Source organism: Pedobacter jeongneungensis (assembly GCF_039538295.1).
GTDB classification, from domain to species: domain Bacteria; phylum Bacteroidota; class Bacteroidia; order Sphingobacteriales; family Sphingobacteriaceae; genus Pedobacter; species Pedobacter jeongneungensis.
Window position 1 is genome coordinate 1 of record NZ_BAABBY010000018.1, and the last position, 57,671, is coordinate 57,671.

At 40.6% G+C, this 57,671-nt stretch carries 43 protein-coding genes (1 of these 43 running past the window's edge); 21 read left to right on the top strand and 22 right to left on the bottom strand.

Annotated elements, in window-relative coordinates:
* Positions 1-149 precede the first annotated feature (149 nt).
* The 4 genes from ABD769_RS23845 to ABD769_RS23860 all read right to left on the bottom strand — a co-directional run bounded on the left by ABD769_RS23845 (position 150) and on the right by ABD769_RS23860 (position 7,009).
* Positions 150-980 (bottom strand): aldo/keto reductase, encoded by an 831-nt coding sequence (locus ABD769_RS23845; protein ID WP_344853879.1) that lies wholly within the window; start codon positions 978-980, stop codon positions 150-152.
* A 326-nt stretch (positions 981-1,306) separates the two neighbouring features.
* The gene (locus ABD769_RS23850; RefSeq protein WP_344853880.1) at positions 1,307-2,740 is read right to left on the bottom strand and encodes a TolC family protein; all 1,434 of its coding nucleotides are present in this window, start codon (positions 2,738-2,740) and stop codon (positions 1,307-1,309) included.
* Positions 2,733-5,903, bottom strand: a complete 3,171-nt coding sequence (locus ABD769_RS23855) for an efflux RND transporter permease subunit (protein ID WP_344853881.1) — start codon at positions 5,901-5,903, stop codon at positions 2,733-2,735. Before ABD769_RS23855 ends, ABD769_RS23850 begins: the two co-directional genes overlap by 8 nt.
* Before the next feature lie 23 nt (positions 5,904-5,926).
* Positions 5,927-7,009, bottom strand: a complete 1,083-nt coding sequence (locus tag ABD769_RS23860; RefSeq protein ID WP_344853882.1) for an efflux RND transporter periplasmic adaptor subunit — start codon at positions 7,007-7,009, stop codon at positions 5,927-5,929.
* A 601-nt stretch (positions 7,010-7,610) separates the two neighbouring features.
* On the opposite strand from ABD769_RS23860, the gene ABD769_RS23865 reads away from it, so the two are divergent.
* From ABD769_RS23865 to ABD769_RS23910, 10 genes are all read left to right on the top strand, one after another.
* Complete coding sequence (locus tag ABD769_RS23865; protein ID WP_344853883.1) at positions 7,611-8,219, top strand: hypothetical protein; 609 nt, start codon at positions 7,611-7,613, stop codon at positions 8,217-8,219.
* Between the two features lie 384 nt (positions 8,220-8,603).
* Positions 8,604-9,158, top strand: a complete 555-nt coding sequence (locus ABD769_RS23870; protein WP_344853884.1) for a hypothetical protein — start codon at positions 8,604-8,606, stop codon at positions 9,156-9,158.
* Positions 9,159-9,372: 214 nt separating this feature from the next.
* Positions 9,373-9,966 (top strand): Crp/Fnr family transcriptional regulator, encoded by a 594-nt coding sequence (locus tag ABD769_RS23875; protein WP_344853885.1) that lies wholly within the window; start codon positions 9,373-9,375, stop codon positions 9,964-9,966.
* 443 nt (positions 9,967-10,409) lie between these two features.
* Positions 10,410-13,742: a TonB-dependent receptor gene (locus tag ABD769_RS23880; protein ID WP_344853886.1), complete on the top strand. Its 3,333-nt coding sequence runs from the start codon at positions 10,410-10,412 to the stop codon at positions 13,740-13,742.
* A gap of 106 nt (positions 13,743-13,848) precedes the next feature.
* Entirely contained in the window at positions 13,849-14,631 is a 783-nt protein-coding gene (locus tag ABD769_RS23885; protein WP_344853887.1) for a S1/P1 nuclease, read from the top strand.
* A 6-nt stretch (positions 14,632-14,637) separates the two neighbouring features.
* Positions 14,638-15,909 (top strand): alkaline phosphatase family protein, encoded by a 1,272-nt coding sequence (locus ABD769_RS23890; protein WP_344853888.1) that lies wholly within the window; start codon positions 14,638-14,640, stop codon positions 15,907-15,909.
* Between the two features lie 5 nt (positions 15,910-15,914).
* Positions 15,915-16,829, top strand: coding sequence for a glycerophosphodiester phosphodiesterase family protein (locus ABD769_RS23895; protein WP_344853889.1), 915 nt, complete (start codon positions 15,915-15,917; stop codon positions 16,827-16,829).
* A gap of 247 nt (positions 16,830-17,076) precedes the next feature.
* Positions 17,077-17,832, top strand: coding sequence for a CHASE3 domain-containing protein (locus tag ABD769_RS23900; protein WP_344853890.1), 756 nt, complete (start codon positions 17,077-17,079; stop codon positions 17,830-17,832).
* Positions 17,833-17,897: 65 nt separating this feature from the next.
* Complete coding sequence (locus ABD769_RS23905; protein ID WP_344853891.1) at positions 17,898-18,512, top strand: hypothetical protein; 615 nt, start codon at positions 17,898-17,900, stop codon at positions 18,510-18,512.
* Positions 18,513-18,592: 80 nt separating this feature from the next.
* Positions 18,593-19,414: a CE1 family esterase gene (locus tag ABD769_RS23910; RefSeq protein ID WP_344853892.1), complete on the top strand. Its 822-nt coding sequence runs from the start codon at positions 18,593-18,595 to the stop codon at positions 19,412-19,414.
* 34 nt (positions 19,415-19,448) lie between these two features.
* Here ABD769_RS23910 and ABD769_RS23915 read toward each other — a convergent pair whose 3' ends face one another.
* The 5 genes from ABD769_RS23915 to ABD769_RS23935 all read right to left on the bottom strand — a co-directional run bounded on the left by ABD769_RS23915 (position 19,449) and on the right by ABD769_RS23935 (position 24,265).
* A complete protein-coding gene (locus tag ABD769_RS23915) occupies positions 19,449-19,979 on the bottom strand; it encodes a contractile injection system tape measure protein (protein ID WP_344853893.1) in 531 nt (176 codons plus the stop codon).
* A gap of 69 nt (positions 19,980-20,048) precedes the next feature.
* A complete protein-coding gene (locus ABD769_RS23920; RefSeq protein WP_344853894.1) occupies positions 20,049-20,348 on the bottom strand; it encodes a PAAR domain-containing protein in 300 nt (99 codons plus the stop codon).
* Between the two features lie 17 nt (positions 20,349-20,365).
* Entirely contained in the window at positions 20,366-22,165 is a 1,800-nt protein-coding gene (vgrG, locus tag ABD769_RS23925; protein ID WP_344853895.1) for a type VI secretion system tip protein VgrG, read from the bottom strand.
* Positions 22,166-22,186: 21 nt separating this feature from the next.
* Positions 22,187-22,651, bottom strand: a complete 465-nt coding sequence (locus ABD769_RS23930) for a phage tail protein (RefSeq protein WP_344853896.1) — start codon at positions 22,649-22,651, stop codon at positions 22,187-22,189.
* A gap of 33 nt (positions 22,652-22,684) precedes the next feature.
* Positions 22,685-24,265, bottom strand: a complete 1,581-nt coding sequence (locus ABD769_RS23935; protein ID WP_344853897.1) for a phage tail sheath family protein — start codon at positions 24,263-24,265, stop codon at positions 22,685-22,687.
* Between the two features lie 421 nt (positions 24,266-24,686).
* On the opposite strand from ABD769_RS23935, the gene blaB3PEDO reads away from it, so the two are divergent.
* Together blaB3PEDO and ABD769_RS23945 are read left to right on the top strand one after the other, a co-directional pair.
* A complete protein-coding gene (gene blaB3PEDO, locus ABD769_RS23940) occupies positions 24,687-25,547 on the top strand; it encodes a PEDO-1 family subclass B3 metallo-beta-lactamase (RefSeq protein WP_344853898.1) in 861 nt (286 codons plus the stop codon).
* Between the two features lie 127 nt (positions 25,548-25,674).
* Positions 25,675-26,232, top strand: coding sequence for a dihydrofolate reductase family protein (locus ABD769_RS23945; RefSeq protein ID WP_344853899.1), 558 nt, complete (start codon positions 25,675-25,677; stop codon positions 26,230-26,232).
* 154 nt (positions 26,233-26,386) lie between these two features.
* Here the strand turns inward: ABD769_RS23945 and ABD769_RS23950 are convergent, their stop codons facing one another.
* From ABD769_RS23950 to ABD769_RS23990, 9 genes are all read right to left on the bottom strand, one after another.
* The gene (locus ABD769_RS23950) at positions 26,387-26,527 is read right to left on the bottom strand and encodes a hypothetical protein (protein WP_344853900.1); all 141 of its coding nucleotides are present in this window, start codon (positions 26,525-26,527) and stop codon (positions 26,387-26,389) included.
* 96 nt (positions 26,528-26,623) lie between these two features.
* Complete coding sequence (locus ABD769_RS23955) at positions 26,624-29,668, bottom strand: efflux RND transporter permease subunit (protein WP_344853901.1); 3,045 nt, start codon at positions 29,666-29,668, stop codon at positions 26,624-26,626.
* 2 nt (positions 29,669-29,670) lie between these two features.
* Positions 29,671-30,597, bottom strand: coding sequence for an efflux RND transporter periplasmic adaptor subunit (locus ABD769_RS23960; protein ID WP_344853902.1), 927 nt, complete (start codon positions 30,595-30,597; stop codon positions 29,671-29,673).
* Between the two features lie 2 nt (positions 30,598-30,599).
* A complete protein-coding gene (locus ABD769_RS23965; protein ID WP_344853903.1) occupies positions 30,600-31,841 on the bottom strand; it encodes a TolC family protein in 1,242 nt (413 codons plus the stop codon).
* Between the two features lie 141 nt (positions 31,842-31,982).
* The gene (locus ABD769_RS23970; RefSeq protein WP_344853904.1) at positions 31,983-32,771 is read right to left on the bottom strand and encodes a phosphatase PAP2 family protein; all 789 of its coding nucleotides are present in this window, start codon (positions 32,769-32,771) and stop codon (positions 31,983-31,985) included.
* Between the two features lie 3 nt (positions 32,772-32,774).
* Positions 32,775-33,185, bottom strand: a complete 411-nt coding sequence (locus ABD769_RS23975) for a hypothetical protein (protein ID WP_344853905.1) — start codon at positions 33,183-33,185, stop codon at positions 32,775-32,777.
* A 57-nt stretch (positions 33,186-33,242) separates the two neighbouring features.
* On the bottom strand, positions 33,243-34,496 hold the full coding sequence (locus ABD769_RS23980) for a sensor histidine kinase (protein ID WP_344853906.1): 1,254 nt from the start codon (positions 34,494-34,496) through the stop codon (positions 33,243-33,245).
* On the bottom strand, positions 34,493-35,170 hold the full coding sequence (locus ABD769_RS23985; protein WP_344853907.1) for a response regulator transcription factor: 678 nt from the start codon (positions 35,168-35,170) through the stop codon (positions 34,493-34,495). Before ABD769_RS23985 ends, ABD769_RS23980 begins: the two co-directional genes overlap by 4 nt.
* An 86-nt stretch (positions 35,171-35,256) precedes the next feature.
* Positions 35,257-35,856 carry an HD domain-containing protein gene (locus ABD769_RS23990; RefSeq protein WP_344853908.1) on the bottom strand — a complete coding sequence of 200 codons (600 nt, stop codon included), beginning with the start codon at positions 35,854-35,856 and terminating at the stop codon, positions 35,257-35,259.
* Positions 35,857-36,038: 182 nt separating this feature from the next.
* Between ABD769_RS23990 and ABD769_RS23995 the strand changes: the two genes are divergently transcribed.
* From ABD769_RS23995 to ABD769_RS24005, 3 genes are all read left to right on the top strand, one after another.
* Entirely contained in the window at positions 36,039-38,462 is a 2,424-nt protein-coding gene (locus ABD769_RS23995; RefSeq protein ID WP_344853909.1) for a TonB-dependent receptor, read from the top strand.
* A 228-nt stretch (positions 38,463-38,690) separates the two neighbouring features.
* Complete coding sequence (locus tag ABD769_RS24000) at positions 38,691-41,162, top strand: TonB-dependent receptor (RefSeq protein WP_344853910.1); 2,472 nt, start codon at positions 38,691-38,693, stop codon at positions 41,160-41,162.
* Positions 41,163-41,328: 166 nt separating this feature from the next.
* Positions 41,329-41,694 (top strand): hypothetical protein, encoded by a 366-nt coding sequence (locus ABD769_RS24005; protein ID WP_344853911.1) that lies wholly within the window; start codon positions 41,329-41,331, stop codon positions 41,692-41,694.
* A 90-nt stretch (positions 41,695-41,784) separates the two neighbouring features.
* On the opposite strand, the gene ABD769_RS24010 is transcribed toward ABD769_RS24005, so the two are convergent.
* From ABD769_RS24010 to ABD769_RS24025, 4 genes are all read right to left on the bottom strand, one after another.
* Positions 41,785-44,172, bottom strand: a complete 2,388-nt coding sequence (locus ABD769_RS24010; protein ID WP_344853912.1) for a TonB-dependent receptor domain-containing protein — start codon at positions 44,170-44,172, stop codon at positions 41,785-41,787.
* The gene (locus ABD769_RS24015) at positions 44,169-45,548 is read right to left on the bottom strand and encodes an HTTM domain-containing protein (protein WP_344853913.1); all 1,380 of its coding nucleotides are present in this window, start codon (positions 45,546-45,548) and stop codon (positions 44,169-44,171) included. Before ABD769_RS24015 ends, ABD769_RS24010 begins: the two co-directional genes overlap by 4 nt.
* Positions 45,541-46,647 carry an imelysin family protein gene (locus ABD769_RS24020; RefSeq protein ID WP_344853914.1) on the bottom strand — a complete coding sequence of 369 codons (1,107 nt, stop codon included), beginning with the start codon at positions 46,645-46,647 and terminating at the stop codon, positions 45,541-45,543. Before ABD769_RS24020 ends, ABD769_RS24015 begins: the two co-directional genes overlap by 8 nt.
* Before the next feature lie 96 nt (positions 46,648-46,743).
* A complete protein-coding gene (locus tag ABD769_RS24025; protein ID WP_344853915.1) occupies positions 46,744-47,880 on the bottom strand; it encodes a DUF4856 domain-containing protein in 1,137 nt (378 codons plus the stop codon).
* A 148-nt stretch (positions 47,881-48,028) separates the two neighbouring features.
* On the opposite strand from ABD769_RS24025, the gene ABD769_RS24030 reads away from it, so the two are divergent.
* The 6 genes from ABD769_RS24030 to ABD769_RS24055 all read left to right on the top strand — a co-directional run.
* A complete protein-coding gene (locus ABD769_RS24030; RefSeq protein ID WP_344853916.1) occupies positions 48,029-48,703 on the top strand; it encodes a response regulator transcription factor in 675 nt (224 codons plus the stop codon).
* Positions 48,703-49,941 carry a sensor histidine kinase gene (locus ABD769_RS24035; RefSeq protein ID WP_344853917.1) on the top strand — a complete coding sequence of 413 codons (1,239 nt, stop codon included), beginning with the start codon at positions 48,703-48,705 and terminating at the stop codon, positions 49,939-49,941. Before ABD769_RS24030 ends, ABD769_RS24035 begins: the two co-directional genes overlap by 1 nt.
* Positions 49,942-50,862: 921 nt before the next feature.
* Positions 50,863-53,907, top strand: a complete 3,045-nt coding sequence (locus ABD769_RS24040; protein WP_344853918.1) for a SusC/RagA family TonB-linked outer membrane protein — start codon at positions 50,863-50,865, stop codon at positions 53,905-53,907.
* 12 nt (positions 53,908-53,919) lie between these two features.
* On the top strand, positions 53,920-55,428 hold the full coding sequence (locus tag ABD769_RS24045) for a RagB/SusD family nutrient uptake outer membrane protein (RefSeq protein WP_344853919.1): 1,509 nt from the start codon (positions 53,920-53,922) through the stop codon (positions 55,426-55,428).
* A 745-nt stretch (positions 55,429-56,173) separates the two neighbouring features.
* A complete protein-coding gene (locus tag ABD769_RS24050) occupies positions 56,174-56,980 on the top strand; it encodes an MlaE family ABC transporter permease (RefSeq protein ID WP_344853920.1) in 807 nt (268 codons plus the stop codon).
* Between the two features lie 10 nt (positions 56,981-56,990).
* Positions 56,991-57,671, top strand: partial view of an ABC transporter ATP-binding protein gene (locus tag ABD769_RS24055; RefSeq protein WP_344853921.1) — the 5' portion only. 93 nt of this gene lie beyond the right edge of the window; the window shows 681 of its 774 coding nt (coding positions 1-681); its start codon is at positions 56,991-56,993; its stop codon lies beyond the right edge, outside the window.

Below are 57,671 nucleotides of genomic sequence, written 5' to 3' on the forward strand. Positions count from 1 at the left end.
TTCTTAGGCATAAAAACCTTGACGACTTTTTAATGTGCCGCTACCGCTTTAGGTAATCTGATTAATAATTAAGCAAATTAGATATTTGTTATCCTAAAATTAAATATCAAAACAAATCTAAAGGACGGCAATTAAATGACAAATTCTTCTTATTTCGCTAAACTTTCAAATTCTTCTTCAGTTAATTCTATTTCTGTAGCTTTTAAATTTTCTTTTAAATGGTCAACAGATTTGGTTCCGGGGATTAAAAGAATATTAGGTGATCTTTTTAACAACCAGGCCAAAGCAATCTGTGCGGTTGTAGCCTTATGCTTTTCGGCAATGGCTTTAATTTTATCTTCAAGTTTATGAGGACCAGATGCCAATGGAAACCACGGAATAAATGCCAGGCCTTGTTCGGCAGTAAAATCTAAAACACTCTCCCATTGTCTATTGCCCAGATTATAAAGATTTTGAACAGAAACAACCGGCAGAATATCCTGCACCTGTTTAATCTGATCGATGGTTACTTCTGACAAACCCACGTTTTTTATTTTTCCCTCTTTTACGGCCTCTATTACAGGTGCCAGGGTTTTAGCTACTTCTACATTGGGATCAATGCGGTGCAGCTGCCATAAATCGATACTATCTACTTTTAATCGTTGTAAACTTCCTTCAATATCCTGTCTGATTTTTTCAGGCGCTCCGTTAGGTACCCAGTTGTTTGGTCCTGGCCGGTCAAAACCACCTTTGGTGGCAATAAAAAGATCTTTTTGAAAAGGCGATAAAGCATCAGCAATAAGCGATTCGTTAAATTTAGGTCCGTAAGCTTCGGCAGTGTCGATAAAGTTAACGCCATTTGCAACAGCTTCGCGTAAAACAGTTATAGCATTTTCGCGGTCTTCTACTTCACCAAAAACGCCATTACCAGTTAATTGCATTGCGCCATAACCTAAACGTTTCACCTCTAATTCGCCAAATTTAAATGTTGTTTTTCCCATTTTATTTCAGATATGATGATAAATTCTATGATAAAGATAACCGCAGCCGGAAGGCATTGTTTGTAAAATGAATTTTATGATAAATAAATGAACAAAGGGTAAAGGGCTATTGTAAGGTGTGTGCTGGTTGTATTGCTTAGTTGGCTGAAAAAGCCTTTTTAGCAACGATTACCGCGGGGTATTCAACATCTATTAAAAACAAGTGTTGGAGTTAAAGATTCTTCGCTGCGCTCAGAATGACAAAAACAAAAAAGGCTGCCCCAACGGAGCAGCCTGATTGAATATAAGGATAATATGACTTAAAAGGTTTTATAGCACCATATTAACTAGTTCCATCCGCCACCCAGTGCGTGATAAATATCGACTACAGCATTTAACTGTTGTTTTTTGGTTTCTATAAGTTCTAATTTTGATTGTAGTGCGTCGCGCTGGGTCATCAACACCTCAAAATAATCAGCTCTTGCCGATTTAAACAAATCATTCGAAATATCAATTGATTGCGTAAGTGCAGTAACCTGTTTTGATTTCAGATCGTAACTTTTTTGCAGGTTGCTGATTTTCGACATTTGATTGGCCACTTCGATATAACCATTTAAAATGGTCTTTTCATAATCAAAAACCGCTTGTAACTGTTTCGCATTTGCGGTTAAGTATTCTGCTTTTATGGCGTTTCTGTTGATCAGTGGTCCGGCTAAATCTCCGGCCAACGAATAGATCAAAGATTCCGGCGTTCTTAATAAATAAGAAGGATTAAAGGCCTGGTAACCAATAGTTGCTGAAATACCCAAAGATGGATAAAACTGTGCTTTGGCTACTTTAACGTCTAATTTAGCTGCTGCCAGTTCGAGTTCGGCTTGTTTAATATCCGGACGGTTCGCCAGTAACTGTGAAGGTAAGCCTGTTTGCACTGTTGGCGGAACCAGGTCGGTAAAATTAGATTTATCTCTTATAATTGGCTGAGGGAAACGGCCCAGCAGAAAATTAATTTTATTCTCTGTTTCGGTAATGTTTTGCTGAATATCAAATTCTAAACTTTTTGAACTTAATACCTCTGCTTCAAATTTACGCACGGCAAGTTCGTTAACCCTTGAAGCCTGCTTCTGGATTTTCATCAGTTCCAGGGCATTGCTTTGCAGCTCGATGTTCTTTTTTACCGTTTCTAACTGATTATCAGCAGCAAGCAACTCATAATATGAATTGGCTACTTCAGCAATTAAATTGGTAATTACGAAGTTTTTACCTTCTACAGTCGAAAGGTAATGGCTAATGGCTGCTTTTTTAGAGTTGCGTAATTTATGCCAGATATCGGCTTCCCAATTGGCCTGTAAGCCAAAATGGTAATCAGGCAATACTTCGGGCACTTCTTTACCAGGGGTGATCTCTGTTGAAGCATCGCCGGCACCAGAACTGGTGTAACGGCCAACTTTATCAAAACCTGCACCAACACCATAAGTTACACTTGGTAAAAGTTCTCCTTTTCTGGCTTTGATTTCATTTTTGGCAATTTCAATATCCTGAAGCGTGATGTTTAACTCCTGGTTGTTTTTTAATGCCGTATCAATCAGGTTTACCAGGTTTGGATCGGTAAAAAAATTACGCCATTTAATGCTGGCGGTGTTTACCGTATCCTGCGAGCCGTTAAAGGCTGCAGGAACGTTTTTATTTTCGGAGCGTTGGGCCACTTCGGGCAATTTACAGGCGGTATATGCAGCGCATATCAACACCAGTCCAAGGCTTTTATAAAGATTTTGCTTAAACATTATTCTCAATTTCTTCAGTTAATGGATGTTCTTCTTCAATTTTAATCAGCTTGTGTTTGGCTGCAATTGTTCCGAATATGAAATACAGTCCGGGAATTACAATTACCCCGAAAATGGTACCGAAAAGCATACCGCCTGCCGCAGCCGATCCAATGGTACGGTTACCGATTTTACCTGGTCCGCTTGCAATCATCAAAGGAATTAAACCTGCGATGAAGGCAAAAGAGGTCATTAGAATCGGGCGGAAACGCACGCTTGCACCTTCAAGTGCTGCCTTGAATACGGTTGCTCCCTGTGCATGGCGCTGTGTGGCAAACTCCACAATCAGCACCGCATTTTTACCGAGTAAACCGATCAGCATCACCATCGCTACCTGTGCATAAATGTTGTTTTCCAATCCTAATAATTTAAGGAACAGGAAGGCACCAAAAATACCTGCGGGTAAAGAAAGGATTACGGAAAGGGGTAAAATGAAACTTTCATACTGAGCGGCCAGAACCAGGTACACAAAACCTAAACAAATCAGGAAAATATAAATGGCTTCATTACCTCTTGATACCTCATCTTTAGAAATACCTGCCCAATCGATACCAAATCCCCTTGGCAATGTTTTCTTGGCAACTTCTGTAATGGCTTTAATCGCTTCACCTGAGCTATAACCCGGAGCCGATTGGCCACTAATCTCAGAAGCATTGTACATATTGTGACGGGTAATTTCCGATAAACCATATACTTTACGCATTTTAATGAAAGCTGAGAAAGGCACCATCTCATCGCGGTCGTTTTTAACAGAAAGCTTTAAGATATCTTCTGGCAAGGCCCTGTATTGAGGCAATGCCTGTACGATAACCTTGTACTGACGATCGTATTTAATAAAACTGGTTTCGTAATTACTACCCACAAAAGTAGATAAGGTGTTCATCGCATTATCTATACTCACCCCTTTTTGTTGCGCAATGTCGTTATCCACATCCAGCATGTACTGAGGGAAACTCGCACTGTAGAAAGTAAATACCGATGAAAGTTCTTTACGTTTGTTCAGTTCGCGTACAAAATCGTTGGCAACGGTTTCCATTTTTTTGTAATCGCCACTACCTGCTTTATCCAGTAAACGAAGCTCGAAACCGCCCGCTGCACCATAACCTGGCACCGCCGGTGGCTGGAAAAACTCGATGGTTGCACCCGGAATAGATTTTGATTTTTCTTCAAGCTCTTCAATAATTTCTGCAGCCGAATGTTTACGTTCACTCCAGTCTTTCAGATTAATTAAACAGGTACCAGAGTTCGATCCCGTACCTTCGGTTAAGATCTCATATCCGGCCAAAGATGAAACCGATTTTACACCATCAATGTCTTCGCACATTTTCTGCAGTTTCTCTGCAATCTGGTCGGTACGCTCTAAAGTAGAGCCCGGAGGTGTTTGGATAATGGCATAAACCATCCCCTGATCTTCGTTAGGGATAAATCCTGATGGTACACTTCCACTTAAAGCCCAAACACCTAAACAGAAAGCAACCAATACACCAAAAGTTAAAATCCTGCGGCTTACTACTTTGCTTAATACCAACTCGTACTTGCCAGAAAGTTTGGCAAAACCATTGTTGAAACCGTCCAGGAAACGATCAATCAAAGTTTTCTTTTTAGCTGAACCATGATTGTTCTTCAACATAATGGCACACAGTGCAGGCGTAAGCGTTAAAGCCACAATACCAGAAAGGATAATAGCCGTTGCCATGGTAATGGAGAACTGACGGTAAAAAATACCCACCGGACCAGACATAAATGCTACCGGGATAAATACCGATGCCATTAAGAACGTAATCGCTATAATTGCCCCGCCAATTTCTTTCATGGCTTGTTGTGTAGCCTTCAATACCGATAGATGCCTGTCGTGCTCCATCTTGGCGTGAACGGCCTCAATTACTACAATCGCATCATCTACCACCACACCTATCGCCAACACTAATGCAAACAGGGTAATTAAGTTGAGGGTGATGCCAAAAAACTGCATAAATACAAATGTTCCGATCAGGGATACCGGTACGGCGATGGCCGGAATAAGCGTTGAACGCCAGTCGCCAAGGAACAGGAACACCACTAAACCCACCAGGATAAAAGCTTCTACCAGGGTGTGGATTACCTTTTCGATAGATGCATCCAGGAATTTTGAAACGTCGTAACTGATCTCGTAATCTAAACCTTTTGGAAAGGAAGCCGATTTAATCTCAGCCATTTTAGCTTTAACATCTTTAATAACCTGACTGGCGTTACTGCCATAAGATTGCTTTAAAACGATTGCTGCAGAAGCTTTTCCGTTTAAGGTAGAGTATAAATTGTAAGCTGAAGCACTAAAATCTACGTCGGCAATATCTTTTAAGCGAAGCAATTCACCGTTTGGCGTTGCCCTTACCACGATGTTTTCATATCCCTCTTTGGTATTAAAACGTCCTGAATATTTTAACACATATTCGAAAGCCTGCGAACGTTTACCCGAGCTCTCCCCTGTTTTACCCGGCGAGGCTTCTAAACTTTGCTCATCAAGGGCTTTCATTACCTCATCAACAGAGATTTTATAAGCCTGCATACGATCAGGTTTTAGCCAGATACGCATGGCGTAATCCCTGTCGCCCAAAATATCTGCAAAACCCACACCATCAACCCTTTTCAGCTCCGAAAGCAAGTTGATATCTGCATAGTTGTACAGGAAATTCTGATTCATTTTGGGGTCCTTGCTATACAAGTTGATGTACATCAACATGTTAGATTCTTCGCGGGTGATTTTAACCCCCTCACGAACCACCAGAGGAGGAAGTTTATTGGTAACAGCGGCTACACGGTTTTGCACGTTAAGCGAAGCCTGGTTAGGATCGGTACCCAGGTTAAATACCACCTGGATGGATGCTTCACCATCGTTACCAGCATCAGATGCAATATATTTCATTCCCGGTACACCGTTGAGTGCACGCTCGAGCGGAATAACCACCGATTTAATCAACAATTCGTTGTTCGCCCCAGGGTACTCTGCCGTGATATTTACTTTAGGCGGAGAAATGGATGGGAATTGCGTAACCGGAAGGTAGCTGATGGCCAGCACCCCAAGAAACACAATAATAAGCGATATCACGATAGAAAGGACGGGCCTTTGTATGAATTTACTAAACATAAAATAAGTATGGAGGGTTTAGATTATTCTGTTTTCAATCTCAATTGTTTCATCACGTCCTGTGGCTGCTGGAATTTAAAAGCGATTTTATCGTCGTCTTTAACCTTTTGCACACCTTCGAGCAAGATCTTATCTTCTACCGTGATGCCGTCGCCGATAATGTATAAATCAGGCAGTTCGCCCGCAATGGTGATGGCCCTCGAGTGTACTTTATTGTTTTTATCGATTACGAAAACATAGGTTTTATCCTGAATATCATAAGTGGCTTTCTGCGGAATAACAATGGCATTTTTTAAAGGAACAACCATCTGGATTTTACCGGTTTCACCGTTTCTAAGCAAATTATCCGAATTATTGAACCTGGCCCTGAACGCGATATTTCCCGTCTCATTATCAAATTCACTTTCGATTACCTCTACTTTACCTTTCGATTTAAGCAATTCGTTGTTGGCCAGTAATAAGCTTACTTCCTGCTGTCCTTTTGCTTTTGTAGCACTCTGGTAATTTAAGTATTCAGGCTCTGAAACATTGAAATAAGCAAAAACCTGACTGTTATCTGAAAGGCTGGTTAATAAAGCGCCTTCATCAACCAAACTACCTAATTTTAAAGGAATGCGGTCGATGGTGCCATCAAACGGCGCCCTGATTTCGGTATTGGATAAATGGAATTTAGCCAGAGAGGTTTCGGCATTTGCAGATTGCAGTTTTGCCTTGGCCATGGCCAGTTCGTTTTTAGAAACAATGTTTTTATCAGACAGCATTTTGGTGTTTTCCAGTTCAATTTGTGCCGATTTGGTTTCTGCCTGTGCTTTTAACAATTCAGACTGAGCCGCTTTAGGCATAATTTTGAACAACAACTGGCCTGCTTTTACATGCTGGCCTTCATCTACATAAATATTCTGGAGGTAGCCCTTCTCCTGGGCCCTAACTTCGATATTCCTGACAGATTTAATCTGCGAAACATATTCCTTGGTAAACGAAGTATCCATTCTTAACGGCGTGGTTACCGCATAAGTAGCTACTTCTTCTTTTTCTTCTTTCTTCGAGGTACAACCCGTTACGTAAAGCAAAGTACACAAGCCTAAGCATATGACAACTCTTTTCATTTTTTTTTGTTGAATGGTTAAATCTGATTTATTTTTTTTCTCTAATTAGTTTAGCTGAGCAGCATTTTATGATAAAAGCAATTTTCAACCGCGTTGCGGAGGCTAAATGATTTCAATAAATGATGGTTACTCAACGATTTAATTCGATAGCGAAATAAATACAGATTTATGAAGTTTAAATGAAGTTGAAATTCATGTTTACTTTCTGAAAATCGCGATTTAAAGGATAATGAGATGATTTATAGCGACAAACAGAATATTACGGATATTTTTTCGCCCGTTTAGAAAATTAATGGCTCTTTTTCCATGAAGAAACAATAAAATTAACAAATTGGATTGTTTTTGGATGATTGGAATATTTTAACAATAATGATAAAAATGTACGCGCTGGTTTGAAACCAGCGCTATGAGGGAAAATAATCAGCAGGTTTTTGTCAGTCTGAGCGTAGTCGAAGACTTCGAAGCACATATTTTCTTTTCAGTAGATTAAATAATGTATCTGGTTTTTCATGGCGCTGGTTTTCCAACCAACGCAAACAAGGAGACTTTTTATGGAATCCCGCCCATAAAAACATCGTATCATAAAACCTTAAACCGCTCCATGAAAAAAATTTATCTTGCTTTAATTTACTCTTTTATAGCCCTTATGGCTACAAGCTGCAGCTCCACAGATAACACGAAACAATGGAATAATGCACACCTTGACCCCGGATTGCCTAAAAACCTGATTTATAATGAAATGAATAAAAAAGAAGAAATTTATTCCTTTTTCGAAAAGCATGATGGATCCAAACGGACCAGTGATGTCGCTTATTTCCGTTTCGGCAAACATGAAAAGCAGGATGCCGTTTTTGCAAAACTAAACAACTGTCGCGCTTATTATTATTCAAAATCTGATACTTTGTCGATCAGGATCGGCATTAGTGATGGGTTTGCAGGACAAGGACTAAACATCAAATACAGAAATAAAAAGTTTAGTGCCGAAGCATATCAATTTACTGATTTTCTTATTGAAGGGGAAACTAAACCGATGCAAAAAGTAATTAACCAGAAGCTTATCTTAAATAAGTTAAATTATAGTGTTGGAGATAGTTTATTTGGAAGAATTGAATTTAAATCTATCGAAATCAATAATCAGGGCGATACTGTTTTAAACGTAGGTAATGGAAATTTCAGGACTAAAGTAAAGAGAATGATTATTGAAGAATGATTTAATGGGTTAATTTTTGTATTCTAAAATTATTGACCTGGCCATATTTCATTATTTAACAATTGATTATATTCGTTTTAAAAATGATGCATAAATGCCGTTTTTATCAGAGATAACCTTACCTCGCATTGCGGGGGGAAGTTTTATATCGCAGATTCCCACGGCATATCGGAAACCAATTATGAGGATACGGAACATTTTAGGTTAACAAAATCTTTTTTAGATCATCCGGCACTTTACCTGCGGCATTTAGTAAGAAAAATAAATTGAGATTTTAAAAATAACATACTGTAAATAAAATACTTATTATAAAAATATGTATTTATTTAGATTATAATTACAGAGCTCCGCAGGCAAGCGTTACCTTTGCAAAAAAATACCATAATGAACAGTACCCAATCAAAAGCGCTCGAACTTGTTGTAGGCATCATTAAAGATACCATTAGCGATATTAAAATCGAAAACACTTCTGCAAACACCGTTACATTAAAAGACGGCAATGCCACAATACAATTAACGCAACAGGCAGGCGAAAGCGCAGATAAGGAAACAGTTGTAATCTCAGATCCAAAAGATATTATTTATAGTGAAGATCTTCTTCCGGAACTGAACGACCTTACATCGGTTACCGTGATTATAAATGGTTTGGATATAGAAACACACCTGGTTTTTCAGGCCGTGAGAGATTGTTTTGACCAGATCAGCAACAGTTACGAGTTTTTAAAAATCTTTGAAAAAGATGTGATCAGAATAAAGAGCGGGTTTAAGTTTGGCAGCAATGCCTTTGTACTTAATGTGTTGAATGAAAAAGACGAGATTTTTGTTACCGCAGAATTTGCAGCTTCATTCGATGCCGCGGTTAGAAAAACAGTAGAAACAGATGTAATTAAAGTACAAAAAGCCATTAATAAAATGGTTAAAGAGGACGGGGCCATTTAGCTTGACACCCTGATACACCAGATATTAAATACCCCTGTGCAAAAACGCAGGGGTATTTTAATATGCGCTCCAACAGCCTCAGCACGCTAAACCTGACCAGCTTTTTAACAGGAATAAAGGATTATTAAAATATTATTATTTTTTTTCAAAAACCAAAAACCCCTTTTAGGAATACTTCGTATATGCGGATAAACCATCCAAATTCTCATTACGAATGTCTCAGTTTACCGCATACAACAATATATTACCGCTTATCAAATATTTTGAGAAGTTTCATCCATTATCAAAAGGGTTTATTGCCGACCACATACTGCATTGCAGGCAGATACAGGTAAAAAAGAATAAATTTATCCTCTCTCCCATTGATCATAATGCTTCGCTTTATTTTGTAATAAGTGGCCTGGTAAGGGGATTTATTAAGGATAATGATAAAGATATTACCACCAGGTTCAGTTTTGAAAATGAAACCATTGGCGCTATCCACCATCCTGATCATACTTCCCAGCACTCTGTTGAGTACCTGCAGGCGCTGGAAGACTCCGAACTGATTATTATTCCGTTTGCCCTGATTGATTCGGCGTATTCGCTTTATCCGGAAGCCAATGTGATTGGTAGAAAGATATTGGCTTTACAATATTATGCCGCTTCCGAGCGGTCTATTTTGGCCAGAATTACAAATGCTGCCAGTCGTTACAAGCGATTTGCAGATACTAAATCTATGGCGATTGAAAGAATTCCGTTACGCCACCTGGCGAGTTACCTGGGCATGCGAAGCGAAACTTTAAGCAGGATCAGGGCGGCAAAGTAAAAACCATTTACCAATATTATAGCAAATTACAGTCAATGTACAGGTCTGTTTTCACTACGAAGACATTGGCTGTAACTTTACATTTACTTAACTTTTGCTAATATTATTACTCTTTGTAATATTAAACATCAGCCTGTATTTTTTGTATTAATCATTGTACGCAAACGTTTGTTTAAGATCAGGCAGAAATGCTTATTGCTTCGATAAAAATCACACCAATACATGATATAACATTGTATAACAATTAGTTACAAAACATCATAACCTATATGTTACCCAAATAAGCATTGAAATTATCTCCCTGTAAATATTCTCTTTACAATAGGCCCTGCCGTAACACCGATAATACTATTTCCTTAACCTATTTTAACCTTGTCTTAATGTCGGCTTTATCTGGCTAAATGAAATTTGCCACAACTAATTCATTAACATATAAGATCAACATGAAAAAAATCTTTACCATTTTGTCCTTATTGTTTGCTGTGATTTCCCTGCACGCGCAGGTCACAACGGGTAATTTATCCGGAACAATAAAAGATGCAAAAACTACTCTTCCGGGAGTAACGATTAAAGCCACACACATGCCATCAGGAACCAGTTATGTGGTGAGTACCAATGATGATGGCCGCTTTACCATTTCTAACATGCGCCCGGGCGGCCCTTACAAAGTTGTGGTTACGTATGTAGGTATGGACCCAAAAACCATCGAAAACATTAGCCTGCCATTGGGCGATACTTATATCTTAAATCTGAACATGGCTTCAGGCGGAAAAGATCTGAGTGAGGTAAACATTAAAGGTGCTTCAAAAAATTCGCCCCTTAATGCAAGCAGAACCGGTACATCGACCAGTTTGGGCAAAAAAGAGATCAATGCGCTTCCAACTTTGAGCAGAAGTTTGAGCGATCTGACCAGAATGGCTCCGCAAGCTAATGGTGCAGCCATTGGTGGAGGTAACTCACGCCAGAACAATGTAACGGTAGATGGTGCCGATTTTAACAATAACTTCGGGATCGGGAATAACCTGCCCGGTAACGGAAACCCGGTTTCTATTGATGCATTGGAAGAAATTTCAGTAAATGTTACACCTTATGATGTAAAGCAGACCGGTTTTATCGGTGCCTCAATCAATGCGGTTACCCGTTCGGGTACAAACGAGTTTTCGGGTTCGGCATATACGTATTTCAGAAACCAGAACCAGATTGGTAAGAAAGTAAGCAATTACCCTGAACTGGCCGACCCAACAGACCAAACGTATAAAACTTTTGGTGCCAGAATCGGTGGACCGATCATCAAGAACAAATTATTTTTCTTTTTAAATGCTGAAAGAGAAAATGAAGTAAGGCCGGGTCAAACACGTTTAGCGGCAACCCCCGAAGCTCCTTATGGCTCAGGTATCCCGAATGTGGTCCGTCCAACCGTTGCAGAGCTTGATGAGATCAGCAATTACTTAAAAACCACCTATGGTTACGACCCGGGGATTTATCAGGGTTATCCTTCTGAAACGGAAAGAACAAATTTATTGGGTAGATTAGACTGGAACATTAACCAGAACAATCACTTTAACATTCGTGGTAGTTATGTTAAAACCAAATCACCTTCGTTTGTAAGTACCTCCAGAAGTCCGCTGGGTGCATTTCCGGGTGGAGGATCGAGAACAGGCAATACTGCACTGGCTTTTAAAAATTCCAACTACTACCAAGAAAGCAATTTATATTCGATTACTGCCGAGTTAAACAGCAAAGTATTTAACCGTTTTGCCAATACTTTACGTTTATCGTACACTAACCAGAACGATCCAAGAAGTTCCGACAGTCAGGTTTTTCCATTGGTTGATATCTTAAAAGCAGACGGAAATTCGGCACCAACACCATTTACCACATTTGGTTATGAGCCCTTTACTTATGGAAACCTGAGAGATGTACAGGTATATTCGTTAAACGATTACGTTACCTGGGCGGTAGGTAAACACAATATTACTGCCGGTTTACAGGGCGATTATAGCATCACTAAAAATGGTTTCCAACGTTTCGGAACCAGTTATTATACTTTTAACTCATGGGATGATTTTAAAAATGGTGCCAAACCAATTGAATTTGCCCAAACCTATTCTTTATCTCCAAATTATGAGCAGGCATTTCCTACTTACAAATTCTGGCAGTTTTCGGGTTATGTACAGGATGAGATTTCGGTTACAGAACGCTTAAGGGTAACAGGTGGTATCCGTGCAGAACTGGCAACATACCCTAAAATTTTACAGGAACACCCATTGGTATCGGCGTTGACTTTCCATGATGGAGAACGTTTAAACACAGGAAATCTTCCAAAATCAAAAATATCAATTTCGCCGCGTATCGGTTTTAACTGGGATGTTACCGGCGACCGTTCAATCCAGGTGAGAGGTGGTGCAGGTTTATTTGTGGGCCGCATCCCTAATGTATGGATCGTGGCACAGGCGGGCGATGCCGGAATGTTGCAGATTACTGAAACTTATTCAGGACAAAACAATACTCCTGGTCCGTTTAATCCGAATATCGGCGCCTATCGTCCAACAACCGTACCTGTTGCCGGAACGGTATTGCCTAACCCGATTACGGTGATGGACAAAAACCTGAAAATGCCTGCTGCATTTAAAACCAGTTTAGCAGTTGATGTGAAACTTCCGTATGGCATTGTTGGCTCGGTGGAAGGAATTTTTAACAGGGACATCAGGACCATTCTTTTTCGCAATGCCAACCTGGTTGACCCTAAACCTTTAAATGTTGCCGGATATCCGGATAACAGGCTGATTTATCCAAATGCAGCTACTGATAAATTTATCAATCCGATTTTAAACGGACAGGCCGTTCCAAACGGCACAGTAATTCCCGGAACTGGTGCCAGACAGCCAGATGCATTTAACGTAATTGTGCTCGGAAATGCAAATAAAGGATATTACTATTCACTTACAGGTACATTGAGCAAACGTTTTGATAATGGTTTTGGTGCTACAGTTTCGTACATCAGAAGTTCGGCGAAAAGCCTGTACGAAGGCAGCGGCGATCAAACCCTTTCTGCATGGCAGGCCACAAGCAGTGTAAACGGCGCAAATAACCCAACTTTAGGTTATTCAGGTTTTGTATCTCCAGACCGTATAATTGCTTCTGTTTATTACCGTAAAGAATTTATAAAACACCTCGGAACACAATTCACTTTGGTTTATGACGGATCGAACGGCCGTACTTCTTATACTTACTCTACTGATATTAACAGAGATGGCATAAACGGCGATTTAATTTATGTACCGAAAGATGCTTCAGAAATCAACTTTGTGGCGTTAACCGTTGGAACAGGTGCTGATATGGTAACTTACACACCAAAACAGCAAAGCGATCTGTTTTTCCGCTACATTGATCAGGATAAATACCTCCGTGGCAGAAAAGGACAATATGCTGAGCGTAATGCAGTTATAACCCCATTTAACGGCCAGTGGGATTTTAAATTCTTACAGGATATTTTCACCAATGTGGGTGGCAAGCGCAATACCATCCAGTTCAGTATTGATATTAAAAACTTTGGTAACCTTTTGAACAAAAACTGGGGTATGCAATCTAACTTTGGAACAACTTCTATCCTGGTGCCAACAAACGTTGCTAATTTAACACCGGGCGGAACAACCAAACCTACCTTCCGTATCGCTACAGACAGGAACTTTCCTATTGTTAATGGCAACAGAGATGTAGTGGGTTACGCCTCTACTTACGAGATGCAGTTCGGTTTCCGTTACCTTTTTAATTAATTCTATTCAAATATGTCACATTGAGCCTGTCGCAATGCATTTAGCTAATCTTCGGCAGGCTCAGAGTGACAATTTTATCTTTCATATAACCCATATAAATTATCCCATGTTTAAAAAAATACTTTTCCCAACACTACTGGTTACCATCAGCTTCGCACTCATTTCATGGGGCGTAATTGGTCACCGGGCCATTGGTAAAATTGCCGAAAACCACCTGAGCAAGAAAGCAAGAAAAGCCGTTCAGGATATTCTGGGCAGCGAAAGCCTGGCCATGGTAAGCACTTATCCTGATGAAGTGAGATCCTATCAGCAATATGCCTACACTGCACCCTGGCACTACGTAAACCTGCCTGAAGGTTTAAATTATGATGATTTCAACGCTCAACTGAAATCAATGGAAAAACCGAACATTTATAAAGCGCTTTTGCAATGTATAAGTGACTTAAAAGATGCTTCGAAAACAAAAGAAGAACATATTTTTGCGCTAAAATTCCTGGTTCACCTGGTTGGCGACATTCACCAGCCAATGCATACCGGACATTCGGAAGATTCAGGTGGTAACGGAATTAAAGTAAAACTGATGCGTAAAGAAAGTAACCTTCATGGCCTTTGGGACAGTGGTTTGATCGATTATGCAGGTTTGAGTTACCGTGAACTTGCGGCCGACTGTGATGTTGTAGAAAAAAATGAAGCAAAAACATGGGAAAAAGATGACGTGGCAAAATGGGCTTTCGAATCATACGAAATCAGCAAACAACTTTATGCAGAAGCAGCAAAAAATCCCGAATTTGATTACAACTATTATCCTGCCCATGCAGATATCGTTAAAAAACGCCTTGCACAGGCAGGCATCCGCTTAGCCGCCATCCTGAATGAAATTTATAAATAATACAAAATGAAAAAAATTAATTATGGCTTCGGTTTTATAATGACCGCTTTTCTGGCCTTAACGGGAAACCAGGTTCAGGCACAAACGGATACCATTCAACATATAGCCCAGGGCCGAAAAAATGATGCTGCTCAAATTAAAAAACCTTATGTCATTTTAATTTCGGCAGATGGCTTCCGACACGATTATGCCGGGCGCTACAAAGCAAATCACCTGCTCGAACTGAGCCAAAACGGTGTACAGGCGGCATCCATGATCCCGAGTTATCCGTCGGTGACCTTCCCTAATCACTACACCCTGGTAACCGGAATGTATCCTTCGCACCATGGTTTAGTAAACAATAGCTTTTTAGATGAAAAAGCGGGCGAAAGGTATTCTATGGGTGCAAAAGCAAAAGTAAGAGATGGTAAATGGTATGGTGGCACCCCGCTATGGGTGTTGGCCGAACAGCAGCATATGATTGCAGCAAGTATGTTCTGGGTAGGATCTGAAGCCGAAATTAAAGGCCTGCGCCCAACTTATTATTACGATTATACCGAACAGATTACGATTGATAAAAGAATCAGCATTGTGAAAAACTGGTTAAGCCTGCCGGAAGAAAAAAGACCGCACCTGATTACTTTTTACCTGTCAGAACCTGATCACGCCGGACATAGTTTTGGTCCGGATGCGCCAGAGACAGAAAAAGCAGTTAAAATGGTCGATTCGGTGATTTATGAGTTAACAAAGGCCATCGAACCGCTTCATCTTCCGGTAAATTATGTATTTGTTTCTGATCATGGAATGACGGCTGTAGACCGTGAACACCCGATTGCGACACCAAAGGAAATTGATACGGCCAAATACATCATTGCTGCATCTGGTACTTTAATGGATATCCATGCTAAAAACAAAGCTGATATACAGCCACTTTACGAGGCTCTAAAAAGCAATGAAAAGGATTATAAAGTGTACCTGAAAAGCAATATGCCGGAGCATTTCCATTACAGTGCAACAGATGACCGTATGAACCGGATCGGCGATATTTTGCTGGTGCCCGAATGGCCAAAGGTATTCTCCAGCCGTAAACCGGGTATTGGTCACCACGGTTTCGATCCTTCGGTGGTAAAAGATATGCATGCCACCTTTTTAGCCTGGGGACCTGCCTTTAAAAAACAGGTAAAAATACCTTCTTTTGAAAACGTAAATGTATATCCATTAATTGCAAATATTCTTGGTTTGAGCTATCAGGAGCCGATAGATGGAAAGTTAGAGGTATTAAAACCTATTTTAAAATAACGAAGATGAAAAGATTATTATTGGCCGTTGTCGCCCTCCTCAGTTTTAATTCAGTTTACAGTCAGCAATATGCCCTAAAATTTAAAACTCAGGAAGAGTTTCAAAAATTTATGCAGTGGAGCCCTTCTCGTTACCCGTTGATTAGCTGTCACCGTGGGGGTCCGGTTGCCGGATTTCCTGAAAACGCCATTGAAACTTTTGCCAACAGTGTAAAGCTTCACCCAACCATTATTGAATGTGATGCCGCTTTAACAAAAGATTCGGCACTGGTAATGATGCATGATGACCGTTTGGAGCGGACAACAAACGGTACCGGCCCTATCGGCGAAAAAACATTAGCGGAATTAAAAGACATTCGTTTAAAAGACAATGAAGGCACTGTTACGGCTTTCCATATTCCAACGCTTGATGAGGTTTTAAAATGGGGAAAAGATAAGGTAATTTATACCCTGGATGTAAAAAGAGGCGTTCCCTACAAAAAAATGATTGAGGCGGTTAGACGGAATAAAGCCGAAGCTTACAGCATCATCATTACCTATAGTGCCACACAAGCTGCAGAAGTATATCGCCTTGCCCCTGACCTGATGATTTCTGCTTCGATCAGAAGTATTGCAGATTTGGAAAGACTTAACCAGATGGGAATCCCGAACAACCGCATAGTAGCCTTTGTGGGTACTTCTGCTCCAGATAAAATGGTTTACGATTACCTCCACAGTAAAGGGATCTGGTGTATTTTAGGCACCATGGGCAACCTTGATAAAAGTGCTAAGGCTCAGGGTGATGGTGTATATTCTAAACTGGTTGAAAACGGTGCAGATATTTTATCGAGCGACAGGAGTGTAGAGAGCGCAAACGAACTTTTAAAGTATGCAAAAGAGAAAGGATTGACAACAAAATACCTTGCTCCGTTAAAAAAATAAAAATTTCTAAAACAAAGTAGAAGTTAGCTGGTTTATATTGCACACCTACTTATTTAAAACATTGATCTGCTGCTTTGGTTAGTTGACAGATCAAACAAAGGTTATCATCCACGATGGTAACCTTTCCTATTTTATAAACAGCTATAAGAATAATATCCGGCTTATAAAAACACGAATAAATACGATTTTTATAGGCTAATGGATTAAAAAACGATAAAAGCCCTAAATTCGCCCAAAACTATCCTTAATGAAAACTTCTTTTTTTAACCGCCCAGTAGCAGGATTTGTCCTTTCGATAATTTTTACTGTTGCCACATCTGCCCTATCCTATTTTTCAGTAGAAAAATTTTACAATAGCGAACGATGGGTTGACCACACCAATACGGTACGCGGTAAACTCGAATTGATTATTTCGTCAATGAAAGATGCTGAAACCGGTCAGCGTGGTTACCTGCTTACAGGCAACGAAAAATTTCTGGAGCCTTATAACGGTGCAGAAAAGGTAACCCGCGCAGCATTCGATACCGTTAAATACCTCACCAGCGATAATGGTGCACAGCAAAACGAGTTTAAAGGTTTAAAGGAAATGATAGACTCTAAATATGACCTTTTAGAGAATACCATCAGCCAGAAACGCTTAGGGGGAACCATCAGCCAGGATATCCTTTTAATGGGAAAATCGTATATGGACAGGGCCAGAATTATTGTTACAAGAATGGAAAGCCGTGAAGAAATATTACTATCAACCCGGTTATCAACCCTAAACCTGTATGGCACTATTTCACTGGTTTCGATCATCATTGCTTTTTTGGTTTCACTAACCAGCACCATTTATTTTTACAGGCGCACCATGAGTGATTTTGAAGACAGGATCCGTTTGGAAGAACAGGTAAAATACGAAACATCTGCAATGGAGAAAAAAATTGCCAGGCTGAAAGATGTTTCGGAGAGGATTGGAAACGGAGAATATGGCATCCAGGTTAATCCTGAAGATATAAAATAACAGCATCACCTGTAGCATTATCTGGTTTAATATCGTTTTACCCATAAATAAAAACGCTTAAAACCATGAAAAAACTAACTGTACTCTTTTTAGCCATCAGTTTCCTTTCCTGTAAAAAAGAAGAAGTTTATGGCCCGCTAAAACTTAAAAACGGGCAGGAAGTAGAACTTCTCGTTGATCACCGATATGGTGCTGATCAGGACCTGTTGCTAAAATTACCGGAAAAAGAACTTGCAGGATCAGCACTTGCAGGTTTTGATCAAAGAGAAGCCGGCTATACCTATCGCGTTAAAGCGAAGTTTCATCATGATGATAATCCGCCGCAGGATGCTTCCTCCGACTCCTTTATCTTTACCAAAATTGTAAGTAAAGAACAGTATAAAGGAACTGAGTCTTTCGATATTCAGCTCATCACCTCATATGTTCCCGGAGGCCCGGTGATCAAGCTGAGCAAAACCGGAAATGATTACTATTTTGTTCCTGATAAGCTTCAGTTAACCTATGCAAACAGCACAGTTCAGGCACAGCTTGAAGAAATTTATCAAAATGCACTGGAAGTACGTAATAACTGGAAAACCAGCCAGCTCCCAAAATGGAAAGCCATAAAAGCTACGGTAACGCACGACCCACAGAAATTTGGCAAAGCCTACCTGGTACAGCAGATACAGTTCACCCCATAAACACAGCTGCATTAAGCAATAAAAATGCCCAGCAAATAAATTTTGATTAAACCCTGTCCACCGGTTAAGGTCAATATGGTATGATCAGAAAAATTAATCGCAGGGTATTTAAATTCTTTTTCCTGCTCTTTATATTCATTTATCTACAGGTTTCAGCGGTTGTTGCACAAACCTCATCCGAAATAAAACGGATGCAATGGACGGTTGGCGATACGAAACGTGAGGCTTTGGTGTATATTCCAGCCACTGCAAAAACCAAAATTAGTCCGCTTATTTTTGTTTTTCATGGTCATGGCGGAACGATGGAAAATGCTTACCGCAGCCACCAGTTCGATAAACTCTGGCCCGAAGCCATTGTTGTATATCCTCAGGGATTAAACACGCCGGGTCAGCTTACCGATCCACAGGGTAAATTGTCCGGATGGCAAAAAGAAAACGGCGATATGAATAACCGTGATCTGAATTTCTTTGATCAGATGCTGAAAACATTTAAGGAAGATTACAAAATAGACGATAAACGGATTTATGCTACCGGACATTCTAACGGTGGTGGATTTACTTACCTGCTCTGGGCTACCCGGGCTGATGTATTTGCAGCTTTTGCACCATCATCGGCTGTTGCCCGAAAAGTTGCTGGCCAGCTTAAACCAAAACCGGCTATGCACATTATGGGAGAAAAAGATCCGTTGGTGAAACCAGCCTGGCAAAAATTAATGTGTAATTTAATATTGAAATTAAACAGCTGCGATGCAGAGGGAAAACCCTATGGAGCATATGCTACCTACTATCCGTCAGAAAGCGGAAACCCGGTTATTTTATACGTTCATCCCGGCGGGCATGTGTACCCAACAGCAGCCGATGAGGTGGTGGTTAAGTTTTTTAAAGGGATTGAAAAGCAGTAATCACGGTCGCTAATGTTTAGGTTCTGCGGCTATTTTAATAAGGCCAGTTAACGTGAAGGGGCTTATCCATCCATGGATATTTGATAACAGAGAATGAGAATAGCGACCTTTGGATTAAAAGATCGTAGGGCCGTTTTTCTACCGTTAACTCCCAGCTATCCCCTCTGTCAGTAAGCAAGCCATCTCTTATCAGCCAGTTGCTTCTAAAACCATCTACAGAAGTGTTGCCAATAGCCTGCCAGGCTCCAATTGCAGCTTTTATTAATCCCTCCAGAAATAGTTTATTTTCTTGTGAGATACTCATACTTTCCGTTACCGGCTGGGTAAGTTGCATTCCACATAACAATTTATTAAGTGGTAAAAGTGACTCTTCGGTCTGCTCCTGCCCCGTTACTATAAATTGCAGGTAATGCACAGCTGCCAGCTGGCTTTCTATACTGTTAAATTTTTGATTATCTGTTAAACCCAGGCGACTGAAAAGTAGAGGGATGTAAGCATTAATGATAACCAGGCCGGCATTTTTTACGCCTATTTCCTGTTTTAAAATATCTTTATTGTGTGGCATTATAGTAAAATGATGTGGCAGGTAAGATTTTTTGTTGTATCAACTGTTTCTTTTTAAGGTATAAATAATTTAACCGCCTATCAATACGTTAAATGCACCAAGTATAATTTTACCTCCGTGTGCAGTTGGGTCGCCCATTCTGGCTGCTGGTTTTCCACCGATCATAACGGTTGCAGAACCTTTTATAATACTATCGGGCGGGCCAACACAAACCAGCATATCGCCCACTGTGGCGGCAGGTAAATTACCTATAAGTACTGTAGGCTCACCGGGCCCAATAACCGGACCACCAACATGGGGTATAGGTGGGATTCCGGGTGTTTGCATCGGACATTCGTGAAAATCTGTTATTCTGGCTGCTGGTGGCATATTCGTTTGGTTTAAAATTAATTAATCATAATCATGGCACTTTTCAGGCTCAATTGCATCCCGCTTTTAATTTCTGCGGTCGCTGCTCCTTCTGCCAAAAACTGGCTGTCGGCTACTTGTTTAATATTTAGGCCCTTTAAGGCAATATCTCCTGCCGGAGCTTTTACGGTTACACCCTGGTTACCCATAATATTTACCTTTTGCCCGGCCTCAATATTAACATCGGTAGCACTTTTGATGGTAATCCCACCAGCAGACATTACAATGCTGTTATTGTGTTCATCCTGAATGGTAATCTTTTTATCCTGATCGCTAAATATCATGGTGTTTTTATCAGGCGTAGCAATGGTTAACATTTTATTTTCATCATCGAATTCGATCTTGATATTCGATTTAGAAACAATTGCCTTGATGGCATTTTTCTCATTCGGGTTAAGGTTCTGATGTGGTTTTATTTTAGAACTGCTGTACATGCTCCCCAATATCACCGGACTGCGTGGATCTTCATTTAGAAAGCCTAAAACCACTTCATCTCCTGCTTCCGGAAGAAAAAATGCCCCGGCACCACTGGTTGAATAAAAGTTGGCAAGCCTTGCCCACACGCCCTGACCGCTTTGACCGAAGAGCGGTAAATCAACCAGAATACGGTATTGAGAATCCGGATCGCCGTATGTTTTTTTAACGATACCATTAAATAAGCCGCGTACGCCGGGCAACATCCCTGTGGCAGAAGGAGCCGCCAGATCTGAATTTCCTGTAGACCATTGAGGCGAAAGTCCTAACGAAACTTCGGTTATCCAGTTTCCATCAGAAATATCATGAACAACACCAGAAATAAGGTAATCGCCGTTGAACCTGTCGCCTAAGCCATTAAAAGCAACAAATTTATCTGGTTCAGCCAAAGCATTCCCCTGAAACTTAGCCTCACCCTGTATTTTAGCAAATTCACTTTTTACCATCTGCGCCCGGGCCCAGTTATTAAGTGCTGCAGTATCTATTGCTGCTGTTGTTTGCAAATCGTATTCTGCCAGGCCAACTACTTCTGCCAGTTTTTTGGAAGACATATTACCTGGTCCCACATAACTATTTGTCGCACATACACTTACTACTGCCTGCTGCTGATAATCCCACGAGTTCGACTTTACATTCCCATACTGATTTATGGCATTTATACCGGCATTAAATTCTAATAAATTAACTCCATAACTGATGCTAAGAACCGGGCTGGCATTGGCAACTGGCGAGTTTACAGCTACGTTACCATTAATGGTGGTCACTATTAGTCCGTTTGTTTCTGCAAGTGAAAGTATAAAATCCCAATCACTCACATAAAACTGAACCTGCTCAGGCCAAATGGCATTGGTATCGCTGATATCGGCAGTGAGCGAAGAATAATTACTGATAAGAGAAGCAATCACTTCACTGTCTTTTTTTCCGGAAAAGATTAAATTCTTCTTCCCTACCGTCATTTTTATGGCTTCATCCTTACATTCTACTTCGAGCACTGAGCCTACCATGTCATTAATACGGATCGATTGACCCGTAATGATGCCTTTAAAAATCAAGGCATTGGTGCCATCGTAACCGGCCTCAATACTCACCAGGTTACCGGGTACAAAAAGTGATGAGGAGCTGGCTTCGAATGCTCCGGAACTTGCTTCGCCATCAATGATAATAATTTTAGCACTGGTAATTTGGTTTACTTTCTTTTCTACGCGTATAGATTTTATATGTATGTTTTCAGGCATGGTAATACCTGCAATCTTAATTGTATAAGTGGCATTACCGCCACTTGTAATATTTGTTGATGATGTCATTTTTTTGCTAAAAATTAAAAATTACCGACCATTTACCACCTTCAATTGCTCATGCGCCAGCTCAAGGGTATCAATGGAGACTTCACTTGCGTCTGATTTCAGATCGGTGCTGCTCATTTTGGCTGGCCAGGCCTTATCCAATTGCCATTGCATCGTGGTATTGCCGTTTTCATCCAGCAGCTTAACTAGTACTGTCATTGTTTTAATCGTATTCATTCTTACTTCCTCATGCCATTTCCAAAAGGCATGATCATTCAAAAAAACACCCCGTTTCATAATTACATTGCCGAATTTTACCAAGCCGGGCATTTTTTTTACAGAAAATGCAGCATTATTGCCTTGTCTATAATCAATAACCTCAGTTTCAACTTCCAAACCGGATACCTCCTGAAATGATACGCCTGTTAATATCGTTCCGAAATCCACTTCAAATCTGAATTTGGGCATTGGCCATGTGTTATCCTGAGCACTTCCTTTAGCTGCCATAATATTTATTTCTAAATTTTAATTAATACGCTATTAACTGGTAACTGCCATTTCCTGCTGGAAAGTAATTACGATAAACTCGGCCGGGTGTACTACGGCAACTTGCACCGTAACATTCATAAATCCGTTCAAAATATCGTTAGCAGTCATGGTTGTGCCCAAACCGCATTCTACCGAAAAGGCATCTGCAGCGGTTGCGCCCATTAAACCACCTTCTTTCCAAACGTTGGTTAGAAAACTGCTGATCATCGCTTTAACCGCTTCCCAGGTATTTTTGTTATTAGGTTGAAAAGTGTAAGCCTGTGCAGCCAGTTTACACGATTGCTCAATCATGATCATGGTTCTTCTTACCGAAATGTACCTCCAGTCCTGGCTGTTGCCATCCAGAGTTCTGGCACCCCAAACTAAAATACCGATCCCATTAAAATAACGGATGGCATTGATGGATTTACCCGAAACAGCATCAACATTAAGGTTACCTTGCTGACTATCTGAAAGGTTGATGGGTAATGATACCGCGCCAACAATAGCAGTATTTGCCGGAGCCTGCCATACACCCGCCTGGTTATCGATAGTGGTCATTACACCTGCCATGCCTGCGCTTGCCGGCAGAATATTGGCCTGTGCAAGTACATTTTTAACAATGTCGGTATATACCTTACTCGCATTCATTAACGCATTATGGTATTGGGTTACTGTTAATGGTATTCCCTGAGGGTTTTCGATGTTATGAATTATAGTTGCGGCTGCCGGGTTAGGGTTTGATGGTGGATTTAACAGTGGTTCGAGCTGTTTAACATCGCCGCCAAAAAGGTTGGTATAGTTGATATCGGGACTTTCCATAATGGTGGTACCCACAAAAGGATAATAAGCAGTGCCATAGCTTAAACCATTCGCGCCCGTACGTGCCCTGAAAGTTTCTATATCCGCAGAATAGGTTACAGGATCAGGATTCCGGCCGCCAATGATGTCGAAAACAGCTATTGCGGTTTGCATGTTTTCGCTTTGCTGCAACATACTTTCCATCAGTGTACCATTGTCTTCTACTGATAACAAAGTGGCCTCCGGACAAATGTACATGGTAGGCTCTTGCTCATTAAGTAAAAGCTGAAGACCGGCTGTTAAAGCTTCAAGGGATACATTTGGGTTAATAAGCTGTTGATTAATATCCATTGGCTTGCCGGATGGTGGTCCGTAGGTGCCTACTGATACGATATATGCCTCACTGCCACCATTTTGATAAAACAGTTTAATGCTGTTATACATATAATAAACGGTATTGGGATCGGGCAAAATAGAATAGTATGCACCATCAATGACCATATAATCCTGACCATGAGGTTCGCTTTTTTGCTGTACCAGATAATATTCTGGGCTATACTGCTCTGCAGCACTTGCCGGCTGCGCCGGATCAGGGTAACCATAAATAGCCTGAAAATCGGCAAAAGAAGTAATTTTACACGGTATATTAGTGTAAGATTTGCCGCTGTATTGGGCCTGGGGCGTATAGCCTATAAATGCCGGAACCGCAGTAGCCACCGAGACTATGGTATTGGAAAAGGCATTTTGCTCATTAATGTAAACACCGGGAGATTTAATGTTAGATGCAATCATATCTTATTTTTAATAATTATTAAATAGCAGGCACAGCCGCCATAAATTGGGTCAATGTGTTTTTGATTAGCCTGCTTTTGTTTCTTCGAAATTGATTCGGGATATCACAGGTAAATTGGAGCGTTTCATTAATCATATTGAATGTGAGATTAAATAAAATGGTTTGTATTGGATATTTGTATTGAAGGGGATGATAGCATAAAATTAAACATCTTGCATCAAATAACCGAAACATATATCTACTTTTCTAAACTGAACATCGACCGAAAATAATGCACAAATAAATCGCAGACGTTAGAAATACGCGCATCTTCATTCTAAGCCTGTACGCAGGTACCTGCTAAAATGTGATGTTCTATGCAAATCCAAATTATAATTTAATTAATTTTGGTGTAACAACCTACATCACTATCCCTGCACTATGAAAATTAAATTTATTTTTTGCCTCCTTCTTTTTCCGCTCTTTTTACTTGCACAAAATGTACAGGAACCCAATGATACGCCAAAAGAATGGTCGGCTCCTTATGCCCCGTTCCGCATTGCAGGCAATGTATATTATGTTGGCACTTATGACCTGGCCTGTTACCTCATTACCACTTCGAAAGGAAATATCTTAATCAATACCGGACTAAGTTCATCAGCAGCGCAGATTAAAAAAAACGTAGGTCTTTTGGGTTTTAACTTTAAGGATATCAAAATTTTGCTCACCACACAGGCACATTACGATCACCTGGGTGCCATGGCAGAAATTAAAAAGCTTACCGGTGCGAAAATGATGGTTGACGAAAAAGATGCAGCAGTGATGAAAGATGGCGGCAGGTCTGACTATGCGCTGGGCAACGGAAAAACCACCTACGCCCCCATTACGCCAGATCGTTTGTTAAAAGACGGAGATCGGATCCAATTGGGAAATACCAGTATTGTGATGCTCCACCACCCCGGGCACACAAAAGGTTCGTGCAGTTTTATGCTTCACACCAAAGATGAAAAACGGGCATATTCGGTACTGATTGCCAATATGCCAAGTATCGTTACCGAAAAAAAGTTTTCGGATATACCGGCCTATCCTCAAATTAAAAAAGATTATGCCTATACTTTAAATTCGCTTAAAAATTTATCGTTTGATATCTGGCTATCTTCACATGCGAGTCAGTTTGGCCTGCATGAGAAACACAAGCCTGGCGACCAATATAATCCAGCTGCTTTTTTTGACCGTAAGGGATATGATCAGGTATTGAATAGCCTTCAGCTTGAATTTGATAAAAAGACTGGTAAGAAGTAATTCACTATGGCAAACTAACAATATGAGGAGAAACAACGGATTTGCTCCATCCAAACTATAGTTGTATTGCATTTTTCCAAAATACGGTCAAAAAGCATTCGTTAATTTTATTCGAAAGAAAATCTATATGAAAAAAGTAATTTTAAACCTGGCGGTTACACTCGACGGTTTTATAGAGGGACCAAACGGGGAAATTGATTGGTGTATTATGGACGATGACATGAATTTTGATGCTTTTATCGAAAGCATAGATACCATGTTTTACGGAAGAGTAAGTTATGATGCCTGGGGAAATTTTCAGCCTGAAGAAAATACAGCACCAGCCGAAAAATCGATATGGCAGGCCATACACTCCAAAAATAAATTTGTTTTTTCGGGCAAGGAAAGGCCAAACGAAAAAGCCACGTGGATTACTACCGATCTGGCAGACCGGGTAGCAGAAATTAAAAAACAGGGCGGTAAAGATATCTGGCTCTATGGAGGCGCAAAACTGATTAAAACATTTATCGATCTGGGACTTATTGATGTTTACAAAATATCGGTACACCCCACCGTGCTGGGCAAGGGAAAACCTTTGTTCGAAGATTTAAAGGAGCGAATTGGCCTGAAATTAACTGGCACCAGGGTTTTCAGATCAGGCGTGGTAGAGCTTACTTACGAAGCAGAAAAAAATAACGTTCAATAAAAAACCTGGCTTAAGGCCAGCAACAGTAACGGTGTTTTTTCAGGCGTTTTATTGATCTGATTATTTTATAGGTGGCATGATAATTTATAGATTTATCAGCAAATCATCCGGAATATTTTATAAATCGAACCAAAAAATCATTGTCAGTTCATCACTAACGCCTGAATAAAACCAAAATAATCAGTATTATACTCAACAGGATGATAAAAAACACCATTTTTCCGGGAAATCCATCTCCACTATCTGCTTCCTCTTTATCATCCTGTGGTTTTAAAGTTTTTTTCTGGTTTTTCATTAATATCAAACGTTGATAAAAGCTGTTTGACTAAGCCCGAACGAAAAAGATTAAAAAAGACGAAATTAATTTTGATTAAAATCACTTAGAATCAGTTTACAGGTGTATTTGCGCTTCTTTATGGGTATAAAACCTCCTGATTAAAACAGGCAACGCAATCAGCAAAAGCGGCAATGCCACAATAAATCCGCCGATAACTGCAATGGCCAGTGGTTGATGCAGTTGCGCACCTGCCCCTATACCGAGGGCCAAAGGCATTAAGGCTATTATTGCGCCAAGTGCTGTCATTAGTTTTGGTCTTAACCGGGTTGAAATGGCAAAAGTAATCGCATCGTCTATGTTTTTTTCCTGCAGCGATTCTTTAAACTGTAAAAAGGTAAATACGGCATTCTCTCCAATAATCCCCACAATCATAATCAATCCGGTATAACTGCCCACATTTAAAGGTGTACCAGTAAGCAGCAGAGCCAGGTAACTTCCTGAAATGCCCAGCACCGAGATTAACAGAATCAGGAAAGCCACCTTAAAATCCCTGAAAAGGAAAAGAATTACACTGAACACCAGTAAACTTGAGGCGATTAAAATGGTAAGGAGTTCGGAAAACGACTGTTGTTGTTCTTTATAAGCCCCGCCATATTCGATATGGTAACCAGATGGCAGACTAACCTTACTGTTCACCTCCGCCCGGATATCTTTCATTACACTTCCAAGATCCCGGTTGTCTAACCTTGCGGTAATGGCGCCAATGGTCTGAAGGTTTTCGCGTTCTACTTCGGCATTACCCACCTGGAGATCTACTTTGGCCAGGCTCTGAATTGGAATTGCCCTTCCGTCAGGGAGAAATATTTTAAGGGCAGTAATATCTGATACCCCAAAATTCCGGCTTCCGGGATAAACCATTCTGATGGGCGAAAGCTGTTGTTTATCATACAAATTGCCGATTACGTTGCCCTGCATGGCCGTTTGAACCTGCGACTGAAAAGAAAGCGGCGTAATTCCATACTGTGCGAGCATGGTAAAGTTGGGCTGAATATTTACTGTTGGGCCAGAAAGGATAATCCCATCAAATACATCGGCTGTTCCACCTACCTTCGAAACCAGAGCGGCAACCTGTTTAGATAATATCTGCAGTTTTTGCTGGTCGTTTCCAAAAATTTTGACTTCAATGGGTTGTGTGGAGCTCATCAGATCGCCCAGCATATCGCCAATCACCTGACCAAAATCGACAACCAATGCAGGCTGGGTATGTTCTATATGATTCCTGATTTCAGAAATGACCTCTTCTGTACTTTTTTTATGGTTAGGTTTCAGCTGGATCAGGTAATCTCCGGTATTCGGCTCGGTAATAAAAAATCCCATCTGGGTACCTGTTCGTCTCGAATAGGCTTGCACATCCGGAATTTTTACAATTTCCTTTTCTACCTCTTTTAGCATCCTGTCGGTTTCTTCAAGTGAGGTTCCCGGGGGTGATGCATAATCCAGTACAATACTGCCTTCATCCATTTCGGGCAAAAAACCGGTTTGGAGCCTTGGGAATATCAAAACGATTGACGCGATGAGCACCAGGATAAAGGCATAAGAAATATAGGGCCGTTTAATGAAAAAACGCACCCAGTTCTGCGATTTTACCTCGTGTACAACTACCTCATTTCCAGATGCATTGCCATGCGCGTTTTTAGTGAGTAGCAGGTACACTACCGGCAAACCAATCCAGGTTACAAAGAACGAGCATACCAGCGTAATAATCATGGTATTGGTCATCACCTGAAAATAGGATCCTGCTACGCCCGTCATCAGTACAAAGGGGACAAAAATTACTATGGTACTGATGGATGAACCCAGCATAGCGGGAAAAAGGTAACTGATGGCCTTGCTGATTAAAGGTGCTGTAGGCTTGTCAGGATGCTCTTCGTGCGTCCGGTGGATTTGTTCTACCACCACAATCGCATCATCGATAATCAATCCGATGGCAGCCGCAATGGCGCCAAGTGTCATGATGTTTAACGAGTATCCGATAAAATAAAGCACAATTACTGTTAAACAGAGCGTAACCGGAATCGTAATCAATATGGTTGCACTGGCTTTTAGCGACCGTAAAAAAATAACGGCAACAATAATGGCCAGCGCAAGCCCGATCAATAAACTATCGCGCACGCTTTTAACCGATTCGTTAACAAAATCGGCCTGTACATAATAGGGTTTAATGCGCACGCCTGCCGGAAGAAGATGCGCTAGCTCCTTAACCTTTGCAGCCATTTCTGCAGAAAGATCAACCAGATTTGCGTTTGGCTGCTTAATTACAGCGATTAATATTCCATCTTTCCCGTTGGCATTGATGCGCGTATATTCTACACTCTGCTGAATATTTACCTTAGCCACATCGGCTATCCGCACCGTTCTGTTACCTTTTCTGGCGAGTACCAGCTCTTCCAGATCACTTTTTGTTTTTACCGTTGCATCGGTTACCGAGAGGTAAAGAAAATTGTTATCCGATAAGTACCCGTTCGATTTTATAAAATTGGTTTGCGAAAGCGCAGCGGAGATCTGATCGGACGAAATGCCGAGCGACTGCATTTTCTGTACATCGAGTTCCAGCCAGTATTCTTTAGTTTTACCCCCAATTACACGAATTTCTGAAACGCCATCAACCTGCGATAAAAAGGGTTTTACGGTATAGGTAGCTATTTTTTTGAGTTCGGCAGGAGAATAATGATGGCTTTCCAGACTATATCCGCTAACGGGTAGTATAGAAGGATTCATTTTTTCTACCGAAATATTTACACCGGCAGGAAGCGAAGCCGAAATCTTTGCAATTTGTGATTCTATCCGCTGCTGGCTCAGGTCGATATCTGCTCCCGGGTTCATATAGGCAGAAAGCTCACAGCTGCCGCGGCTGGTAGTACTTCTCACAAGCTGTAAATCGGGCACCTGCTTTACTGCATTTTCCAAAGGGCGGGTAACGGTAACCACCATCTTATCAACCGGTTGGAGTTCTGCATCGGCAATGATCTTGATTTTAGGAAAGGTAATCTCCGGAAAAAGACCTGTTTTAAGCTGCATAAAGGAGTAAACCCCACCTATTAAAATAATCATAAGGACCGCCAGAATCGGGTTTTTATGTGATATAAAGAATCTGTTCATGGCTATTTCTGTATTTTAACCCTGGCGGTATCGCCAATGCCATAATTCCCGGTTCTGATGATGCGATCGGTTGTTGAAAATTTAGGTTCCAGTACTTCTATCAGCGAATTGCTTTCAATTCCTTTTTTCACGTTCACTTTTATAGCAGTTGAATCGTTGATCATTTTCATCACCCAAAATTCATCTTCAGTTTCGTTTGATAACACGGCTGATTTAGGTAGTACCTGTGCCTCTGCATGGCTCAGTTTGGTTAACCTCACCTTAGCGATAAGTCCGGACGGAATATCTTTGCCTGTGGGTATTTTGATGATGTAACGTTGCGTTTGGGCAAGCGAATCTACCGATGGCATGGTTCCTGAAACCGATCCCGGCAATCTGGTGCCATCGGGCAACAACACCTCTAAGGCTTTGTTCCGGGCGATAATCTGGTTGAGTTCGTAAGGCAAATCGAGCAGAAAAACCAGACTGTTTCGGTTACTGATGGTTGCAAGTGCTTCTCCATCCTGCACATAATCTCCGTTCTGGTGATTCACTTCTACAATGGTACCGGCCTGCCCCGAGTGGATATTGGAAACACCCGAAAATTTAAAACCCGGATCGAGTTTATTTACGGTATTGCCTATGGCGCGGGCCTCTTTGGTAATCAGCGTAAAAAGTAAAGTTCCGCTTGCTACCTGCTGCCCGGTTTTTGCATTTACCCGTTCTATATAGCCATTGATGCTGGCCTTTACAAAACTTTTTTCGAGGTAGGCAGATACTGCAGACAGTTCTACATATTCGGCTAAAGAACTGTCTTTAGGATAGGTAATCTGTACAGGGGTAACTGGTGAAGGTGTTTCTTCCACTGCTGTTGAGTCTGCATTGCTACATGCCAACAAGCAGGAAATTATGGCCATGGCGCCCAGGGTTAATTTTAAATATTTTTGCATGGTTATCTGTTCCAGTAGTTAAATTGGTTAATCAGTTTCAGCCGGTTAATATTGGTCTGCCTCAACAGGTTTTGCGCAGAAAGGTAATTATTGATGGCAATAATAAAATCAGAAACCCTTAAGTCGCCTGTATGGAGCAATTTGCTGTCTACATCAATAAGTCCCTTGCTAAAACGGATCTGCTCATTGATCTTACCAAAAAGGGCATCGGTCTGCTTAATCTGCTGGCGGATCAGGTTAATCTGCTGACTTTGCTGACGGGTGAAAAAATCCCTGTAACCTGCAACCGTATTTGATGAGAGGGCCAGTTTATCGTACTGCATTTTTCGCTGATGGCCATCATATATCGGAACCGAAAAGGTGAAACCAACACTGGCGCCGAAATTTTTATAAGGCTGCAGTACCAGTGATGAATTATAACCGCCATTGGCATAAACACCCAGTTTTGGTTTATAATTCAGGTCTATCGCGTTTTTGAGGTTGGTATTTTTTAAACTATCCAGTTCGAAACGTCTGGTAAAGAAACTTTTTTCACCGGTAAATACCGCATTCTGCAATTCAGGTTCAGCAAGTTTGGCCTGAGCAGTATCGGCTACACCGGCCAGATAATTAAGTGTTGCATAATCGTTTTTAAACTGAAGTTCTGCCTGTTTCAGGCTGAGCTGCTGTTGTTGCAGCGTAACCAGAAAGGTGAGGTATTCTGATTGTTTATAAATATTGCTGCGTGTGAGGGTTTTTAACAGTTTTTCTTCCCGGTCCAGAAGGCTAACCACTTCACGGTTAAAATCTACCTGTTGCTGACTGGCAAAGGCGGTGATGTATTGGTCAATAACCGATCTGTTCAGGTCGAATAGCGAAAGCTGTGAGGCATACTTTACCGAATCGCTCTGGATCTTAATTCCTTCCAACTGGTTATTGATCCGTTTTTTGTTCAGCAAATCATAATTTACATTCAGCATGGCCTCCAGTGCCTGGCCGTTGGTAAGCACCTCGTCGTAACCATAGCCGCGTATAACCGGCGCGTATAAACCTGTACCCGACCCAGTTACCTGCGGTTTTGCGGTTGCACGAACAATCAGGCTGTCAATTCCGGCTGTTCTGCGCTGGTTTTCAAAATCTTTAAGCACCGGACTTGATGATTTAGCCTGCCCCAGATAATAATCAAGGTTTTTTACAGGGGCCTGTGCCCGGGCCATGATACCCGAAATAATCAGTAAAGTAGTAAGGAGCGGTTTATAGATCATGTTCTTTTAATATTGCCTTAATCTTTTGCAGTTAGGGCTTCAATTGTTATACAGGCTAAGTTAACACTGAATTATGAAGTAATTCTGTAGATACCAATCAGGTGGTAGATTTGCTCACTGCCCTTTTGTAATTTAAGGAAATTAAAACTTTCCCGAAAGCATCAGCCCGGTGCTACACTGCTGATGAAACGGCATTAAAGTGAAATTACCTTCTTTTTTTGTGGTAAACAGGCTTTTCATATAAGGATAAATCAGGTAGGCAATTTTAGTCGATGCAATACCGAAACCTGCTCCGGCTACCACATCGCTAAACCAGTGTTTGTTGTTATACATCCTGAGCGTTCCTGTTGCGGTGGCTACAAAATAACCGGCATAACCGATCCATGGATTTACATCTTTATATTCCTGGTGGAGAAATTCTGCCGCCATAAAAGCCGAAGCCGTATGTCCTGACGGAAAAGAATTAGTACCTGAATTATCGGGTCTCAACCGGCCTACCCCCTGCTTTACGAAATGGGTAGATACGCCCATTATCGCAGCAGAAGTTACATAAAGCATAGAAGCATCAAAAAGATTGTGTTTCCCTTTTACACCCGAGAGATTCAATGCATAAACGGCTGCAGCGGGAGCTAACTGGAGATAATCATCAACATGGGCTGCAAATAGCGGGTGATCTTCCTGCAACTCATCCTTGGTGCTTACATCGAGCTGCTTTAATGCACCATGATCGTAAACGGCAGCAAAACCATAGCCCATTAATACAACAGGTGCAATAAATGCAACCGGACGAAATTTCATTTTGGGCATCGGGTTTCCGGCATACCATCTTCCTGTTGTATCGGGCTGGCTTGCTGTACTATCGGTTAACTGTGCAGAACAATTATTTAGCACTGCAATACAAAGCAGGATAGAAAGAAATATTCTCTGCATAATCTAATGTTTAACCGCGTTCCCCTCAGTGTCGAACAAAAAATCCTTTCCTTTCACTTCGGCCTCGTAACACACAGTTCCATCTGCCCTGGTAATCTTTGCTGCTTCGGCAATTTTCTTTCCTTTTAATCTGGCCAGTACCGCAGCCGGAAGTTCATTGGTGCGGATGGCTGTTTCGGTTTCGAGCAGTGATCCCGCAGCGGTGTAAACCTCCGAAGTTTCTTTCCCGTTTAATGTAAAACCCGCCTCGTAATTAGATTTTTCCATTTCCCACTTCACACTTGTTTTAGCATGGGCTTTTTCGAAAGCCGCTTTAACCTGTGCAGGTACTTTGGCGCTGCTGATTTTTTGAGCCTGAGATGAGATTACTCCTCCGCCCATCATCAATAATATTCCTAACAACCTTTTCATCATTTTAATTTTTAATCAAAACTATGTGGCAATTTTGTAGGAATTCTGTAGTTATCTGCCTTAGCCTAAATAAATTGTAAAAAAATGCAGGTGATCGTCTTGTTTGTATGCTATACCAAAACCGTGCAGGTTACAGATCTGCTTGCTGATGGCCAGCCCCAGGCCCATCCCTTCTGATTCTGTAGACTTGGAAAAGCGATCAAACATCCGGTTTTGGATATTTAGTTTTTTTCCGGTATTGCATACCACCAGCTTTTGAGCAGTTAATTCTAGTAATATTTTTCCGCCGTTTATATTGTGCCTTACGGCGTTGCTAATGAGGTTGTTTAAAAGAATATCCGCGAGGTAGCGGCTCATGGTTAATTTTCGCTCCAATAGCTTTACTTCCACAATTAATCCATCGCGTTCAAACAGTTCCTGAAACTGGCGGATCTTTGCCTCAATCATTTCTTTTAAATCCACTTCCTGCACATCCGAAATGAGGTTGTTTTCGATTTTTGCCAGCAATAAAAGCGATTGGTGCAAGCGTGAAAGCCTGCCGGTGGCCTGATAAATATCTTCAAGCAAAGCACCCTGCTGCTCGGTAAAAGATTCGGTCTGCAAAAGTGAATCGAGCTTGGAATTAATGATGGCCAGTGGCGTCATCATTTCATGCGAAGCATTATCAGTAAAGCTTTTCAGTTCTTTATAATCCTGTTTCACCTTTTCGGCCATTGCATTTACCGATTTATTGAGTTCGTTAAACTCATCTATCCGGGTAGGCTCTTCTTTGATGTTATCCATTCGGGTTACTTCAAAAGCCTTCATCCGGTTAAGCACAGCATAAAAAGGTTTCCAGAGCCTGTTTAGTACAAAACGGTTGATTAATAACAATGAAACAAGCAGTAACACGGTTATACCTAAAGTAATCATTAAGATAATCCTGACCAGGTCTTCTGATTCTACACGGGATTTTGTTATGGTTACAATCACCGTTTTTCCGTTAAGGTTAACTGTGGTAACCAGACTTCTGCCGGGTTCCTGCTCCTTCTCCTTTGGATTTAAATAAGTAGTATAGCTAAATTCGCGTATATCGGTAGTATCGCCTTCCGGATTGCTGTAAGAAACCTGCTGATCGAGATAAGTAGCCGGCAAGGGTAGTTTTTTGTAGGTATGGGTATATTGCCTGATCTCATTTTCCTCAACCGCAAGGTCTTTATCAAGTTTATTGGTCAGAATGAGGTGGATCACCAGGTAATAAATAATCCCCGTAATAATCAGCACAATAATGGAGGTGATGATATTTACCCTGTTGTAGCGGCTGGAGAGTTTCATTGGCTGCTAAATTTATAGCCGATACCATAAACCGAACGCAGATAGTCTTTTGCACCCGCCTCGCTCAACTTTTTCTTTAAGTTTTTAACGTGGGTGTAAATAAAATCAAAATCATCCGAGAGGTCCATTTCATCGCCCCAAAGGTGCTCGGCCATGGCATTTTTGGTAACCACTTTATTTTTATTGGACAGGAAATACACTAATAAATCGAATTCTTTTTTAGTTAATACAACGGGCTGATCGTTTACCGTAATTTTCATCGCAGTAACATCAACCTTTACCTCATTAAAGGCAATTACATTATTTCCATCAAAATTCTTTCTCCTTACAATTGCGCTTACCCTTGCTTTAAGTTCAGAAAGGTGGAAAGGTTTTACCAGGTAATCGTCGGCCCCCAGATCAAGTCCGGCCAAACGGTCATCCAGCGAATGCCTTGCCGAAATAATCAGTACGCCGTCTTTTTTATTGGCACTTTTTAGCTGGGTCAATAGTTCAAGTCCTTCTCCATCCGGTAATCCAAGGTCGAGCAGAATGCAATCGTAATGATATAGCGCTATTTTTTCAGATGCCGATGCAAAATCTTTTGCCAGTTCACAGATATTTCCCTCGCCGGTAAAATAGGCAAGAATACTGTCAGAAAGTGCCTGTTCATCTTCAATGACCAAAATTTTCATGGTGTAAATTATTAAATTATGCGGGCTTTTTAAAGTAAAGTTTACAAGCAATGGATGTTCAGATTCTTATTTTTTAAAAATATGGATCAGCCGATACGGGCTATTAGCTTTTCAATATTCAGCATTTTCTTTTCCTGCAATGTTTTTCTTCCATATGCAGTAAAGTACTCATGTCGCCTGAGCATTTCCAGGTTTAATGTATCCCAGGCCACGTCAGTATAAATCAAGCCAAGGTTTTCCTCCCATTCGGCTTTTAACCTGTCGGCATAGTTCTGATAGTCGTTTAAAGAAAAGTGATAAAAATCTGCATCACAAATCACCATTTCCAGTTCGTTTTTGGGATATTGCGGAAAGCGTGTTGCCATGATGCATCCGCTTACCAGCTCTGTCCGTTCCTGACTGAAACCATTTGCCAAAAGAAACTCTGCCGCAATGGCCGCACTGGCTTCCTCATGCCCGATGTATTTTTCGGTATAGCCTAAATCGTGTAAAAATGCTGCAAGAACCACCACCAAATGGTCTGCTTTCGAAAGCCCGTCCTCGCCACCTATCACTTGTACGCCCTCCACTACCAATAAGGTATGTTCGAGATTATGGAAATACATTTTTTGCGAAAGCCTGTTTTTCAAGCGGTCTTCTACAAATAACTTTACCTTGTTTAATAATATATCGGCTTCTTTATCCATCAGATTAAATTAATCCAACGCAATAATAGAACTCAATTCTGGAGAAAATCTGTAGTCAGCATAATTATACTTTACGCTTACAAATGTGCTTTACTTCTTGCCGGAAATAACCTGTGCAGATTTTCAGCAGTTCAGATTGTCTTCAGAATTGCTTTATAATTTGCCTTCCGGAAAACTTTAAAATGATGAAAAACTACATAAGGATATTGAGGCTTTTTTGCCTTGCGCTATTTCTTTGCCCGGATGATGCAGAGGGACAGGAAAAACTGATTACCCTTTCCGGTCAGGTTAGGGATGCGAAAAACGGGAATACACTTCCTTTTGGAAATGTTCAGTTAAAAAAAGGAAATGATGCAAAATTTATTTTCGGTACGCTAAGCAACGAGCAGGGCCGCTTTACCCTCAAAGACGTACCTACGGGAGAATATACGCTTGAAGTAAGCATGATGGGCTACCAACGCCTTAGCAAAACCATTAACGTTGGCCTGTTAAGCCAGTTTTTAGACCTTGGAAATTTTGATCTTACGGAAGATCCTCAAACCCTGCAAACCGTTGAAATAAAGGGAACCGCTACATCCGAAGGTGTATCGGCGAAAATGGATAAAAAAACTTACGACATTTCAAAAAACACAAGTCAGCTGGGCGGATCGGTGCTTCAGGTCATGCAGAATCTTCCGGGTGTTACCATTCAGGATGGCAGAGTGCAGTTAAGGGGAAATGATAAGGTTGCGGTACTTATTGATGGAAAACAGAATGCAATTACGGGCTTTGGCAGCCAGACGGGACTTGATAATATCCCGTCATCGGCAATAGAGCGGATAGAAATTATCGCTAACCCTTCCTCCAGATTTGATGCCAATGGTAACGCGGGAATTATCAATATTATCTACAAGAAAGACAGTCAGGAAGGATTAAATGGCAAAGTTGGTCTGAGCAGTGGCCTTGGCGCACTTTGGGTAAGAAAAGAAAACCTGCCGGGTATATCGCCTCAATACCAGGCTACGCCAAAACTTAATCCCTCGCTTTCGTTAAACTATAAGAAAAACAAAACCAATACCTTTTTACAGGCCGATTACTTATACACGCAGACATTAAATAAAAATGAATTTTCTGAACGCATTTTTGATAATGGAACAATATTGAACCAGCAGGTAAAAAGAAACAGAACCACCACCTTTGCCACTGTTAAAACCGGTGTAGATTACAATCCTGATGAACACAACAGCCTTACGTTATCAGCTTTTTTTAACCGGGAAAAGATTATCGATTTTGGAGATATCCCCTATTACAACAGCGACTTTAGTGTACGCAACAGGTTGTGGCAGTTTGTAGAAGATGAGGTAAAATATACCACCACCGGATCGGCAACGTACCTGCATAAATTTGCCCAGCCCGGCCATACCTTAACCACAGGATTTAACTATACCTGGCACAGGGAAGACGAAAAATATAATTTCACCAACATTTTACCCGCTTTTACCGGTGAAGATGCTTTTAAACTTCTGTCTGATGAACATGTGTCTGATTTAAACGTTGATTATGTTAAGCCATTGAAACATGGCAGGCTGGAAGCCGGCCTGAAATACCGTTACCGGAACATTCCAACCAATATGCAGTTTTTTGCGGGCCTTAATTCGCCGATTGATGTGAATGCAGGGGGCTGGGCCGATTATAGCGAACACATTCCGGCTGTTTATGGAAACTATATTTATGAAACGCCCAAAATAGAACTCGAAGCCGGCCTGAGAATGGAGTATGCCAATATTTATTATGATGTAAATCCGGAACACAATACCTATACAAGCGACGGCTATGATTACTTTCGTCCTTTTCCAAACTTTCGCTTCGCCTATAAAATCAATCCGGAAAATAGAATTACTTTTTTTTACAATCAACGTGTTGATCGTCCAAACGAGGTGGATATCCGCATTTTCCCAAAATACGACGAGCCCGAACTACTCAAGGTGGGTAACCCTACGTTACGCCCGCAGTTTACTACCTCCTTAGAACTTGGTTATAAGCACAACTGGCACAAGGGTTATCTTCACGGATCGGCTTTCCACAAAATTATATCGGGCACCATTACCAGAATTGCCACACAAGTGCCGGGAAATACGATTCTCTATAATATCTTTCAGAATGCCGGGAAAAGCTATAATTCAGGAGGGGAACTGCTTTGGCAACAACAGCTTAAACCATGGTTTTCATTCAACCTGAGCGGAACGGTATATCAGCATACTATTGATGCCTTTAGCATAGAAAACAGATACCCTGTACCCACGCTGTATAGCATGAATAAAGAATCGTTAATATCCGGAAATGCAAAACTCAACGCTCAGTTTAAGTTAAAAGGCAATACTGATATTCAGCTATCTATGGCCTGGCTTGCACCTGATATTATCCCTCAGGGGAAAATTGGTTCTAGGTTCTCTGCTGATTTTGGGATTAAAAAGCAGCTTGGGAAAGGAGAAGTGTTTTTAAACGGTAACGATATTTTTAATACGCTGAAAATAAAAAAAGAAATCACGGGAAATGGATTTAAGCTAAACAGTACCGACTATTACGAAACCCAGGTATTTAGAATAGGTTACAATTATAAATTTTAAAACCAATACTAAAAGAATAGCTTAAGATTTATCCGAAGATATTCTCTTACCTATCCCGATTCAAAAAAAACCGGAATATAGATTCAATTAACAGGCTTAACCGCTGTTAAAAAGTATAACAGGTAATTATTCCATTACAATGAGCAAAGTATTATTAAAAATAACGGCTCTTCAGTTTTGCAACAGAATCTGCTATGATATTTGCGGTATAATTATTAATTCAGATTCATGCGATACTTTTTAACCCTGCTTATCCTTATTATATTATCCAATACTTCATTTGCTCAAACCGGCTCCCGAAAAGGTAAAATTTCAGGAACGGTTATCGACGCCACTACGAAAGAACCGATTGATTTTGCCACCATCACGATTTTCAAACCCGGTACAAAAACGGTGGTTAACGGGATCAGTTCTGATGCGAAAGGAAATTTTACAGTTACTGGTCTTGCTAACGGCATTTATAAAGTGGCCATCGATTTTATCGGTTACAAAGAAAAAGTATTCGAAACAGTAACCATTAATGCAGCATCACCTGCTATTCACCTGGGTACCATCCTGTTGGTGTCGACTGTAGATCAGTTGCAAGCTGTAACGGTTACCGCCAAAACACCCATCATTGAAAACAAAATTGATAAAACCGTTTACAATACAGCAAACGATCTTACAGCCCAAAACGGCGTAGCACTGGATGTATTAAAAAAAGTGCCGATGGTGAGTGTAGATATTGATGGAAATGTAGAACTCCAGGGAAGCGGAAGTGTGAGATTCCTGATCAACGGCAAACCATCAAGTATTTTTGGAGCCAGTCTGGGCGATGCGTTACAGTCTATTCCGGCCAGCCAGATTAAAAGTGTTGAGGTAATTACCAGTCCTGGGGCCAAATACGATGCCAATGGCACAGGTGGAATTATCAATATTGTATTAAAAGACAATAAATTGCAGGGCATTAACGGTAGCGTGAATCTTTCTGCCGGAACAAGGCTCGAAAACGGTTCGGTAAACCTGAATGTAAAGAAAGGAAATTTTGGCGTTGGTGTATTTTTTAGCGGAAACAAGCAATTAAACACGGTTACAAAAAGTTCGTTAGACCGTATTTCTTATAACAATACCAGGGATACCATTAACAGTTTGCTTCAGGATGGAAGCAACCCTACAAAAAGAGGAAGTTACCAAACGGGCATTAACCTAAACTGGAGCATTACACCGAAAGATGAAATTACGGCCACTGTAGGCTACAATCATTTTAACAATAACAGTAGTGGCAGCACCAGCCAGCAGCAGCAATACCTGCTTGCCTCATCAGGCATTTTGTTATCCGATATCCGCAGCACCAGAAATTCGGTCAGTAATTTCAGTGCTAATTCTACTGATATCAGTGTGGGTTACAAAAAGAGTTTCAAAAAAGAAGGACACGAGCTTGACTTCCTTTACAATTCGAGTTTTGGGAACAACACGGTTAATGCAGCACAAAACTCGGTTTATTTAAACGACAATTATCCGCCAACCGGGTTGCAGAGTTTTAATCCCGGCAAAGAAAATGAAACCGAACTTTCTCTTAATTACACTTTGCCGGTAAGCAAAAAATTAACGATTGAAAGTGGTGCAAAAATGATCATCGACGATCTGAACAATAATGTGATTACCGATACTTTAACCACAAACGGATCGTATGTTAACAATGCCAGCCAAACCTATGGCTTTAATTATAAAAGGAATGTATATTCAGCCTATCTTTCTGCTTCTTTTTCGCTTTTTGAAGATTTTATTACCGGAAAAGCCGGAATCAGGTATGAGCGTACAGGGAAAGTGGCAAATTTTTCGGGTGCAGAAATAGCCGGCTATAATACTTTTGCCCCTTCATTCACCCTTCAGCACAAACTCGGCGACTCGCAATCGATAAAACTTTCGTACACATACCGGATCGAAAGACCCGATTACGGTGATCTTAACCCTTTTTATAACATCAGCGACCCACATAACATCAGTACCGGAAATCCACTCTTAAAGCCAGAAATCGGTAATAATTTTGAACTTGGCTACAGCAAAAACTTTAAAAATGGCGCAAACATCTATTTTGCAGGTTATTTTAGAAGAAATACCGACGATATGCAGCAGTTTACCACTTATTATGATGTGCTGAATATTAACGGGACAGATTATTCTGCGGTTTCGCTTACACAAAGATTTAACCTTGGTACGCAAACCAGTATCGGGGCAAGTTTATTTGCTTCCGTTCCGATAACCGAAAAGTTTAACCTGCGCACCAATATACAGGCTGGCAACAGAAACAATGTTTCTCCAGGGCTGGCAAGCGTAAGTGCATTTGCTTACCGCGCAAACCTCAATGCCAGTTATCAGTTTGGCAACAATTTACTGGCAGAAGTTTTTGGAAATTACAATTCATCACAAAAAAACCTGAGAAGCACCAGGCCACCGGTATTTAACTATAGTTTAGCGGTTAGAAAACAGTTTTTGAACAAAAACGCAAGTATCGGGATTACTGCTGCCAATCCTTTTAACAGGTACCTCACACAAAGGCAGACCAGCTTTGGCCCAAATTTTAATCAAACTAACCTCAGAATGGTCCCGGTGCAATCTTTTGGGCTTACTTTATCCTATAAGTTTGGCAAACTACAGTTTAAAAAAGATGCAAATGAGGATAATACACCGCAATTACCTGATTTAGGAGGAGGAAAATAATTACTGTTTTTAATGTTAAGCCCGCAACTACAGAATTTCTACAGATTTGATTGAGATATTACCCTTTTAACATAGGTTGCAAGAAAACTGTAGATACAGATCATCATTTTTTGTCTGTGCAACAATGTTTTAAAAGTATCGGAACAAGGAAAATTTTAAGAAAATTATGGATGTAAATATTGGATTGATTATCTGGAAAGAGGTGAAAGCGAGATTGATACAGAGGGATCAGTTTGCTGAGGATATCGGGGTTTCGCGACATAAACTGGATAAAATCATGAAAGAATCGTCAATAGACACTGAAATCCTTCGCCGCATTTCTGCTGTGCTGGGCGTTAATCTTTTTGAACACTTTATACAGGATCAGGAATTAAGCAAATTCAATATTTCTCAAAAACAATTAAATATCAGCGAGCACAAAAAACTCATCGACCTTCTGGATGAGAAAAATGAACTGCTCCGTTTAAACGAGGCCACTATAAAAAACCAGGCCCGGACTATTAAAATACTGGAAACGATTACCAAACGATAAGTACAACAGTTATTAAAGCGAATGCCATAAAATAAATACTGCCCGCAACAGGTAAATTTATTTTATGGCATTTTAAGTATCCGATTGCGTTTATAGCTTAAACTGAAGCGTTAAATAATACGTTCTCGGATCAGAAGGTAGAATCCCCGGACCTGGATAACCATCTGCCCTTCTGGTAAAATATTTCTCATTTAACAGGTTATTAATACTTCCTGATAGCGTAAACCATTTCCAGTTGTAACTGGCGCTTAAATCCATCACATTATAAGCCGGCACAACACCATCCACGGCACGTTCGGTAAACTCAGCATTTGTAGCATCCGAATATTGTTTGGCCACATGCGAAAATTGTAAAGACACATCATATTTTTTTGCGCCAAATGACAATCCTGTTCTAAACAACAACGGAGGTACAAATTCTACCAGTTTATCCTTTATCGCGGTTTCCTGGGTATTGATGTAACGGGCATCGATCAGGGCGAGGTTACTGTAGGCCGATAAATGGTATTTGCTTTCTGCATTAATCAGTTTCATAAAGTCGGCCTCTATCAAACTTTCAAAACCAATGTTCCGGCTATCTGCCACATTGGTTCGGAAGCGATAAGTTTCGGTCAGGTCTTCGCTTTTTACATTTAACGACCCAATCCTGTCGTTGTATTTTAAGTAGAAAACGCTCAGGTCATAAGAAAGCCAGCCTTTTAACTTCCCCCTGATCCCGCCATCGGCAGTGTACCCTTTTTCATCCCTCAGTAACGAATCAACCCTTGCATTCTGGTTAAGCACCCTGATATCGTTAAAATTTACCGAACGGTAGTTCTGCGAGATGTTGGCATAAATTTCTACTTCCTTAGCAGGCCTGAAAGAGGAACCTATACCAAAGAAAACAAACGATCTTCCGTTTTGCTTACTTTCGTTAATTTTTACATTGGGAACAAAACGCTGGATTTTATAATAATATCCGTTGGCCTCATTAGAAATATATTCGAACCTTGCTCCGGGAGTAATGCTCCATTTATCATTAATCTGAAAAATATTTTCGGTAAAAACAGATAGGTTTTGCCCCGGAAAACGGTACTGCGAACTGCTGGGTTCGCCGTTTAAAAAATCAAAAGCGGCTCCACTGCCAGCATCGGCATTGCCCTGGTTGCGAAGGGTAAGTCCGTGATAAGCCCTTACCCCGGTAAGTAAAGTACTGGTTTGTCCGTTAAAAAGTTTATACTGGTGTAATACCCTGAGTTCGGTTCCATAGTTATCATAAGTATCGGCCATCATATCCCTTGCGCCGCCCGGATCGGGCCTGTCTATGTATTGTAGAATGCCCAGTGCATCTCTACCTGCTTTTAAATGATAAGCCATCCAGTTTAACTTTGTACTGGCACTAAAACGATAATCGGCCGTCAAACTCATCAGGTTCCAGTTTACTTTAAACCAGTTCCGATCGCGCACCGAAATTCTCGGATCGGCATTAAAATCTTTGTCGGTTAAGCCTCCAGGCTGTTGGGCCAGGTAATGCATGTAAGTATATTCTCCTGTAAGGCTAAATTTATCGCTAAAAGTATAATTCAGGTGGATATACGCCCCATTTTGGTCAAAATGACTGTTAGGACGGAAATTATCACCACGTTTATATTGGTAATAGGCATAATAATTCAGTTTTTTTACTGTTCCGCCTATACTGTTAAAAGAATTAAAAAAACCGTAAGATCCTGCGGTTTGCCTTGAGGTAACCTCTACAGGTTTATCAATTGGTCCGTTTTTTAATTTAAAGTTGATCATCCCCCCAAACTGGGTTCCATATTGTAATCCTGCTGCACCACGCACAATCTCAATGCGTTCTAAAGCTTCAGTTGGTGGTGTATAATAACTTTCGGGATAGCCAAGTGCGTCGGCACTGATATCGTATCCATTTTGCCGGGTATTGAAATTCGAAACCCTGCTTGGATTCAGGCCCCTTCCTCCTATTCCAAGTTGCACACCGCCACCATCGTATTCCCAGATGTTGATACCGGCAATTCTCCCGTACACCTGCCTGGCATTATTGGTTGCGAGATTGGCGTTTAGATTAGCCAAATTGATGACTTCGGTTTTTTTTGAGGCATAAATGGCTGTTCCTTCCACCTGCCTTAATTTCCCCGAAACCGCTTCGTTTTTCGAAATCACATCTACGTTTTCCAGCTGTGTAGCCGATTCAGCCTCCATTGATATGTCTATCACAATATCCTTCTTCCTCAGCGTAAAATTCCTGATAACTGTTTTTGAACCCACAGCACTTGCTTTCAATTGATATTGACCGCCTGGAACATTGGTAAAAATAAAATCTCCCGCAGCATTGCTCTGCGTTTTAAAATTGGTGGGTAATAAACTAAGGGTAACTCCTTCGGCTGCGCTGGCACCTAAATTAATTCTTCCTTTAACGGTATATTGTGCCTGCACGGTGGAAAGGCCGATAAAAAAGGCAATAATAATTAATATTCTCATTTGTGTGTTTGATTGGAAAATGGTTTAATCCACTTCATGTGCTGCAGGCTTAACTGCTGTTCGCTCAGGTCTACGCTCGAATCGATGAAAGACTGCGAGCGCCTTCCGTTTAAGGCGACATAACCTTCAGCATAAACCTCAGGTTTTTTTATGCCCCTTTTGTGATAGGTATTTTTTAAAAAATGTGCATAACGGACCATCATATCAGGCTGGGTACTCATCATTTTTTCCTGCAAGGGAGTTAAAAACTGCGCATTATCAACCTCCCATGTTTTTCCGTTTCCGGCATCTTTAACGTAAAAAAAGGTATTCCCCGATTTTTCCATCAGCATTACCCTCCAGGAGAAACGATAACCCTCTTCAGTCCAGAATAATGGGCCCGGATAAAATAAAAACCGCAGGGGTAAATACACCTGGAGCAAAAAATAGAATCCCAGAAAAATGGCAAAGCCCCAATTCCGTTGTTTGCTATAGCTTTTATTATCTCCTTCGAATGGTTTTAACCTGAATATTTTGGCCAGTAACTGATCATGATAGGCTGCACTGCAAAATATTAAACTCGATAGCATCATTACGTATGGAAACATACCAATGCCCGGAAAAAATATGGCTGTGCAGGCATGGAATACCATTACTGCTAAAAATGCTAATTTTCTGGTCGCCCGGTTAATCAATAGAAATGGAATGGTCAGATCGTAAGCGGCTCCAAACCAGCTAAACAGGTAGGCTACCCAACTGTAATGCATAATTGAGCCAACCAATGGAAGATGGCTTTTTGCCGGCAGCCATATTTTCATCGGAACAGCATCGATCAGCCAGTCGTAATTTAATTTGGCCAAACCAGCAAAAAAATACACCATGCCCAGTTGTAAACGGATGATACCGATCGTCCAGAATGGCACTTTAGCTATTTGTTTCTTTGGATTGAGCCATACATCGATAGAAAGATACTTCCCTGCCGGTAAAATGATCATCAGCAAGCCAACTATACTCACAAAATAATAATGATTTAGATAATTGGTAACATCAATCAGTTCGACATAGGTAAAGCTTAAAAAAAATGCCGCAGCCGATAACCTGTAAAATAAGCCGAGCATGATTCCTGCTGCAGAAATGGCGATCAGTAAAAATACAAGATGCATTCCCATATCGCCCAATGGTTTTACCCAATCGAAGCCCATATAGGTAAAAAAGAATTTTGGTGTAATGTACTGGGAAGTAATCCAGCCATTAACCCAAAAGCGGATGGTACTGAAAAGCATTAATACCCCGAAAGCAATCCGGAAAGTAATAAGCGGAGAAATGGATACCTCGCGGTTTAAATAAACCTTTAAGGTATCCGGATTCCATTTTAGTGTTTTTGGGGTATTAGTCACCGTCGCTATCCTGATAGGTAATACGTACGCCTGTTGCCGATGCTACGTCGGTTTTAATGAGTGTCAGCAAAATCTGAATGTCTTTATAAGCTGTTTCTACTAAAGGTTTTTGATTGTTTAATGAAGCCGATAAAGGATTTGGGATCGCATTCAGGTCGGCAATAACCAGGTCGAATTGTTTAAGTACATCCTTATTCAGTTGTTCCTTCTTTAATGCAATCAGGTAATCAGAAATTCCTTTTCCATTGCCACCGCCGGTGTACATCTCTTTTAAACCGGTAATGTTTTCGATAGCCAGGCTAAGCGAAATACCTGAATAATAACCTTCGCATTTTTCAGGAAAAATCAATCCACCCGACTGTTTTCCAAATGGCCAGCCAATACGCGGTCCTTTCATTTTGTCCATCTCGTTTGCAAAACGTTCTACCATCGAGCCAATCGGACTACCCACATCGGTTTTGGTATTGGCTACAAAAGTTGCACGGTAAGTGCCTTGCCAATCGGTAACAATGTGTCCTGTTATATCTTTCATTCTTGCCACCACATCCTGAACATATTTTTTACGCTTTTCGCTGCCTGCAGCGCTTAGCTTTTGAATGGCATCCGGAGCAAACAATAAATAATCGAGTGCGGGAAAGCCCTGCTGATTGGTGGTAGAATTTAAGGTAAGGTTATAATTACCGGTAGCAGCATTATTTTCAATGGCATTGATGCCTGCATTGTTATCATTTTCAGGTTCGGCAGGAAGCGTATTCAGGAAGTTATTTTGCAGATAGGTATTTCCTGGCCCAAACTGGATAGAAGAAACCCTTTCGAACTTTTGATAAGCAAGTTTAAATGCTGCCTTTGCCAGGTCCTGATTGGCCTGAGTAGGGCTCGCCAGAAATGCGTTGATTGCAACTTCTAAAGGGCTTAATTGCTGTTGAAGGCCTAAATAAGCAGGAACAATTACATTATCTGCATAATTGGCAAGCATGGCGCTTTTATCAAAACCATTTTCGGTCGGATTTTCCGAATCAGGACTTTTTTTCCCGCAGGAGAAAATCAGCAGCCCTAAAACGATGCCCAGGCCACCCAGTTTGTATATTTTGAAATTCATAATTTCGCTGTTTTTAATCAATTCTTCATTTAACAGCAAACTCCCCGCATAAAAAATGCAGAGAGTTTGCTTAGATATTCTTTATTTTTCCGAAGCTTAGAAGGTTACATTCTGAAGATCGTAAGTTGTTCTTAAAATGCTTTCAGCCTCTTTCAGTTTAGCCAGTCCCGGATCGTCAACCAATGTGTAATAATTAGTGGTGAAGATGCTGACAAGCTTTTGATAATTGGCTTCAGTAAGTTTACTGGTAGACGGACGGAATTTCAATCCGATAATAAAACCATAACCTTCTGAAATATAACCGAACTGATCTCCTTTTTTACCAATAAAATCTGATTTTTGAGGAAGGATTACATAAGCTAAAGCAGAAATGGCATCCAAACGCTCCCAGGTAGTTTTAATGGTAGCAATGGCTTCGTCCCTCACTTTATAATCTTTGGCACCAATAGCAGCGCGACCTTTCAAAAAGGCATCGAATAAGGTTTTACCCGCATTGATCTGTTTTCCGCGTTCAGCCAGATATCCGCCCCATGCACCAGGTTTTGCAGGGAATACCAATGCGCTTAGCGGTGCAACTGTATAATCCAGATCCGGACTGTAGTCTTTAGGTACAGCTAAATAACCGAAAGCTTCATCCCAGTGTTTCTGCATAGCTGTTGGGGTTGCTCCTTTAGGGTTGTTATTGTCATCAGCAGGAACAGCAGCCAATAAATCTAAAGCTTGTTTAAAATACAAAGAACCCATGGTACCTTTGTTAACTGCCTGGTTGTAGTTCATTCCCTCCGGGCCAACAATTACTTTACTACCGTTTACACGGGTTAAGAAACCTGCTGTACCATTAACTGCCGGTACCGTACGCGAAAGGCTGTTAGATGCTACTTTAGCCATATAACCGGTAATTACAGCAGCATCTGCTGTTTTTGCCGCCAGGTTATAACCCAATGAGTTTAAAAAGGTATTTGTTGTAAAAGGATTACCGGTATTATTCCAATAATTTAAAAGAACAGTATTGCTTACCTCAGCCGAAGTTACCGTACCCAGGTAGGTGTTCATTTCATTATACATAATAATGCGGTTTGTAGAACTGCTGTAATCTACGCCGGCAAAATTATACGTTGCAGGGACTGTATAAGGCTCAATAGCTTCTTCTCCTACCTTATCTTTTTTACATGATGCAAGGCTCAAAACTGCAAGGGCTATCAGCGCCGGATGTTTAAAGTATTTGTTTTTCATTTTTATTGATTGTGTATGATTAATTGATTTTTAATTTGTATTAAGTCTAAATAAGCCTTATTCTTGTGCAAAGATTAAAACCGATTCTAAAGTTTTTCTAAAGAATTGGAATTTTTCAGTTTTTTTTTTTTAGAAAATCCAACTAATCATGAAACTATTATTTGTAGAAGACGAGCCCGTTCTGCTGGACGAGATGCTCAGTTATTTTTCTTCGGATGGCAACATCTGCGAGCAGGCAAATGATTATGGCCAGGCCGTTGAAAAAATAAACACTTATGCTTATGATGGAATTGTGCTGGATATAACCTTACCCGATGGAAATGGAATAGACCTGATACCGCAGATCAGAACCTGCCAGATGGGCACAGGAATTTTGATTTTATCAGCAAAAAATTCGCTCGCAGATAAAGTAAACGGATTAAATCTTGGCGCGGATGATTATTTAACCAAACCCTTTTACCTGGAAGAGCTGAGTGCAAGGGTTAATGCACTTTACCGCCGGAAAGCCCTGCAGGGAGAAGAAAACATCCTGTTTGATGGTTTTACGATCGATACCGCGGGAAAATGTTTAATGTACGGAACGGAAGAAATCAAACTCACCAAAAAAGAATATCAGCTTTTAATTTATTTTGTAGTCAACAAAAACCGGGTGGTGAGCAAATCGGCAATCGCCGAACATATCTGGGGAGATAGCTTTGATGAGGCCGATAACTTTGATGTAATTTATGTACACATGATGAACCTCCGGAAAAAACTGATCAAAACAAACGGTACAGATTATATTAAAACGGTTAGGGGCCTGGGCTATAAATTTGTGAGCTGATGAAACTCCTGTCGAGAACCATCATTAACTATTTTTGGCTAACGATATCTGTATTGCTCGTTTCAGGATTCTTGCTTTACGGCTTTTTATACCTGCAGATTTTTGAAGAAATAAAAGAACAACTGCAATTACAGGAGTCGATGGTTGCCAAAGAAATCAGCCAGGGCAGAAAAGTGAATTTTCCGCTCGTAAAAACTGAAGCTGTACCTATCGATCGGTTAATGGTAAATCCGGTTTTTAAGGATACATTAATTTATGATAACATTCAGAAAAAAGAAGAAGGTTATTATATTTTACGCCAGCCCAGATTAATTAACGGGCAGGTGTACATGATTGAGGTTATGACTACGCATATTGGCTGGAGCGGGTACTCGCGAGCCATTCTTTACATTTTTATTTTTATTGCGATGATGTTAACCGTTGTGGGGTCGGGAATGAATTACCTGCAAAACAGGAAAATGTGGAATCCGATGAAAATTAACCTGAAACGGCTTAAAAACTATTCTGTGTCTTCGGGACAGAAACTTGAAATGGAAAGCTCGGGGATTGATGAGTTTAAGGAACTTAACGGTGTAATTTTAGAGCTTGCCGATCGTGCAAAATCAGAATACAGTACCCTGAAAGAATTTACTGAAAATGCTTCTCATGAAATTCAGACACCTTTAACCATTATTCAAAGCAGGCTGGAAAGAATAAGCCAGTTTGATCACTCCCCGGAAATGGCAGGTTATATTTCGGATGTTAAACAGGCCATTAACAGGCTTAGTAAGGTAAATAAAGGCCTCTTATTACTTGCAAAATTAGAAAACAAGGTATTTCCGGATGAAACTTTTCTGGATCTGGCTGAACTGTTAAAAAAGCAGCTCGGGCAGGTAGACGATCTGATCCATCATAAAGAAATTTCTCTCAATATCGATATCGAACCAAAAGAACTGATGGTAAGTGCTTCTTTGATGGAAATTCTAATCTCAAACCTGATATCTAATCTGATTGCTCATTCGCCAAAAGGCGCTACAGCAAAAATAACATTGCAAAAGCATAAACTTTCCTTCGAAAATTCGGGCAATAAACTGCCTTTTGAAGAATCAAAATTATTTAAACGTTTCGGAAAAAACAGCCCTGGTAAAACAGGTAATGGCCTTGGTTTACCTATTGTGCAACAGATATGCTGGCTATATGGATGGCAAATTTCATACAGCTATGCCGCAGGTTATCATATTTTTGAGATAAATTACTAAAAGTATCATATTCGATCCCGAAGATTAGGGGAGAAATCTTTGCTTTGGCTGAGTTGGCGATCCTACTGTTAACCTTAATTCGATTAATATTAGCAGTAATTATTTGCTTTTATCGCTTCTAGTCTAAGCGTCGCGTCATGCTGAATTTATTTCAGCATCTTATTTGCAGGAAAGACCCTGAAATAAATTCAGGGTGACGACCCGTTCATGCAAATGTGCATACAGAACAAGTAAAAGAACATTATTAATCGAACTCAGGTTGTTAGGTCTGTCAATGATAGAAATCCAATATATTCCATTCATTACTTCCCACTTGCTATAAAGGGTTTAGATAAGCTAAGGTTTTGTTCCCGCAAATTGCGGTGATCGCTGCAAAGCCCTTTCCATTAGCCGCTTTATGCCTTCCATAGGCTGTCAGGAAATGAGCGTTCGTTAGTATTATCTGTATTCGCGAATGGAAATAATAAAATTATTTAAGCTGAGTCACAGGAAAATATCTTGTATTTCTAAAAATACAATTATAAAACTAAATAACTCCGCGCAGCAAGAGATAATCATAAATAAAAAGTTAATAATCAAACATATATATCTCTATTGTATTTGTTCCGCATAAAACAAAAACTTTGTATTTTTTTTACAAGACAAATTCGAAGTATAGTTACATTAAATTAATAACTACATTATATACTTACATGTATTACATTTTTATGTAATTTAACCAAACGGTATTTCAGGTAATAAGTGAAAAGCAGGCGGATTTTTTTTTTGCGAATCCGGGAAATGGCTTAATCAAATTCCTGAAATCATTTATGAACTAAAACAAAACATCATGAACTTCTGCAGCGAAAACAAACCGCCTTAGGTTATGCCTGTCTTTTTGAAAATCAGCTAAATATTTCTAACCAAAATGATAAATCGACTATGAAGATTACTTTACCAAAAAGCAATTCTCCTGTTTTAACCAACAAACAGAAATTGCATTTTTTGCCGCAGCTTGTAATGATAAGTTGCTTTATATGCCTCCTCAGTGCATCGGCTTTTGCACAAAGCGTAGTTAAGGGCGTTGTACTCGACAATGAAAAGATGCCGATGGCCGGTGTAACCATCCAGGCAAAACCAGGTACCGCCAAAGCCCAAACCGATGTTGAAGGGAAATATTCCATTACCGTTCCAACAGGTGGCACCCAGCTTGTTTTCAGCTTTGTAGGAATGGAAACACAAACGGTTAGCATCAATAACCAAACGATAATCAATATTACCATGGCTTCCTTAAATAACCTTGATGCAGTGGTGGTTATTGGCTACGCTTCGGTAAAGAAAAGCGATTTAACAGGCGCTGCCACAACTGTTTCGGCAAAAGATTTTAACAAAGGACCTTTAAATGCTCCTGATCAATTGATACAAGGTAAAGTTGCAGGTGTGCAGATGATTAACAATAGCGGTCAGCCAGGCGGCGCTTCAACAGTACGCATCAGAGGTAATTCAGCCATAACAGGCACCGGACAGCCACTGTATGTAGTGGATGGTGTCGCTTTAGATGGAAGATCTGCGAGACCATCAACCAACGCCGGTGTTGGAGGCTTAACCGCCAGCGCTGGCACAGGTACCACACCCGATGGGAATCCTTTAAACTTTATCAACCCCGCTGATATTGAATCGATGGAAATCCTTAAAGATGCCTCGGCAACAGCAATTTACGGCTCGCGTGCAGCATATGGGGTGGTGTTAATCACTACCAAAAGAGGAAAATCAGGCGAAACCAAAATTGATGTGAACGCATCAGCAGGTGTTGGCAGTATTGCCAGAAAAGTGGATGTGCTGACAGGCGATGAATACAGGGCAGCATTGAAAAAATATAACCTCACCGCCGGTGATTTTGGCACCAGTGTTAATGCCCTTGATGAGGTGCTCCGTACAGCTTATAACCAAAACTATTCTGTAGGAATTAGCGGAGGCACTAATGGCAACACTTTCAGGGCCTCATTGGCTTATCAGAACCAACAGGGAATTATTAAAGCATCGGATTTTAAAAAATACAGCGCAGGCTTTAATGGCAACTTTAAATTTTTAGAAAGCAAAAAACTGGGTTTAGATGTAAATATGATCAGCAACCAGTATTTGGAAAATATTGCACCCATTACCACCGATGCTGGTTTTACCGGTAGTTTAATCAGTCAGGCACTATCCTGGAACCCTACCCAGTCTTTTTATAATCCCGACGGCAGTTTATTTATCGATTATGGTTCTACCACGATTAATCCGTTGGCTGCTTTAGCTGCAAATAGCGATAAGGCAAAGGTTTCTACCATTTTGGGTAGCCTATCGCCATATTATAAAATTACGCCATGGCTGGAGTACAGGATGCTGGCCAGCGTTAATTACAGTACGGGTATTAGAAGATCTTCTACCAGAAGTACGTTAAATCTTCAGGGTATTCAACCTGATGGAGCCTTTAAAGGCGGTTTTGCCAGTTATTCAAACACCGAACTGGTAACACAACAATTTACCAATACCTTAAATTTTAATAAAGAGATTGCAAGCAAACTGAATTTAAATGCCGTGATCGGTTATGAATATTCTAATTTCGTTAACAAGGCAGCCATTAATACAGCAACCGGCTTTGGAGATATTGCGGTAGATTATACGGATGCATTTGAAGCCACCCTACCGGTTAACCGCACTTTTGTAACCAGTAACGACCCCACAACAGAACTGCAATCATATTTTGCAAGGGCCATTTTTAACTACGACAGTAAATATATTTTAACAGCCACTTTCAGGGCCGATGGTTCAACCAAATTTGGAGCCAATAATAAATATGGTTATTTCCCCTCTTTCGCTGCCGCCTGGGATGTTAAAAAGGAAAGTTTTTTAAGTGATGCGCAATGGCTTAACCAGTTAAAACTAAGATTAGGCTATGGTAAAACCGGTAATCAGGATTTTCCATCGGGATCCTCTCAACAGCGATTTGTAATCAGGGGTGTTGATGGCTTGGTAGGTATCAATAATGCCAATCCGGATTTAAAATGGCAGGAAGATAAACAAACTAACATCGGTCTTGATTTCGGCTTTTTAAATAATAAGCTAACCGGCTCAATCGACTACTTTAATAAAGTTACTTCAGATCTTTTGTTTCCACAAAGTGCATTTTCGCCAGCGGCACCTAACGGCGTAATTACCTGGTACAATTTAGATGGAGAAGTTCAGAACAAAGGACTGGAAATCAGCCTTAATGCGAATATTATTGATAATGACAATTTATCGTGGTATGTAGGCGGTAATGTTACTTTTATTAAAAATACGGTTAAAAACCTTACCGGATTAATCAGAACAGGCTCTTTAAGCGGTCAGGGCTTAAGTGGTGTAAATCTTGAAGTTATCAAAAACGGATTACCATTATTTGCCATGGTAACCCGAGAGTACAATGGTTTAGATGCCGAAGGATTTTCTACCTATACCGATGATGGATTCACCAAATATTACCTCGGCAATCCCAACCCGAAAGCAATTATGGGATTAAGTACCAGCCTGAGCTATAAAAAATTCACATTCACGGCTAATTTAAACGGTTCGTTCGGGCAGAGCATTTACAACAATACGGCGAACTCGGTTTTAGCCATTTCTAATCTGGGAAACAGAAATATCGCATCAGCGCTTGTTAATTCAGGTATTCAGGAATCATTGGCCAACCCTATTGCTGCTTCATCAAGATATATTGAAAAAGGAGATTACGTAAAATTGGCCAATGCCACCATTAATTACAACGTTGGTAATATAGGTAAAGCCATAAAATCACTAAATATCTATGTTAATGGACAGAATCTGTTCGTAATCACCAATTACACCGGTTTCGATCCGGAGGTAAATGTAAATAAAAGCATCAATGGCGTACCCTCAGCAGGCATAGATTATACGGCTTATCCTACGGTGAGAACTTTCAATTTTGGTGTTAATTTTTCACTTTAATTCAACAACCACATGAAAAATAAATATATCATCAGCTTCGTAGCTGCTACCCTGGCGCTTGCGGGCTGTACCAAACTAGACGAAAACCTAAATGGCCAGGTGAGTTCGGGTTCACTGGGATCAAATGATGTACCCGGATTAATTACAGCAAGTTATACGGCGATGAGGGGTCCTTACCAGGCTCCCTGGAACTGGTCGGCCTTGCAGGAAGTAACCTCTGATGAGGCAATTGTACCTACCCGTGCAGGCGATTGGGATGATAACGGCGCCTGGCGTGCCCTGCATTTGCATAAATGGGCTGCAGATGATGCCAGAATTTCGGACGTGTTCAGGGATTTAAACAGCATTAGTTATGTAAGCACAAATGTACTGGGTTTTAACCCTACTCCGGCACAGGCTGCAACAGCACGTTTTATCAGGGCATTTTCTGAATTTTCGGTTTTAGATGGCTGGGGCCAGGTACCCTACCGCGATCCGGGAGAAGGGGTTACCAAACCATCGAGGGTGAGAAATGCAACCGATGAAATTGCCTATTTAATTAATGAGTTAACTACCATCATTCCGCTGTTGCCAGATGGTCCGGCTAGCCAGGCCAATAAAAATGCCGCCCGGACACTGCTCATGAAGATTTACCTCAATAAAGGTGCTATTTTAAACCGTGCGGCACCAACTTTCGACCCGGCAGATATGGCTAAAGTAATTGCTCTTGCCGATGAAATTGCAACAGGCGGATATACCCTTACCACCAATTATTTTGATAATTTTGCCCCTTCAAATAATAAGTTGTCCACTGAAAATATTTTTACCTCTGAGAACACTGCCGGTGTAGCCGGAAGCGATCTGGATGGGATGTGGAAATGTACTTTACATTATAATCAGAATCCGAATGGCTATAATGGCTTTTCTACGCTATCTAACTTCTACAATAAATTTGAAGCAAGCGATACCAGAAGAGGTGGCGATTATGCCGGACAAACCAATGTTTACGGAGTAAGGGTAGGCTTTTTAATCGGCCAGCAGTTTGACCAGAACGGGGTTGCACTGAAAGACAGGAAAGGTAATCCTTTAGCTTTTACCCCTGAAGTAAGCATTATTGAACGTAATCCGAATCACCTGGAAGTGGCTGGAATCAGGGTTGTAAAATATCCGATTGATTATGCCAATACCGGCTCAAAAAAACCGGAAAACGACTGGGTGTATTACCGTTATGCAGATGTATTGCTAATGAAAGCCGAAGCATTATTAAGAACTTCTCAACCTGGCCCGGCATTAACCATTGTTAACCTGATCAGAACGAAGAGAGGTGCTTCAGCCTTTACCAGTTTAACATTAGATAATTTGCTTGATGAACGTGGAAGAGAACTTTATTGGGAAAGCTTCAGGAGACAGGATTTGATCCGCTTCGGTAAATTTTTAGCGGCCTGGCAGGAGAAACCCGCTAGTGATGCAAAATACCTGGTATTCCCGATTCCGGATAACCAGCTTGGGAACCCGAACCTTGTTCAGAACCCTGGTTATTAAGTAATTTTATCGAAGTCAATATTAGTCGGATCACCTTTTCGATCCGGATTCAGGAAGAAATCTTTAACATATTTTAAAGATTTCTTCCTTTATTATTTATACACGCCTGTTGAACAAATAAAACTTTGTATAAGCTCAAAGGCTTTCATGTTCTTAAATGTTTTACATGATGAAAACCATAACTATAATTTTTATACTTCAACAAAGCATTTTTGAACCATATTACATATAAGCTCAAAGGCTTTCATGTTCTTAAATGTCTTACACGGTGAAAACCCTAACTATAATTTTATACTTCAACAAACCATTTTTGAACCATATTACATATAAGCTCAAAGGCTTTCATGTTCTTAAATGTCTTACATGGTGAAAAACCATAACTATAATTTTTATACTTCAACAAAGCATTTTCGAACCATATAACATATAAGCTCAAAGGCTTTCATGTTCTTAAATGTTTTACATGGTGAAAAACCATAACTATAATTTTATACTTCAACAAACCATTTTTGAACCACATAAGGTTTCATATAAGCTCAAATTGCTTACATATTATTAAATGCTCATCCTTTAAATACAGTGATTATCAGATTTAACATAATTTAAGGTTAAAAAGCAAACAATTTGCACACTTTTATGTATAGGTTAGGATATTAAGCTATTGCACATCGGGTTAACTCAAAAACAAGAAAAAATAGCCTATAAAACATTTGATCAAATAGATGAAAACAGGAACCCAAAAACAATGGCAACAGAGAAAGATTTAAGTGCCAGCCAAAATGAAGTGAAACCGGTTGGGCGTTTTGCTGCCTGGTTTATTACCCTTTATGATGTTTTTAAATTCATAGGCAGGTTTTTTAAAGAAGCCTTTCTCCCACCCTACGAGCTAAAAGAACTGGTAAGGCAATGTTACGAAATCGGTTATCGCTCTGCTTTACTTATTTCTACCACGGGTTTTATTACTGGTTTGGTATTTACAAAACAATCGAGGCCCTCGCTTTCTGAGTTTGGTGCAACCTCCTGGCTTCCTTCTTTGGTAGGAATTGCCTTATTAAGAACCTTGGCCCCCTTACTTACCGGACTTATTGCTGCCGGAAAAGTGGGTTCGAGCATAGGTGCGGAACTTGGTTCGATGAAAGTAAGCGAACAGATTGATGCCATGGAGGTTTCGGCCACCAACCCTTTCAAATTTCTGGTGAGCACACGAGTACTGGCAGCTACCATTACCATGCCCATCCTTACATTTTACACCGCTATGGTAGGCATGCTGGGCGCATTGCTCAATGTATCGGTAAATGAGGGAACAAGTGCCACCACTTTTTTTCAAAGTTCGCTCGAAAGCATTACGTATCTGGATATTATCGCTTCTACCGTTAAGGCCATACTTTTTGGCTTCACCATTGCTATTGTAGGCTGTTATCAGGGCTATAATTCATCAAAAGGCACCGAAGGTGTGGGTAAAGCGGCTAACTCTTCGGTGGTAATTGCCATGTTCCTCATTTTTGTGGAAGAAGTAGTTTGCGTACAGATATTTAGTTTGTTTAATACCTAAGCCATCGGTTATGAGAGAAAAACAATTTACAGACGAAAGTGTGGAAAAAGTGATTGAGATTAAAGGGCTTAACAAATCTTTTGGCAATTACACCGTGCTCGAAAATGCTTCGCTTGATTTATATAAGGGTGAAAACCTGGTGGTTTTAGGTAAATCGGGAACGGGAAAATCGGTACTGATTAAAATTATTATCGGCTTGTTAAAACCTGATTCGGGCCTGGTAAAAGTATTGAACCAGGTGGTGGATGAGATATCTTACGAAGAACTTCTTGCATTAAGGTTAAGGGTTGGTTTTTCGTTTCAGAACAGTGCGCTTTATGATAGCATGACGGTAAGGGAAAACCTTGAATTTCCTTTGGTGCGCAACAGGAAGGATCTGACGAAACAGGAAGTAAAATCATCAGTTGAAGAAATGCTGGATGCCGTTGGCCTATCGCAAACCATTAACCAGATGCCTTCAGAACTTTCAGGCGGACAGCGGAAAAGGATCGGTATTGCCCGGACTTTAATTTTGAGACCTGAAATTATGCTTTATGACGAGCCTACTGCCGGGCTTGACCCGATTACCTCACGTGAAATTAATAAACTGATTAACGACGTACAGGAACGTTACCATACCAGTGCAATTATCATCACCCACGATCTTACCTGCGCCAAAGAAGTAGGCAACCGGGTAGCCATGCTGATTGAG

Excerpts from the sequence above, each read along its gene's own strand:
- ABD769_RS23845 (WP_344853879.1), bottom strand. The coding sequence starts at position 980 with ATGGGAAAAACAACATTTAAATTTGGCGAATTAGAGGTGAAACGTTTA.
- ABD769_RS23850 (WP_344853880.1), bottom strand. The coding sequence starts at position 2,740 with ATGTTTAAGCAAAATCTTTATAAAAGCCTTGGACTGGTGTTGATATGC.
- ABD769_RS23855 (WP_344853881.1), bottom strand. The coding sequence starts at position 5,903 with ATGTTTAGTAAATTCATACAAAGGCCCGTCCTTTCTATCGTGATATCG.
- ABD769_RS23860 (WP_344853882.1), bottom strand. The coding sequence starts at position 7,009 with ATGAAAAGAGTTGTCATATGCTTAGGCTTGTGTACTTTGCTTTACGTA.
- ABD769_RS23865 (WP_344853883.1), top strand. The coding sequence starts at position 7,611 with ATGAAAAAAATTTATCTTGCTTTAATTTACTCTTTTATAGCCCTTATG.
- ABD769_RS23870 (WP_344853884.1), top strand. The coding sequence starts at position 8,604 with ATGAACAGTACCCAATCAAAAGCGCTCGAACTTGTTGTAGGCATCATT.
- ABD769_RS23875 (WP_344853885.1), top strand. The coding sequence starts at position 9,373 with ATGTCTCAGTTTACCGCATACAACAATATATTACCGCTTATCAAATAT.
- ABD769_RS23880 (WP_344853886.1), top strand. The coding sequence starts at position 10,410 with ATGAAAAAAATCTTTACCATTTTGTCCTTATTGTTTGCTGTGATTTCC.
- ABD769_RS23885 (WP_344853887.1), top strand. The coding sequence starts at position 13,849 with ATGTTTAAAAAAATACTTTTCCCAACACTACTGGTTACCATCAGCTTC.
- ABD769_RS23890 (WP_344853888.1), top strand. The coding sequence starts at position 14,638 with ATGAAAAAAATTAATTATGGCTTCGGTTTTATAATGACCGCTTTTCTG.
- ABD769_RS23895 (WP_344853889.1), top strand. The coding sequence starts at position 15,915 with ATGAAAAGATTATTATTGGCCGTTGTCGCCCTCCTCAGTTTTAATTCA.
- ABD769_RS23900 (WP_344853890.1), top strand. The coding sequence starts at position 17,077 with ATGAAAACTTCTTTTTTTAACCGCCCAGTAGCAGGATTTGTCCTTTCG.
- ABD769_RS23905 (WP_344853891.1), top strand. The coding sequence starts at position 17,898 with ATGAAAAAACTAACTGTACTCTTTTTAGCCATCAGTTTCCTTTCCTGT.
- ABD769_RS23910 (WP_344853892.1), top strand. The coding sequence starts at position 18,593 with ATGATCAGAAAAATTAATCGCAGGGTATTTAAATTCTTTTTCCTGCTC.
- ABD769_RS23915 (WP_344853893.1), bottom strand. The coding sequence starts at position 19,979 with ATGCCACACAATAAAGATATTTTAAAACAGGAAATAGGCGTAAAAAAT.
- ABD769_RS23920 (WP_344853894.1), bottom strand. The coding sequence starts at position 20,348 with ATGCCACCAGCAGCCAGAATAACAGATTTTCACGAATGTCCGATGCAA.
- vgrG (WP_344853895.1), bottom strand. The coding sequence starts at position 22,165 with ATGACATCATCAACAAATATTACAAGTGGCGGTAATGCCACTTATACA.
- ABD769_RS23930 (WP_344853896.1), bottom strand. The coding sequence starts at position 22,651 with ATGGCAGCTAAAGGAAGTGCTCAGGATAACACATGGCCAATGCCCAAA.
- ABD769_RS23935 (WP_344853897.1), bottom strand. The coding sequence starts at position 24,265 with ATGATTGCATCTAACATTAAATCTCCCGGTGTTTACATTAATGAGCAA.
- blaB3PEDO (WP_344853898.1), top strand. The coding sequence starts at position 24,687 with ATGAAAATTAAATTTATTTTTTGCCTCCTTCTTTTTCCGCTCTTTTTA.
- ABD769_RS23945 (WP_344853899.1), top strand. The coding sequence starts at position 25,675 with ATGAAAAAAGTAATTTTAAACCTGGCGGTTACACTCGACGGTTTTATA.
- ABD769_RS23950 (WP_344853900.1), bottom strand. The coding sequence starts at position 26,527 with ATGAAAAACCAGAAAAAAACTTTAAAACCACAGGATGATAAAGAGGAA.
- ABD769_RS23955 (WP_344853901.1), bottom strand. The coding sequence starts at position 29,668 with ATGAACAGATTCTTTATATCACATAAAAACCCGATTCTGGCGGTCCTT.
- ABD769_RS23960 (WP_344853902.1), bottom strand. The coding sequence starts at position 30,597 with ATGCAAAAATATTTAAAATTAACCCTGGGCGCCATGGCCATAATTTCC.
- ABD769_RS23965 (WP_344853903.1), bottom strand. The coding sequence starts at position 31,841 with ATGATCTATAAACCGCTCCTTACTACTTTACTGATTATTTCGGGTATC.
- ABD769_RS23970 (WP_344853904.1), bottom strand. The coding sequence starts at position 32,771 with ATGCAGAGAATATTTCTTTCTATCCTGCTTTGTATTGCAGTGCTAAAT.
- ABD769_RS23975 (WP_344853905.1), bottom strand. The coding sequence starts at position 33,185 with ATGATGAAAAGGTTGTTAGGAATATTATTGATGATGGGCGGAGGAGTA.
- ABD769_RS23980 (WP_344853906.1), bottom strand. The coding sequence starts at position 34,496 with ATGAAACTCTCCAGCCGCTACAACAGGGTAAATATCATCACCTCCATT.
- ABD769_RS23985 (WP_344853907.1), bottom strand. The coding sequence starts at position 35,170 with ATGAAAATTTTGGTCATTGAAGATGAACAGGCACTTTCTGACAGTATT.
- ABD769_RS23990 (WP_344853908.1), bottom strand. The coding sequence starts at position 35,856 with ATGGATAAAGAAGCCGATATATTATTAAACAAGGTAAAGTTATTTGTA.
- ABD769_RS23995 (WP_344853909.1), top strand. The coding sequence starts at position 36,039 with ATGATGAAAAACTACATAAGGATATTGAGGCTTTTTTGCCTTGCGCTA.
- ABD769_RS24000 (WP_344853910.1), top strand. The coding sequence starts at position 38,691 with ATGCGATACTTTTTAACCCTGCTTATCCTTATTATATTATCCAATACT.
- ABD769_RS24005 (WP_344853911.1), top strand. The coding sequence starts at position 41,329 with ATGGATGTAAATATTGGATTGATTATCTGGAAAGAGGTGAAAGCGAGA.
- ABD769_RS24010 (WP_344853912.1), bottom strand. The coding sequence starts at position 44,172 with ATGAGAATATTAATTATTATTGCCTTTTTTATCGGCCTTTCCACCGTG.
- ABD769_RS24020 (WP_344853914.1), bottom strand. The coding sequence starts at position 46,647 with ATGAATTTCAAAATATACAAACTGGGTGGCCTGGGCATCGTTTTAGGG.
- ABD769_RS24025 (WP_344853915.1), bottom strand. The coding sequence starts at position 47,880 with ATGAAAAACAAATACTTTAAACATCCGGCGCTGATAGCCCTTGCAGTT.
- ABD769_RS24030 (WP_344853916.1), top strand. The coding sequence starts at position 48,029 with ATGAAACTATTATTTGTAGAAGACGAGCCCGTTCTGCTGGACGAGATG.
- ABD769_RS24035 (WP_344853917.1), top strand. The coding sequence starts at position 48,703 with ATGAAACTCCTGTCGAGAACCATCATTAACTATTTTTGGCTAACGATA.
- ABD769_RS24040 (WP_344853918.1), top strand. The coding sequence starts at position 50,863 with ATGAAGATTACTTTACCAAAAAGCAATTCTCCTGTTTTAACCAACAAA.
- ABD769_RS24045 (WP_344853919.1), top strand. The coding sequence starts at position 53,920 with ATGAAAAATAAATATATCATCAGCTTCGTAGCTGCTACCCTGGCGCTT.
- ABD769_RS24050 (WP_344853920.1), top strand. The coding sequence starts at position 56,174 with ATGGCAACAGAGAAAGATTTAAGTGCCAGCCAAAATGAAGTGAAACCG.